46 protein-coding genes (2 of these 46 cut by a window edge) are annotated in these 57,671 nt (G+C 47.9%); 33 read left to right on the forward strand and 13 right to left on the reverse strand.

Going from position 1 to position 57,671, the window contains the following annotated elements; all coding sequences use genetic code 11:
* The 3 genes from AB3Y94_RS10165 to AB3Y94_RS10175 all read left to right on the forward strand — a co-directional run.
* On the forward strand, positions 1–339 hold the 3' portion of the coding sequence (locus AB3Y94_RS10165) for an aldo/keto reductase (protein ID WP_367296116.1). Its footprint begins 528 nt before the window's first position; the window shows 339 of its 867 coding nt (coding positions 529–867); the start codon falls outside the window, past its left edge; the stop codon is at positions 337–339.
* Positions 340–351: 12 nt separating this feature from the next.
* Complete coding sequence (locus AB3Y94_RS10170) at positions 352–1,218, forward strand: aldo/keto reductase (protein WP_367296117.1); 867 nt, start codon at positions 352–354, stop codon at positions 1,216–1,218.
* Between the two features lie 132 nt (positions 1,219–1,350).
* Positions 1,351–2,520: a DUF998 domain-containing protein gene (locus AB3Y94_RS10175; protein ID WP_367296118.1), complete on the forward strand. Its 1,170-nt coding sequence runs from the start codon at positions 1,351–1,353 to the stop codon at positions 2,518–2,520.
* Between the two features lie 180 nt (positions 2,521–2,700).
* Here AB3Y94_RS10175 and AB3Y94_RS10180 read toward each other — a convergent pair whose 3' ends face one another.
* The 5 genes from AB3Y94_RS10180 to AB3Y94_RS10200 all read right to left on the reverse strand — a co-directional run bounded on the left by AB3Y94_RS10180 (position 2,701) and on the right by AB3Y94_RS10200 (position 7,155).
* Positions 2,701–3,243 (reverse strand): hypothetical protein, encoded by a 543-nt coding sequence (locus AB3Y94_RS10180; protein ID WP_367296119.1) that lies wholly within the window; start codon positions 3,241–3,243, stop codon positions 2,701–2,703.
* A 200-nt stretch (positions 3,244–3,443) separates the two neighbouring features.
* Entirely contained in the window at positions 3,444–3,845 is a 402-nt protein-coding gene (locus AB3Y94_RS10185; RefSeq protein ID WP_367296120.1) for a transglycosylase, read from the reverse strand.
* A gap of 285 nt (positions 3,846–4,130) precedes the next feature.
* Positions 4,131–4,958: an undecaprenyl-diphosphate phosphatase gene (locus tag AB3Y94_RS10190; RefSeq protein WP_367296121.1), complete on the reverse strand. Its 828-nt coding sequence runs from the start codon at positions 4,956–4,958 to the stop codon at positions 4,131–4,133.
* Between the two features lie 186 nt (positions 4,959–5,144).
* Complete coding sequence (locus AB3Y94_RS10195) at positions 5,145–6,029, reverse strand: hypothetical protein (RefSeq protein WP_367296122.1); 885 nt, start codon at positions 6,027–6,029, stop codon at positions 5,145–5,147.
* Between the two features lie 208 nt (positions 6,030–6,237).
* Complete coding sequence (locus AB3Y94_RS10200) at positions 6,238–7,155, reverse strand: hypothetical protein (RefSeq protein ID WP_367296123.1); 918 nt, start codon at positions 7,153–7,155, stop codon at positions 6,238–6,240.
* Between the two features lie 265 nt (positions 7,156–7,420).
* On the opposite strand from AB3Y94_RS10200, the gene nudC reads away from it, so the two are divergent.
* From nudC to AB3Y94_RS10265, 13 genes are all read left to right on the forward strand, one after another.
* Positions 7,421–8,242, forward strand: coding sequence for an NAD(+) diphosphatase (nudC, locus tag AB3Y94_RS10205; protein ID WP_367296124.1), 822 nt, complete (start codon positions 7,421–7,423; stop codon positions 8,240–8,242).
* A 971-nt stretch (positions 8,243–9,213) separates the two neighbouring features.
* Positions 9,214–15,918: a phosphodiester glycosidase family protein gene (locus tag AB3Y94_RS10210; protein WP_367296125.1), complete on the forward strand. Its 6,705-nt coding sequence runs from the start codon at positions 9,214–9,216 to the stop codon at positions 15,916–15,918.
* Between the two features lie 141 nt (positions 15,919–16,059).
* Complete coding sequence (gene map, locus AB3Y94_RS10215; RefSeq protein WP_367296126.1) at positions 16,060–16,848, forward strand: type I methionyl aminopeptidase; 789 nt, start codon at positions 16,060–16,062, stop codon at positions 16,846–16,848.
* Between the two features lie 478 nt (positions 16,849–17,326).
* The gene (locus AB3Y94_RS10220; RefSeq protein ID WP_367296127.1) at positions 17,327–20,491 is read left to right on the forward strand and encodes a bacterial Ig-like domain-containing protein; all 3,165 of its coding nucleotides are present in this window, start codon (positions 17,327–17,329) and stop codon (positions 20,489–20,491) included.
* A gap of 407 nt (positions 20,492–20,898) precedes the next feature.
* Positions 20,899–21,267, forward strand: coding sequence for a hypothetical protein (locus AB3Y94_RS10225; protein WP_367296128.1), 369 nt, complete (start codon positions 20,899–20,901; stop codon positions 21,265–21,267).
* Between the two features lie 216 nt (positions 21,268–21,483).
* Entirely contained in the window at positions 21,484–22,683 is a 1,200-nt protein-coding gene (locus AB3Y94_RS10230; protein ID WP_367296512.1) for a multidrug effflux MFS transporter, read from the forward strand.
* Between the two features lie 210 nt (positions 22,684–22,893).
* Positions 22,894–23,658 carry a matrixin family metalloprotease gene (locus AB3Y94_RS10235; protein ID WP_367296129.1) on the forward strand — a complete coding sequence of 255 codons (765 nt, stop codon included), beginning with the start codon at positions 22,894–22,896 and terminating at the stop codon, positions 23,656–23,658.
* A gap of 454 nt (positions 23,659–24,112) precedes the next feature.
* Positions 24,113–24,301, forward strand: a complete 189-nt coding sequence (locus AB3Y94_RS10240; protein ID WP_367296130.1) for a hypothetical protein — start codon at positions 24,113–24,115, stop codon at positions 24,299–24,301.
* 243 nt (positions 24,302–24,544) lie between these two features.
* Positions 24,545–25,249, forward strand: a complete 705-nt coding sequence (locus tag AB3Y94_RS10245; RefSeq protein WP_367296131.1) for a matrixin family metalloprotease — start codon at positions 24,545–24,547, stop codon at positions 25,247–25,249.
* Positions 25,250–25,363: 114 nt separating this feature from the next.
* Positions 25,364–26,053: a hypothetical protein gene (locus AB3Y94_RS10250; RefSeq protein ID WP_367296132.1), complete on the forward strand. Its 690-nt coding sequence runs from the start codon at positions 25,364–25,366 to the stop codon at positions 26,051–26,053.
* Positions 26,054–26,533: 480 nt separating this feature from the next.
* Positions 26,534–27,880 (forward strand): cytosine permease, encoded by a 1,347-nt coding sequence (locus AB3Y94_RS10255; protein WP_367296133.1) that lies wholly within the window; start codon positions 26,534–26,536, stop codon positions 27,878–27,880.
* Positions 27,852–28,943: a DUF917 domain-containing protein gene (locus AB3Y94_RS10260; RefSeq protein WP_367296134.1), complete on the forward strand. Its 1,092-nt coding sequence runs from the start codon at positions 27,852–27,854 to the stop codon at positions 28,941–28,943. Before AB3Y94_RS10255 ends, AB3Y94_RS10260 begins: the two co-directional genes overlap by 29 nt.
* The gene (locus AB3Y94_RS10265) at positions 28,940–30,496 is read left to right on the forward strand and encodes a hydantoinase/oxoprolinase N-terminal domain-containing protein (RefSeq protein ID WP_367296135.1); all 1,557 of its coding nucleotides are present in this window, start codon (positions 28,940–28,942) and stop codon (positions 30,494–30,496) included. Before AB3Y94_RS10260 ends, AB3Y94_RS10265 begins: the two co-directional genes overlap by 4 nt.
* A gap of 671 nt (positions 30,497–31,167) precedes the next feature.
* On the opposite strand, the gene AB3Y94_RS10270 is transcribed toward AB3Y94_RS10265, so the two are convergent.
* The gene (locus AB3Y94_RS10270) at positions 31,168–32,142 is read right to left on the reverse strand and encodes a serine hydrolase (protein WP_367296136.1); all 975 of its coding nucleotides are present in this window, start codon (positions 32,140–32,142) and stop codon (positions 31,168–31,170) included.
* A 72-nt stretch (positions 32,143–32,214) separates the two neighbouring features.
* On the opposite strand from AB3Y94_RS10270, the gene AB3Y94_RS10275 reads away from it, so the two are divergent.
* The 4 genes from AB3Y94_RS10275 to AB3Y94_RS10290 all read left to right on the forward strand — a co-directional run bounded on the left by AB3Y94_RS10275 (position 32,215) and on the right by AB3Y94_RS10290 (position 35,441).
* Positions 32,215–33,174, forward strand: coding sequence for a Cof-type HAD-IIB family hydrolase (locus tag AB3Y94_RS10275; protein ID WP_367296137.1), 960 nt, complete (start codon positions 32,215–32,217; stop codon positions 33,172–33,174).
* A 393-nt stretch (positions 33,175–33,567) separates the two neighbouring features.
* Positions 33,568–33,942 carry a GntR family transcriptional regulator gene (locus tag AB3Y94_RS10280; RefSeq protein ID WP_367296138.1) on the forward strand — a complete coding sequence of 125 codons (375 nt, stop codon included), beginning with the start codon at positions 33,568–33,570 and terminating at the stop codon, positions 33,940–33,942.
* Positions 33,935–34,645, forward strand: coding sequence for an ATP-binding cassette domain-containing protein (locus AB3Y94_RS10285; RefSeq protein ID WP_367296139.1), 711 nt, complete (start codon positions 33,935–33,937; stop codon positions 34,643–34,645). The genes AB3Y94_RS10280 and AB3Y94_RS10285 overlap by 8 nt, the downstream gene beginning before the upstream one ends.
* Positions 34,638–35,441, forward strand: a complete 804-nt coding sequence (locus tag AB3Y94_RS10290; protein ID WP_367296140.1) for a hypothetical protein — start codon at positions 34,638–34,640, stop codon at positions 35,439–35,441. Before AB3Y94_RS10285 ends, AB3Y94_RS10290 begins: the two co-directional genes overlap by 8 nt.
* Positions 35,442–35,528: 87 nt before the next feature.
* Here the strand turns inward: AB3Y94_RS10290 and AB3Y94_RS10295 are convergent, their stop codons facing one another.
* Entirely contained in the window at positions 35,529–36,644 is a 1,116-nt protein-coding gene (locus AB3Y94_RS10295; protein WP_367296141.1) for an ROK family transcriptional regulator, read from the reverse strand.
* Between the two features lie 391 nt (positions 36,645–37,035).
* Between AB3Y94_RS10295 and AB3Y94_RS10300 the strand changes: the two genes are divergently transcribed.
* The 4 genes from AB3Y94_RS10300 to AB3Y94_RS10315 all read left to right on the forward strand — a co-directional run bounded on the left by AB3Y94_RS10300 (position 37,036) and on the right by AB3Y94_RS10315 (position 41,934).
* Positions 37,036–38,472 (forward strand): glycoside-pentoside-hexuronide (GPH):cation symporter, encoded by a 1,437-nt coding sequence (locus AB3Y94_RS10300; RefSeq protein ID WP_367296142.1) that lies wholly within the window; start codon positions 37,036–37,038, stop codon positions 38,470–38,472.
* 131 nt (positions 38,473–38,603) lie between these two features.
* On the forward strand, positions 38,604–39,380 hold the full coding sequence (locus AB3Y94_RS10305; protein WP_367296143.1) for an SDR family oxidoreductase: 777 nt from the start codon (positions 38,604–38,606) through the stop codon (positions 39,378–39,380).
* A gap of 42 nt (positions 39,381–39,422) precedes the next feature.
* On the forward strand, positions 39,423–40,964 hold the full coding sequence (locus AB3Y94_RS10310) for an FGGY-family carbohydrate kinase (protein WP_367296144.1): 1,542 nt from the start codon (positions 39,423–39,425) through the stop codon (positions 40,962–40,964).
* Positions 40,965–41,265: 301 nt separating this feature from the next.
* Positions 41,266–41,934, forward strand: a complete 669-nt coding sequence (locus AB3Y94_RS10315) for a hypothetical protein (RefSeq protein ID WP_367296145.1) — start codon at positions 41,266–41,268, stop codon at positions 41,932–41,934.
* A gap of 391 nt (positions 41,935–42,325) precedes the next feature.
* On the opposite strand, the gene AB3Y94_RS10320 is transcribed toward AB3Y94_RS10315, so the two are convergent.
* Both AB3Y94_RS10320 and AB3Y94_RS10325 read right to left on the reverse strand, forming a co-directional pair.
* The gene (locus tag AB3Y94_RS10320; protein WP_367296146.1) at positions 42,326–42,850 is read right to left on the reverse strand and encodes a GNAT family N-acetyltransferase; all 525 of its coding nucleotides are present in this window, start codon (positions 42,848–42,850) and stop codon (positions 42,326–42,328) included.
* Between the two features lie 6 nt (positions 42,851–42,856).
* The gene (locus AB3Y94_RS10325) at positions 42,857–43,291 is read right to left on the reverse strand and encodes a MarR family winged helix-turn-helix transcriptional regulator (RefSeq protein WP_164508716.1); all 435 of its coding nucleotides are present in this window, start codon (positions 43,289–43,291) and stop codon (positions 42,857–42,859) included.
* A gap of 99 nt (positions 43,292–43,390) precedes the next feature.
* Between AB3Y94_RS10325 and AB3Y94_RS10330 the strand changes: the two genes are divergently transcribed.
* The 3 genes from AB3Y94_RS10330 (at position 43,391) to AB3Y94_RS10340 (ending at position 46,244) form a co-directional block, all read left to right on the forward strand.
* Positions 43,391–44,764, forward strand: coding sequence for an MDR family MFS transporter (locus AB3Y94_RS10330; RefSeq protein WP_367296147.1), 1,374 nt, complete (start codon positions 43,391–43,393; stop codon positions 44,762–44,764).
* Positions 44,765–44,832: 68 nt separating this feature from the next.
* Entirely contained in the window at positions 44,833–45,363 is a 531-nt protein-coding gene (locus tag AB3Y94_RS10335) for a helix-turn-helix domain-containing protein (RefSeq protein ID WP_367294732.1), read from the forward strand.
* Entirely contained in the window at positions 45,363–46,244 is an 882-nt protein-coding gene (locus tag AB3Y94_RS10340) for an IS3 family transposase (protein ID WP_367295784.1), read from the forward strand. The genes AB3Y94_RS10335 and AB3Y94_RS10340 overlap by 1 nt, the downstream gene beginning before the upstream one ends.
* Positions 46,245–46,318: 74 nt before the next feature.
* Here AB3Y94_RS10340 and AB3Y94_RS10345 read toward each other — a convergent pair whose 3' ends face one another.
* Entirely contained in the window at positions 46,319–47,035 is a 717-nt protein-coding gene (locus tag AB3Y94_RS10345) for a sulfite exporter TauE/SafE family protein (protein WP_367296148.1), read from the reverse strand.
* Between the two features lie 224 nt (positions 47,036–47,259).
* The gene (locus tag AB3Y94_RS10350; RefSeq protein WP_125692146.1) at positions 47,260–47,727 is read right to left on the reverse strand and encodes a YbaK/EbsC family protein; all 468 of its coding nucleotides are present in this window, start codon (positions 47,725–47,727) and stop codon (positions 47,260–47,262) included.
* Between the two features lie 290 nt (positions 47,728–48,017).
* Here AB3Y94_RS10350 and AB3Y94_RS10355 point away from each other — a divergent pair, with 290 nt between their 5' ends.
* The 6 genes from AB3Y94_RS10355 (at position 48,018) to AB3Y94_RS10380 (ending at position 54,628) form a co-directional block, all read left to right on the forward strand.
* On the forward strand, positions 48,018–49,232 hold the full coding sequence (locus AB3Y94_RS10355) for an NAD(P) transhydrogenase subunit alpha (RefSeq protein WP_367296149.1): 1,215 nt from the start codon (positions 48,018–48,020) through the stop codon (positions 49,230–49,232).
* 2 nt (positions 49,233–49,234) lie between these two features.
* Entirely contained in the window at positions 49,235–49,555 is a 321-nt protein-coding gene (locus AB3Y94_RS10360; RefSeq protein WP_125692150.1) for an NAD(P) transhydrogenase subunit alpha, read from the forward strand.
* Entirely contained in the window at positions 49,552–50,967 is a 1,416-nt protein-coding gene (locus AB3Y94_RS10365) for an NAD(P)(+) transhydrogenase (Re/Si-specific) subunit beta (protein ID WP_125684420.1), read from the forward strand. Before AB3Y94_RS10360 ends, AB3Y94_RS10365 begins: the two co-directional genes overlap by 4 nt.
* Positions 50,968–51,789: 822 nt before the next feature.
* Positions 51,790–52,143: a VOC family protein gene (locus AB3Y94_RS10370; RefSeq protein WP_367296150.1), complete on the forward strand. Its 354-nt coding sequence runs from the start codon at positions 51,790–51,792 to the stop codon at positions 52,141–52,143.
* A gap of 178 nt (positions 52,144–52,321) precedes the next feature.
* A complete protein-coding gene (locus AB3Y94_RS10375) occupies positions 52,322–52,837 on the forward strand; it encodes a MarR family winged helix-turn-helix transcriptional regulator (RefSeq protein ID WP_367296151.1) in 516 nt (171 codons plus the stop codon).
* A 24-nt stretch (positions 52,838–52,861) separates the two neighbouring features.
* Entirely contained in the window at positions 52,862–54,628 is a 1,767-nt protein-coding gene (locus AB3Y94_RS10380) for an ABC transporter ATP-binding protein (protein WP_367296152.1), read from the forward strand.
* A 97-nt stretch (positions 54,629–54,725) separates the two neighbouring features.
* Here AB3Y94_RS10380 and AB3Y94_RS10385 read toward each other — a convergent pair whose 3' ends face one another.
* Together AB3Y94_RS10385 and AB3Y94_RS10390 are read right to left on the reverse strand one after the other, a co-directional pair.
* Entirely contained in the window at positions 54,726–56,453 is a 1,728-nt protein-coding gene (locus tag AB3Y94_RS10385; RefSeq protein WP_367296153.1) for a phosphatase PAP2 family protein, read from the reverse strand.
* Between the two features lie 241 nt (positions 56,454–56,694).
* On the reverse strand, positions 56,695–57,671 hold the 3' portion of the coding sequence (locus AB3Y94_RS10390) for a phosphatase PAP2 family protein (protein ID WP_367296154.1). 751 nt of this gene lie beyond the right edge of the window; the window shows 977 of its 1,728 coding nt (coding positions 752–1,728); its start codon lies beyond the right edge, outside the window; its stop codon occupies positions 56,695–56,697.

Genomic DNA, 57,671 nt, shown 5'->3' on the forward strand with positions numbered 1-57,671 from the left:
CAAGGCGAAAACGTACGAGTTGAAGCCTGGGCCCCCTTCGCTGAAGGGAAACACAATATTTTCCAAAATGAAACGATTGCCCAAATTGCGCAGGCTCACGGCAAGGCAACGGGACAGGTGATTTTGCGGTGGCTGCTTCAACGAGGTATTACGGTAATTCCGAAGTCAGTTCACAAGGAACGGATGATTGAAAACATGAACGTGTTTGACTTTGAATTGACGGACGCTGAAATGCGAGTGATGCAGTCGTTAGATAAGCAAGAGAGTCAGTTCTTTGATCACCGTGATCCCGTAACGATTGAACAAATTTTTGGATCAAGTTTGAAGCAACTTAGCTAAGGAGAGATGACAATGACAAATGCGCCAACGATTAAATTAAATGATGGTCATGACATTCCTGCCATTGGGTTTGGGACTTTCCAAATCCCGAGTGATGGGTCAACTTACCGTGCCGTACTCGAAGCTTTGCAGCTGGGCTATCGGCATATCGATACTGCTGTGGCATACTTTAACGAGACTGAAGTTGGGCAAGCTATTGCTGATAGCGGCATTCCACGTGACCAAATTTGGGTGACGAGCAAGTTGTGGCTCCAAGATTTTGGCTATGAAGCAGCTAAGCAGGCCATTGATGTTTCCTTAAAAAAACTCGGATTGGCTTACATGGATCTTTACCTGATCCATCAACCTTATGGGGATGTTCCCGGTGCTTGGCGCGCAATGGAAGAGGCCCAACTGGCGGGCAAGATTCGCTCAATTGGGGTTTCTAATATGACGCCTAAGATTTGGCAGAAGTTTGTGCCGCAGTTTGAGACAATGCCCGCCGTTAACCAAGTTGAGTTTAATCCGTACTTCCAGCAACAACCGTTACGCCAATTGATGGCTGAAAATGACGTGAAGCTGGAGGCCTGGGCGCCACTTGGTCAGGGGAATCAGGCATTGCTCAACAATCCCGTGATTACCAGTCTAGCCCAAAAGTACGGCAAGAATGCCGGTCAAATCATCTTAAGATTTGAAAATCAACTGGGCGTTATTGTTTTTCCTAAGTCGGTCCACGCTGCTCGCATTAAGAGCAATTTGGCTATCTTTGATTTCAAACTGACGCCAGCTGAGATGACGACTCTGGCTGGCTTGGATAAGGGCAAAGGGATGCATGATCCGGATGCTGACGGTGTTCAAGAGACGTTATTAGCTGCGTTCGACGTTCACGCTGACGACTAGCGGTTGTGAGTGAAAGATTGATAGGCGGTGCTGCCAGTGAGCGGTGCCGTCTATTTTTGTCGAATGCGCTCAGTTAGAGTGACCCCTCTGGTATAATGGAAGTCATTGTGAAAACAGGTAGCGGAGGAAAACATGAAGAGTAAAGATTATCAATTGAAGATTCCGGCGGCGGTCAGTGAACAGCTGCAATTGCTGGAAGATACGCCAGTTAAACTGGTTGTGAAGCGGGACCGGTTAGTCGTCCAGTTTGCGGAACCCCGCCAACAGGTCTTCCAAAAACGGGTAGTATTCTGGCCGCTCTTACTGGCCCTGTTTGCGAGTGTGGGGTTCTTTATTTTTTGTGTTTCGCAGGGGATGCACACGGTGAAACTGGTGGGGGAACAGTCTCTGGCAACGGCTATTATTCTGGTAGGGGTGGTGTTGGGGACATTACTCTTCGCGGGGTTCTTTATCCATGACCGTAATAATCCCTTGAATCACTTTACGAAAAATATCTACTGGCGAAACTTTCCGGTTATTGTGTTGTCATTTGCATTGATTCTGGCGTTAGTTCTCAGCGGGAGTATGTGGCTGTTAGGTGTCTTATTTAATGGCGCCATCTTTGGCTCGTTTACGGCTAGCATTATTCTCTTTGTCTTTAGTTTGGTTGTGAATGCCACGATGGTCTACTTTTCACTGATGGTAGATGCTGGTGTCTTGACCACTGTGCTGACGTTGGTCATCATCAGTGGTGTCGTCATCTCCATGGCCGTGAACAATCAGAAGTACTGGTGGCAACACAACCTCAGCTTTCTGGGAACGAACGGGGCGTCTAGTGGCTGGCAATTCAATGCGACGTTGATTTTCGCAGCGTTATTGATGATTGCCCTGATTGATTACCTTTTCGTGAGTCTGCATGAGGTCTTTCCCAATTCACGTCGTCTTTGGGTGTTACGTATTCTGTTAACGCTAACGGCAGTGGACTTGGGAATGGTGGGAGTCTTCCCTAACAACGCTATTTCTCATGACCTACACGATCAAGTGGCAACTTTCTTGGTGTACTTTATCATTGCCCTGATTATAGGCGTTCGTTGGTTGTTACCTCAGATTACGCGGGACTTCTTGTACCTGTCGTACGGAGTGGGGGTAGCGCTGGTGATTGCTGAAATCCTATTTAGATGGTTGGGGTACTTCTCATTGACGGCGTTTGAATTGATTGCCTTTGTCATGGCATTTGGGTGGTTGTTGATGCTCCTGGAACAGATTGAGGGATTGATTACAGCTGGAACGGAAGGCATGATTCAACAGACTAAACGTGTTTGAAAGCGGTCAGAGAAGAGAGTGAGAGAAACGTGGGTTAGTGGGTGATCGTTAGCGGCAACCGACGAATAATTCTGATATTGGCTGGCTTGCTTATCGGGGGTTCAGCGGAATTGTCTGGATATAGTTCAGAACCCAAGAAAAGGGTCGAGATGGTATGTCTCGACCCTTTTCTGTTGCGGTTTAGTTGTGATGGTTTTTAACAGTGAGATTAGGCACCATCTGCCGAACAGCCCGTCCCTTGTGATGTTGACTGATAGTTGCTGCAATTTTAGTTAATCTGGTAGCCTGAGTCATATCCTTGCTAAAAGAGTGGACGATGAAGCTGTTGTAGGTGACCGTTTGCTTAGCGGTGAGTTTAAAACGGTTGGGTTCAAGATTTTTGTCCTGATCTGTCGTGTTTTGGTCGGGCCAGACAAGATATTGGGGGTGGCCGTGGTGGGGGTAAACTTCAACTTGCCAACCAGCCTTAAAGTCGGAAGCTTCTTGCCATCGTTGTAACTTGGTATATTTCAAGGCGTAATAAATGATGGCGGCGTAACGGAGTTTTTCGTGTTGTTTGAGCTCGGTCACGGTGAGAAGGTTGTTGGGGCGTTTGGGTTTGTTAGGTTTTGTAGTTGCTGTGGTAGCTTGGGTCGGCTGGTGCTGCTGATTTAAGGCCCAACCGCCGCCCAGAAGCAGGAGTACCAGTAAGATTAGACTTCCAAATAGTAGTGATTTTTTCATGATAAACGCGCGTCCTCTTTGACTGTTTTCCTCTAGCTTACGAGACTTGGTCGGATTGGACAACTTAAGTTGTGGTAAAGAAAGATGATTAAAGTGTCATATAATCGGTACTTATAGGATTCTGAGGCACTCTACCGGCCTATTTTAGGATGAAAAAACCGATCAAACGTTGAAATAAACGTTCGATCGGTTGCTTGTGTTTAGTACCAGTGATGATGTTGCCAGAATGACTTAGCCTTAGTCCAAGTCTTGTAACGATTCTTCACGTACTTGTTAGCGGTCTTTTCTTGGTTAACAGCTGAGAGGTCACCGTGCAGGTAAGACTTCAGTAATTGGTAGCGGCCGTAACAGTTACCGTTGCGGGCCTTGTAACTGTAGCGAGATTCGCGGAAAGCAATCCACTTTTTGGCAGCTTTTTGCTTCTTGGATAACCCGGAGTTGATTTTAGAGATTTTCTTTTTTTGTGAGGCAGATAATTTCTTGGCTGCTTGGGCAGTCGTCGGTTCTTGGTTAGTCAGACTTGACGTCACATCGGTAGCCATACCGAAGGCGAAGCCGAAAAGTAGTAATAGTGTTGCAAATTTGATTTTTAGTTTTGACATATTTTATTTAAACACTCTTCCTATTCCGTATAATCTATGCTACTAGCATACCCGAGGAGTGTTGCAATTAGATTACTAAGCAGTTAAAAGGGCGTCACATAAGATTAAATAATATTTCAAGGGAATGGTCGACATACTTAAGCGTACAAGTTATTTATAAGTAACAGTACGGCGTATTGCCGGTCTGATGCGGTTTGGACCACAGCTTAATAATTAACGGGATAATAAATGATTGTAAAACAAGATTTATCAAATTTGCGACACTGTGGCTTAACTTGGTGAATTTTACCGAAAAAAGCCAAAGTAACCAATGACAATGATTCCCAAGATAATCCGATACCAACCAAATAATTTGAAATCATTATTCCGAATATACCGCAAGAGAAACTTGATCGATAAAAAGGCCACCACGAATGAAACAATGACGCCAGTGAGGAGTACGATGAGTTGACTACTGGTAAAGTGGTTGCCGTGCAGAAAGTATTTTAGAATCTTTAAGGAAGAGGCACCGAACATCGTGGGAATAGCCAGAAAGAAGGAAAATTCGGTGGCCACATAGCGTGAGGTTCCCAGCAGGATTCCCCCTAGAATGGTTGCACCGGAGCGTGAGGTTCCCGGTACCATGGCCAGAACTTGAAACAGACCGATCCAGACGGCCATGCTCATGGGCAGGCGGTTGAGATCGTCAAAGCGAGGACGTTGGTGTCGATTGTAAGTTTCGATGATAATGAACAAAATCCCATAGATAATCAAAGTTGTGGCGATAACCTGCCAGTTGGTCAGGTGAGCGTCCATCCAGTCATTTAGGGGGAGTCCCACGATGATTGATGGCAACACGGCCACAATAACTTTTAACCACAGAGCCCAGGTTTGATGGCGCTGCAAGCTGCTCTTACCAGGAGCCCAAGGGTTCAATTTGTTAAAATAGAGGACTAGGACGGCCAGGATGGCGCCCAGCTGGATGACCACCATGAACATATTGATGAAGGCAGTGGACTCGTTGAGTTTGATGAATTCATCTGCCAGGTATAGATGTCCGGTGGAACTAATTGGTAGAAATTCGGTGACCCCTTCGATGATGCCGAGAATGACAGCTTTAATGATATCTAACACGATTGGTTCTCCTTTAATATGTAGAGTTGCAGTAAGCTCAATCATACAGGATGGATGTAAAGTAGCCGTATTAGTTTGGTAAATGGTTAGTAAACGTTTAGTCAGGCAGAGAAAAAGGTCCGGGAATAATCCCAGACCTGGTTGCTGTATTTAATCGCGTTAATTATCTGCGGGCATACGCTACCTTTAGTTGAAGCCGCCGCCAATTACCGTGTAAAATTGCATTTTACCAATGCTATAGGTGCTGGCGATAGCTGTATCATCAGCGTACGAATTATCTTCGTAAGTATACGGTTGGTGGCGATTCTTCAGAGCCACCTTGTATTGGAATTTACCACTCTTAGCGATACGCTGACTAGGAATCCCAACGGGTTTTACCTTCGTAAACAGGTTAACCGTCGCGCCCTTCTTAGTGGCTTTGGTAATTTTGATACTCTGGATTGGTTTGGTTGCGTGCATGACGGACCACGTGTAGTCGGTATCCGTAAATGGATTGTAGCTGGTAAACGTCTTTTTGGCGGCAGGAAAGTATTCAAGGTAGCCGTCGGATGTCACGGTGACCTGATTGTATTTATACGTCGCTAGCTGTTCAATGGCTTTTAAGCCACCACTTAAATAAGCGCCTGTTCCGTACGCCGGAGCGTAGGTTGGTCGGGTAATCTTAGTTGCCTGAGTCGTTTTGATCTTGAAGGCAAGTTCTCCATCACCAGCGACGCCCTTAGTAGGGATACCTTTCTTCTTTAAGCCATAGCTGATGGTGTTGTAGCGAGCCTCTAACCATTTACCGTCCTTCTTGGCAGCAACAATGGTACCTTTAGGCAGGGTAATGGATTTGGTAACCGTCCCACCACCAGACGTTTTGGACATCATAATGGTGGCCTTGGTCTTGCTCTTCAAGCGGTAATAGGTGTTGTGAAATGAGCCAAGTTGTGACTCGGTATCGTGGAGCCAGCCGTTACCAGAAATGGGACTGACATAGGGCGGTTCCGACGAATTGGCGTGGGCGGTAAGGGTTCCCAGTGAGCCTGCTAACAGGCCAAGGGCAAGTAGGGTCGTTAGGTGTCTTTTCATAGTCGTTTTCCTCCAATAATGTTAGCCACAGCATAGCATGTTCGTTCGCTGGAGGATACCTTAATCGTATCGACCCGATAAAGGAATGGTCCGGTTATTAGGAAAATTATTCAACCGTTTTCCTGGTCAAATGACACCAGGAAAACGGTTAGGCGTTAATTGCTAACTAAAAAGGCCGACAACTTTTGCTAGTTGTTCGACCTTTCATCTATATTTCACTATTTTCAGAAGATACCCGGACGCGGTCTGCCACTTGATGGAAGATGACGACGGATCCCAAGAAAAAGCACGAAGCTAATGTAGCCGCAATGGGCAATGTGTGAAACATGTTGGCCGGTAAGACCAACGCCAACAGTGGAAACGCGTACGCTGCCGGCAACTTGATGCGTAAGAGTTGTAGCAGGATAAAGACTAGTGGAAGGGTGACTAACGCCGATAGCAGCCAGGATGCTAATATGAGGTGAACTAGCACGCCCAAGGTGGCGGCACCACTCAACGCCACGATGTGTTTTAGCGCCAATTTTCCGCTATAGTTAGACATCTGGGAAACTTCAAAGAAAACCACTAATACGGGTGGAATTCCAGCCATTTGAGGGAAACCGGCAAGCCAAACTGCGGCGACCCAGATGCCGGCAGCTAGACTGAAACCGAGCATGTGTTGCCAGTGCAGCGGCTGTCCACCGGGCAACCCCCGGTAATGGCCCTGAAGCAGAACTCCCAGCATGAGAATCAATGTGAACGTGAAGATGGCCAGGATAAATGACCAGTGTGTGGCATTGATAATAATGGGTAGAAGTCCCGTCGCAAAGGATGGCGCCAGCGTGGAACGCAAGAGATTGAGTAGAATCAAAATAAGAATCAGCGTTAGTAAGACTTTTTCGGCGTACCCGATGGCCAGTTGATTCACTAGGAACCCAATGACAGCAGTTCCGGAGGGTGCTAGGAAAATCTTGGATGGTTGGGCAATCCAGGTGGGGTTATGGTAGATCCACATACCGGCAGTTAGCGCGCCAATTTCTGGTAGAATGATTTCATAGTCGTTCAGCCAGGTGGCAATGGCGACCATGAACAGGACTAAGGCAAAGCCAATGAGATAGTCCCGCAATTCAGGTTTGGACAAGTGCATGGGACAGGGGTCCTCCTTTAGTTAGAGATATGTTATATAAAATTCGAATTTTAAAGCATGCGTTTTAGATTATAGCACGTTATTTAATTATTTTCAGGTGTCAGTCTTGTGAAAACGTTGCCAGATAAGGGAAAGCATGGCCGATCATGGCGGCACAAGTCAATTAACTGATGGCCGTTTTCAGAAATATATCAATAATAAAGACAAATTAAGCGTATACTATGAGTCATCAAAACAAAGACTTCGAAGAGAGTTGGGTGTCAGTATGTTTCAAGATATTAATCCTAAGGTTTTTGACAATCACTATGACCAACGTCGCGCTCCAATTGGGACGGATTATGTGGTCCTTTACCACAACCGCGAAGCCATTTTACACGACGGAACATTGCCTCGTTATCAGGAGGTGGCTGCCAAGTGGCAACTGCCCGAGACGGCGTACACGTACCTTTTCTCGGTAGACCAGACGGCGTTTTACCTAGTGGCCGGGCAGGTGTCAGAAGATGCAGCCTACCAGTATGTTGAAACGCGTCGGTTTACCCAATTGACGCCAAGTTGGTTGGCCTTCGCTGCTGCTACGGCTGCGCATCTGGGCTGGTGGTACGAGACCAATCAATTCTGTGGTCGCTGTGGTCACCGGATGGAACAGGACAGCAAGGAACGGGCCCTGCGTTGCCCCCAATGTGGCCAGTTGATTTTCCCTAAGATTTCGCCAGCCATTATCGTGGGTGTCACGGATGGTGATAGTATTTTAATGACCAAGTTCTTGACGGGGTATAACCGGTATTCACTGATTTCAGGCTATGCAGAGATTGGTGAAACACTAGAGGCAACGATTGCCCGTGAGGTCCACGAAGAGGTGGGACTATCCGTTCATAATATTCGCTACTATGGCAGTCAGCCATGGGCGCCTTCTGAGTCTCTGTTGGTGGGCTTCTTTGCTGATCTGGACCAAGAGAAGTCGATTCGATTAGAGCATGACGAATTAGCCAAGGCTCAGTGGTTCAAACGGGAAGAAATTCCGCATGACGACACGGCACGGAGTCTGACGTGGAAGATGATCGAAGCGTTTCGGAATCGTGAGGTTTAAGATGTAGGCTAACAGTAGACGTCCGGCGACAAAGGCCATCTGGGAAGATTTCCAGATGGCTTTTTTGATTTGCGGTGTCAAAAAACGTACGCCAGAAAAAAGTGGTGATTGAGTTAGTAACTGACTAAAGGTTGACAGTTCAGAAACCGTTATCAAGCCAAGGATAGTAAGACATTGTAGACTTGAAATTAGTCTCACCAGTCACCGAAGGCGGTCAGAGATTCCACCTGCTGTGGGGAACGCCTACGGCCTGAAAAGCGGTTCTTCGACTCGGCTTGAAGCCTGGAAAAACCGCCAGTCTCCAAACACGTCCCATGCTGTAAGCCAAAAATCGGCTAACACCGTCGACACAGCTGGCTCCATCTCTGACCGCCTCCGGTTAAACGGGTTCTTGGAAAAATCGGCTAGCTTAAGTTCCTGAATGACAGCACTTACTCAATATTATTATCGCTCCAGTAGGTAGCCGCGAGTGAGTCAAATTTGTACTCAGCCGTGGGATTTTTAAGTGGGTTTCTTGAAAATGGCGACTTGAAGACGTGCTTTGCGGCTTCAAGCGAGGGGCAAGATGTCCTGTCCTTCCCACCGCGTTCTGGTCCAAATTTGGCGAACGGTAAGGCGGCAATTTCCTACTATGTCTGACTAAATCTGAACACCCAATCCTGGTTGTATCAGTCATAGTGGGTGTTTCAGTTAGATAACTGATAGTTAATTGCTGCGACTATTGTTTCCACTAGGTCAGCCACCGTAGTATATGAGTAATTATGAATGCCCATACAGAAAGCGGTGCGATATTGTCGCTTTTATAAACATGTAAAGGTTCTGTAGACAACTTGTACAGACTTCGTAAGGTCTCCCATTTCTGACTGAAAATCAGGTAGACTTCTTTTCAAGCGCTCCACCAGCAAGAAAAAGTTGTAAAAACAGAAACATTGCCGCTTGATGCCTGACAACCAGAGAGGATTAAAGATACAGTGACTAAACGAAGAAGACAATTACGGGCAACGCTCGCAACTGCCCTGGTCCTGACACCGCTGATGACCCCAGTGGCGCAGGCTAATACGCTGACTCACCAGATTTTATCGGCTAAGGTGGCCACTAAACAGACCAAGGATGGCCAACCAGTTAACGTTAAGGCCAACACGATTGAGGAGACCAAGAATCAGTTGGCCGCCGGAATCAGTGAGGAAAAGGTGACCTACAAGAACACCAAGGGTGACCGGACTGTGATGCATACCGTGTCCGTGGATCTCAAGGAAAAAACGGCGGGCTTGTATGCTGGTACGCCGGATGATGGGAAAGACTTTGGCCTGCAAACGGTGCGGGATGAAGCCAACGCGGCCATTAAGAGTGGCCATCAAGTTGTAGCCGGTTTGAACTCAGACTTCTTTAACATGGGGACCGGAGAACCGTTAGGCAACGTGGTTAAGGACGGCGTGGAAATCCATGCCACAAAGCCAGATAGTGGTGAATCCTTCTTTGGGGTAACTAAAGCTGGCGAACCGTTGATTGGGAGTCAAGCCGACTATCAGGCTAAGAAGGGTGACTTAAAACAAGCCCTCGGTGGTCTGATTATGTTGGTCAAGGATGGCAAAGCTTTGAATCCTGGCACGCAGGTCGGTGGTGAGTTTGCGGCGCGTTCAGCTGTTGGGATTCGGGCGGACAAGTCCGTTTTCTTTGTGACGATCGATGGTAAGCAATCGCCGTATTCTAACGGGATGACACTGGGTGAATTGTCACAAACCATGAAGGACCAAGGGGCCGTCGATGCCTTGAACCTCGATGGTGGGGGTTCGGCGACGTATCTGTCACGGACACCGGGGGACACGGGCTTGAGCTTGAAAAACAAGCCTTCTGACGGTGAAGAACGAAAGGTGGCCAACAGTTGGCTGATTACCACGACGGAAAAGTCTGATCACACGTTTGATCGGGCCCAGGTCACGCCTAAGGATACGGTCTATACGCCCAACGCGACGGTCAACTTTACAGCCAAAGGGGTCGACAAGGCAGGTTACGACGCTGCTTTACCAGATAGTGCGACGTGGACGTTAGCCGATTCTAGTTTGGGTGATCTTGATGCAAAGACCGGTGTCTTCAAACCTAAGGGCAAGCTAGGTGACGTCACGGCGAACTTGACTGTGGGTGACAAGGTCGTAGGAAGTGCCACGATTACCATTGCCAAGCCGGATTCAGTTGAGTTTTTAAATAAGAAATTGAGCATGAAGACGGACGTCACCGAATCGCTGGGAATGAAGGTCCGGTATAAGGGTCGCGACGTGAACTTATCAGATGGTGATATTACGTGGGATTTCCCTAAGGAATTGGGAACCATCGATGCCCAAGGTAACTTACACACGGCTGGTAAACACGCTAAGGGAACGGTAAAGGCTACCGTTGCGGGGACTGAGATCTCACAATCTGTTGACGTTGAGATTGGTCAGTTGCCAACGGTGCTGTATGATTTTGAAAAAGGACTCGGTGACTGGAAGGTCAGTGGTTCAGGTCGAGGTGAAGCCAATGAATTAGGATTAGCCGAACCTGGTAAGGGTCAAGTTCGTTTCGGCGATCACGCCTTAGAGGTTAAGTTTGACCTGACGCACGGACAAGAGGGGACGACCCTGGGGGCTTACGCTGGTCCTGGGGATGCCAAGGAAATCCCTGGCGCACCAACTGCTCTAGGGATGTGGGTTTACGGCACACCAGAATCACAAGGCTTGTGGTTACGAAGCCAAATTTACGATGCCAAGGGCACAGCCAAACCATTAAACTTTACCGACTCTAAAACGGGCATCAACTGGCTGGGCTGGAAGTACGTTGAAGCGCCAATTCCAACGAGCTATCAGGGACCATTTAAGACATTCCCTAAGCAAGTCGTTCGGGTGATGGCGCTTAAGGCTGGTAAACCTGATGGTGCGCCGATGACGAAGGGTAGTATCTTCGTGGATAACATCCGCGCCGTTTATGGGGCCAACGTTGATGACTTAAAGAGCCCAATTGTGGATGATATTTCCGTGGCGGATAAGACCTTCACGAAGCAAGGGATTACTATCACTGCGAAGGTCCACGATGACCAGGATGATTCGAACATGTCTGGTATCGATTGGAAAAAGAACAAAATCTACATTGATGGTGTCGACCGGACCACGGATAGTACCAAGTACACGTTTGATCCCGATGGGACGATGACGTTACGTGGCTACCAATACAGTGATGGCATTCACCACGTAAAGGTCGTCGTCTACGATAAGTTTGGGAACCGGACTGACAAGGACACCTACTTTGAAATGAAGTCCGGCAACAAGACGGGCATTTCCTTAGGAAAAATTAAGGGCGATACGGCGCAATTGGGTGGTAACGCGACGTTTGAGTTGACGGCCGATGATTTAACCAACATCAAGAATGGTGACTTTACTATTCAGTTGGGCAAGGGTTTCCCAGTCAAGGGCGTGAAGTTTGCAAACGATTCTAAGGACAACACCTACGATTACGATGCTAAGACTGGTGAACTAAAGCTGCATATCAAGGACACGCAGGGTAGTTCCGCGGGTAAAGACGTTCTGGCTCAGGTGACCGTTGAAACACCAGCCGAAACGGAAAATGGTACCTCACTGACATATCAGTTGACGAGTGGCAGTGTGACGTTCAATGATACTAGCAACAATGCTGACATGATCAACACCGTTTCTTCCCGACCCAACAAAGCCAAGATTCAGTCTGATTATCAGCTGAAGGTTGGTCAGTTGATCGTCGGTAAGGCCGGCAGTGTGACCGTTGTGGATGGTCAAGATAACCCGGTTACGGGTGTGGAATTAGCCATGGCCAAGCCTGGTGAACCAGCCGAAGTTATCGGTAAGACTGATGACAAGGGAACGTTGACGAGTGATAAGCTGTCGGCTAACGCTGGTAAGTTTAATTTAGTTGCCACCAAAGGGATGCAACGCAGCTTTAAGACACTGGTCCAAGTATTCACGCCAGCTAAGACTGACACGCCGTCTAACCTGCTAGCCGGATCCACGCAAGATCCAGCAACGCAAAAGACTATCACCTGGTTTACCAATCCGGTAACGGATACTAAGGACGCTATCATGCAAGTGGCCACTGACGAAGCGTACAAGGTGGACCACGAGAAGGCGTTCAAGGATTACCAGGGTGAGCAGAAGACGTTTACCTACGTGAGTGACGGTAAAGCCATCCGGGTCAACAGTGTGACGGCTAAGGAATTGAAGCCGGGAACCGAGTATGCTTATCGCGTGGGAAATGGTGACAAGTGGTCAGACATCCGACACTTCAAGACGTTGACGGATACCGACAAGTTGAGCTTCAACGTGTTCGGGGATACTCAGGTCAACTCAGCCTCGCAATTAGCTGATTTTGACAAAATTGTGGATCGCTTGGAAAAGGATGAAAACCGACCTGACTTTGCCCTTCACGTAGGTGACTTTAACGATGACCAAGCCATCTTTAACGAGGCCGACGTCACGTCTGAAATGTTTAATAAGCACAAGGTTTACGATTCCTTGGACATGATCCACGTGCTTGGTAACCACGAGTACATGGGGGATGACGGGAGTAAGGCCACTGCCATGCTTGGAACGCCGGGCCATAACGGAGCGCCGGTCAACAAGAAGGGGACTTACTCAGTCGACTATGGCAACGTGCACATCGCTTCTCTGGGGTGGACCGACAACGTTGAAGAAATGAAACAAGAATTGGAGTGGTTGCGTAAGGATATGCAGGCGTCTAATAAGACCTGGAAGGTCGTTGCGACCCACCAACCACCGTACAATAAGAACCCAGCCGATTCACAGTCCTCAATGTTCCACAACATGCTGCCACCGGTATGTGATGAGCTAGGCATTGACGTGGTCTTCAGTGGCCATGATCACTCCTATGGGCGAACGAAGCCGTTAGTTGCTGGTAAGGAAGACAAAGCGAAGGGGACAACCTACGTAGCTGCCGGTCATACCGGGGACAAGACGTATGACATCTTGCCAAATGAGCCAGAAGCTTGGGACTACATCCAGAAGCAAGAGGATAAGAATCAGAAGGTTTACCTGACAGTTCAAGTTGATGGTCAGAAGATGAAGTTGGTCACGAAGGACGTGGATGGCAAGGTCGTTGATCAGGCTGAACTGAGGGCCCACAACTGGAACCTAGCTGCGGCTAAGGTAGCCCTGGGCCGTAAGTTGGCTGAAGCCAAGAAAATTGACCTGTCAAAGTACACGGCTGAGAATAAGGAAGCCTTCCAACATGCCTTGACGACCGCAGAACTGATGCTGAATAATGATGCATTTACTCTGGCAACCATCGATTCAATGATTACTGACGTGGATAATGCCAAGGACAACTTGGTAGCGGATAAGACCCAGCTGAATGCGACGATTGTCGCGGCTGAGAAGCTGGACCTAAAGCGGTACACACCTGAGAGTCGTGACCGTTTCACGCAAGCATTAAGCGAAGCAAAGACCATTTCCGAAGACAAGAAGGTTACCGCTGAAGAGGTTGCCAAGGCCAATTCACGATTGACTCAAGCACAAGCAGCCCTTGAATTGGACAAGTCCACGTTGAAGCAAAAGCTGACTGATGGCCAAGCCATTGACTTGAAGAAGTACACAACGGATAGTCAGGAACCTTTCAAGGCAGCTTTGGCTACCGCAGATAAGGTTTTGAAGGATGGCAAAGCGACGGTTGAAGACATTGACAGCGCACTTGATGGTTTAGCAAAAACGCAGGCTGCATTGGTTCCAGACAAGGCACCGCTGGCAAAGAAGGTTAAGGCGGCTGAGACAGTCGGGTTAAAGAAGTACACGGCCGATTCGCAAGCAGTCTTCAAGCAAGCCCTAGATGAAGCTAAGCAGGTCTTAGGTAAGGCGGATGCCACGGTCAACGAGATTGACGCAGTCACTGCCAAACTGGTTGCGGCTCAAGACGCCTTGCTACCAGATAAACTGGAACTTGGCAATATGGTAAAAATCGCCAAGCACGTTGATCTGAAGGGCTATACCGCTGACAGTCAGGCACCTTTCAAAGCAGCACTTGCTACAGCTGAAAAGACCTTGGCTGATGCGAAGGCGTCCGTTGACGATATTGAGGACGTACTGGCTGATTTGATCAAGAAACAATCTGCGCTGGTTCCAGACAAAACAGAGCTTGAGAAGCTGGTTAAGGTAGCTGAAGCAGTTGCCTTAGATAAATACACAGCTGACAGTCGAGCCGCCTTTAAACAAGCTCTGGCAGATGCTAAGCAGGTCTTGGCTAAGGATGATGCTACGGTCAATGAAATTTCAGCAACTAGGGTAGCATTAGACCAGGCACAGACAGGGTTGACGTTTGATACTGCCAACCTTAAGGCGGCAATTGATTCAGCCAAGCAGGTTGATTTGAAGAGCTATACGGCCGATAGTCAAGCCGCCTTCAAGCAAGCGCTGGATGCGGCCCAAGCAGTGCTGGCAGATTCTAAGGCAACAGGTAAGGCTATCGACAATGCGATTGCTAACCTCGCCAAGGCCCAGGCAGCACTTAAGCTGGATAAGTCGCAGCTGAAGCAAAAGGTCACGGTAGCTCAGGCAGTCAACTTGAAGGATTACACGGCTGACAGTCAAAAGCTGTTCGTAGCCGCTCTGGCTAAGGCTGAGAGAGTGCTGGCAGCTGAAAAGACGACGGTTGCTGAAATTGAAGGTGCGCTGACTGATTTGGCCCAGGCTCAGTCGAAACTGACACGGATCACACACATTAGTAGTGGCAACGCTGGCGCCAGTCATCAAACCGATGATAAAGTCGATAAAGCAGCGTTGAAGCAAAAGTTAACTGCAGCTAAGGCAATTGACTTGAAGGGTTACACGGCTGATAGTCAAACAGCCTTCAAGACGGCACTGACTCAAGCGGAAAAGGTCTTGGCCGATGCGAAAGCGACCGCTACGGATGTTACAACCGTGTTGACGGCTTTGGCCAAGGCCCAAACTGATTTGAAGACGGAAAGTCCCGTCATCTCTGAAGGTGCTGGTGACCAAGTTGAAACGACTAAGCATCCAAGTAAGGTCGTTGCCATCAAGGGCTTAGCGTTGTACCGTAAGCCAACCTTCTCCAAGGCAAACCGGTTAGCAACGTTTAAGAAACAATCACAGATGCGCCAACCTGAGTTCAAGGTATTGGGTGCGACGACCAAGGGTGGTCACGTCCGGTACCACGTGCGGGATATTAACCGTCATTCAAAGACATACGGCAAGAGTGGTTACATCACGGCGAGTGCTAAGTTCGTTCAGAATGCTGAGTACCAAAAGGCACCCAAGGTTCTGACGGTGATCAGTGCCAAGGGGCTGAAAGCTTACGGCAATGCTAAATTGACAGGTAAGGTCAAGCACGCGTACCGTCAAGGCCAGATTCTGAAGGTGAAACGCATCGTGACGCAGAAAGCCAACGTGCGTTTCCAACTGACAAATGGTCAATTCATTACCGCTAACAAACAACAGGTCCAAGCTGGGAAGCATCACCAAATGAAGCGCGTGACCACGAAACAAGGTCTCAACCTTTACCGGGATGTGAACTTGAAGCATAAATTGCGCCACGTTGCGCAAGCCACGAGCTTGAAGGTTACTGGCTGGGATTACTCCAATAAGGGTGTTCTGCGTTATCACGTCACTGGTGGGTACATCACCGCCAGTCAAGCCTTTATTAAGTAACCCGTAACGATGAAGCAAACGACAAGCTAAAGCAATAGACGACGCCGGATTTTTACCGGGGTCGTCTATTTGTTTTCTCACAATAAAGGGTATACTAAATAAAGCAAAGACTAACGACATTCAGTTATTTCAGGAGGAAACATGATAGCATTAAAATCAGCACGAGAAATTGCCGGTATGCAGGCGGCGGGCGACATCTTAGTTGGGCTGTTTCACGAGTTGGAAACTTACATTCAACCTGGGATTACAACTTGGGATATTGACCACTTTTCTTATCAATACATCATTGACCACGGTGCCACACCCGGTGAATTAAACTTTGAAGGTTACAAGTACTCGACCTGTGTCAGCGTGAACGACATGATTTGTCACGGCTGTCCCAGCAAAGATATTTTGATCAAAGAGGGTGACTTGATCAAGATGGACACGGTCATCGACTATGACGGTTACCTGAGTGATGCTTGTCACGCCTTCGTGGCTGGTCAAGCGTCACCAGAGGTTCAGAAACTGATGGATGTGACGTTGAAGTCCCTCTACCTGGGAATTGACCAGGCAGTCGTGGGCAACCGCATTGGTGACATTGGCGCAGCCATCCAAGAATATGCTGAAAACCAGATGGGTTACGGCGTGGTGCGTGACTACATTGGCCATGGTATTGGACCGACAATGCACGAAGATCCGGATGTTCCGCACGTCGGGCGAGCCGGTCACGGAACGCGGTTGAAGGCGGGTATGACACTGACGATTGAACCAATGATCAACGTCGGCGATTGGGGCTGTAGTGATCCGGCCGATGATGGCTGGACCATTCGGACGTTGGATGGCAGCTTGAGCTGTCAGTATGAACATACGCTGGTCGTGACGGATGATGGTCCTAAGATTTTGACCTCATTTGATCATGAGTTAGACGCAAAATATTTGTTGAAATAGAGACAGTTAAAGGGCCAACTTCGCTGGAAGTTGGCCCTTTTGTAATGAAATTATTCGTCGTATATATTTAGAATTTGTTCATGAGGGTTTCGTCATCTTGAACCTCTGTTTTAAATCAACTGCTCTGTTTGCATAAAACATGAAGGTAATCCCCATGATCTATGTATGATCATAAGATAATGCGATGTTACTATTTGTGGGGAGTGCTGAATTTTACACGTCTCTAGCTTAACAAAATCTTAAAACCGTTTATAACTAATTGAAAAGGCTTATTCAAGCTGAATCCCATTATAACGCCGAAATAGCTGCTATTAAAGCACTTTCATATTACCGCAATTTATCACGATTGTTGGTCAATTTATGTTACTATTTCATTATAGAAAACAATTGCCATTTGTAACTAGTTTACTATGAATTTGTTTTGTTTATTCAGTAGATGACTGGTGCGTGAGTGAGCGAAGGAAAGCGGGAATCGATTATGATGGCGAGAAGGGCTTGGCAAGAATACGGCAGTCAACCAGAAAAGAAACATTATAAGCTATACAAGGCTGGCAAGTTTTGGCTGGTTGGGAGTATCTCAACGGTGGCGTTGCTGGGCGGTTTGTTTGTCAGCGCACCCAGGGCTCATGCGGCCTCGGTAGCTGGGGGGGCTGAGAGTGTCAGTGGTCCAGTGGCTCACTCTGCAACAGTGGCGAAAACAGCGCTTGAAAATAAACAATCGAGTGGATCAACGCCTAGCAGTACTGCGGCAACAGTCACAGGTTCTAAGCCGGCCAGTTCAACGGCAACTAGTTGGGCGACGCCTGCCACCTCCAATGCTTCCAGTGGTGAGCCGCTTCAGTCGACTGCGACCAAACCGGCCTCCTCGGCAGCGGCCCCAACATCTGTTGCGGCTCCGGCAAGTACGACTAGCCAAAATAATAATAGTGATGCTAACGAAAAAATAAGCGCAGCACCCAGCGCCGCAGGTAAAATTGCGGTTGCTCCGGATCCTAACGGGGTGAAAGTGGCCGCCCCAGCATTCAGTAGAAAACAGTTGTTACGCAATTTTACTGATGGCGCGGTGGTGCCAGACACGGCCGTAACACCAATGTTAGCCAGTCTAGATAGCGTGGCAGAGACCATTGATGGCGATGTCATTACGACGGGGAAAGATATTGCCCCCGTTGTCACGACGCAGGAGAGCACCGGTGAATACAACTATGCCAATTTTTTTGTGACCACTAAAAGCAAGTATGCCTTGTATAACGCAACAGCGGCCGTTACGGTGTATCCGTATAATCCCACAAATATGTCAACCACTGCGTATGGCTTGAACAGTCAGCTGTGGGGATTTTATATCATCCTACCAACCGGTATCACGAGCTCATTGGCAAATGCGCAATCTGCGGCGACAGATTTTGTAGAGATGATTAATACGGATGCGGTTTTTCAGCTGGACTATACTGATTTTTCATCATTAACGGCGTACCGATTGAATAATACGAATGACGGTCGGCAGGTGTATTATTTCCGTCCAAATGATGGCGCTAAAATTTCTCGACAAGATAAAACGAGCATGCCAAAATTTCAACTTACGCTTCATACGGGGAGTGCAGAGGATACTTCGCTGCCGGCTGCGTATAACATTAATGCACAGAATTACGCTGACTTAGCCACGGATGGCGTCCTTTTCGCTGGGACTGGTAATTTAGCTGTATCAACCGTTAAAAATAGTGGGAGCTATCCAACGATTACCACTGCTAGCTTGGGAATCGATGCCCCTGACGCTAATATTGCTGGTTTAGTTATTCCCGGTGGTAACCGAGGAAACATTGCCTTACCTCAACTCACCTACGTCCACGTGAACGTTACCGACACCTATAACATTGTTGATGGGACTACTGGTCAAGCGCTTGGCAGTGTCACATCAGTCGGCCAAGATGGGTCGACGTATCAACGTGGAAATGTGATTTCACTGTCAGCGTTAGCGACGTCCCCTTTGAAACTTGATACTAGCAAATATTCTGATGCCATTGCTGTGAGTTCGGGGACTGCAACTGATACCATGACTTACACCCCTAGCGTTGCCGATAGCACCACGCTGGCGGTACAAGGGTCGACTTATACCGTCTATCTTAATGAACTCGCAACGGGTTCGTCGGCTGGTTTGAGTGTTGCCCCCAAATCAATTTTGGCTGGGACGGCTTGGACACCGGCCACCAATTTGATTTCCGCCACGGATACGGATGGGTCTGCCGTGCCAGCTGATCGGCTGAACGTGACCATTACGGATGCCGATGGGAATAGTGTCAGTGCACTAGATTCTGCACCCGCTGGAAACTACAAGTTGGTGTACAACTTTACTGATGCCGATAACGTCGCGCGTCAGGCCACCACAACGTTGACGGTGAAGTCACTGCCAATTACTTTGACTGTGCAGGATGCCAACCTATTTGTAGGTGATTCCTGGCAACCAGCCGACGGTTTTGTCAGTGGCACTGATGAAAATGGAACTGCGCTGACGGCGTCACAACTGGCGGTGACGTACGCTCAAGTTCGAAGTGATGGCACGACTACGCCGGTTGAGAGTCTTAGCACGACGGAACCGGGGACTTATCAGGTGACGTATACCTACACGGATAGTGCGGATGACGTGAGCTTAGCCAAAATGGCGACCGTAACTGTGGCCGCTAATCAAGCTAATTTAAATTACACGGATCAGACTACCAAGTTATACGTTGGAGGAAACTGGGCGCCGGCTGTGGTAACTGCCACCGATGTTGACGGGACGACAGTAGTTGTGTCACCAGTCATCATGGATGCTCAAGGCAATGTTGTGGCACCAACGGATGTGACCAAGACGGCAGGAACCTACAAGGTGACGTACAGCTTTACCGATCAAAAGGGCACTAACCACAGTGCCACCAACACGTTAACTGTGGCGCCCAATCAGTCAAACTTAAACTATGCTGATACGACTACTGCGTTGACCGTTGGGGATGCTTGGACACCAGCACCGATTACGGCTACTGACGTAGATGGTAGCCTGGTCACCGTAACGCCAAAAATTACGACAGCTGATGGGCAACCAGTTTTGGCTGCGGATGTGACGAAAACGCCAGGAACTTACCAAGTTACGTACACATTTACGGATCAAAATGGCCAAGTGACGACGGCCACGAATACCATCACGGTGACTGCCAAAACAGATACTGGCACGGGGACGACCACACCAGGTGGTAGCACTAGCGGTTCAGGTACGGGGACAACTACGCCGGCCGAAACGCCAGGAACTACGCCCGCTGGTGAGACGGAGACTGGTCAGCAACCAGGAACGAAGACGCCGGTTACTAAACCAATCAAGCGCACCACGCCCAAGAAGCCCCTTGCCGCAACAACAGGCGGAGTAAAAGGAACGAAGGCAGTTGGTTTGCGGGAAACTCATTCCACGGCCGGTCAATCAGCTAACTTAGCAGCGGCTCAAATGGTTACTGCCAAGAACTTAGTGTCTGACTTACAACCAGGCTACCAAACGACTGGCTCAGCCACGCAGTTGCCGCAAACGAGTGATGACAGTCAGAGTTGGTTGGCGGTGCTGGGCAGTCTGTCGTTAGGATTACTGGGCATGGTCAGGGGACTTGACCGCAAACGTCGAAACTAAACGTTGTTTGCCGACTTGCTCTGATTTTTCAAGGATAAATGCTAAGCTGAATGCAATTTAATAGTGAAAAAATAATCAGCATGTCGACCGTACCTGCAAGGCGGTATGCTGATTCTTATGTTGTTGCTTTCGTTCATTTTGAGAATTAGATTTTACACATCATCATTGGTTTAGTTGATATCCTTCCAGTCAACCATTGGGTATTGATATTAGGACAACTGTCCGGGAGCTATAGCGGTTATTTACATGATTCTGTGTGAGTAGAATACATTAATAGATTAACGATAGTATTGTTAATATGAAAGCATATTTTAGATTATTACCACATAAAAGGTGAATTACCCGTTGTGAAAAATATTGATACTACTAAAATTAATTTAATTCTATCGGTAAGGGGATCAAGTTCAATGAAAAAAGGATTGAAGTTAGTATTAGTGCTGATTGCCATTATGGCAACATTTTCATTTCCGGCAGCTTTTAACCAACATTCCAGTGGTGTTGTTTATGCGTCACGGCGAGCAATTTCTCTAAAAGAAGGAAAGAGATTACTCAAGAAGGCTGGGTATGCGAGTGAATTGGATTTCGCGAAAATTCGGTCAAAGTCAAAAAAGAAAACCGTAATTGTGACGCAACCAGGGATTCATGGTAAGGATATCATTACGTTGAGACCAAAGGGTAAGTACGTGAAAATTCACGTGATCTTTGGTTCAACATATGGGGGCCATTTTAGCAAAATCTCTATTGGACTACCGCACAACAAAACGGTAAGAAGATAAACGCGAAGAAAGTATCTCAGGCATAAATTAGTCTAAGATACTTTTTTACTGTCTGACAAGGAGGACACCTTGACATCCCCCCGAAACTCCCGTATCGTAAATCAGACATCAAACAGAAAGGGGTGACGGCCCATGAATCTTGAAATTTTAATGGCGTGTGTCCCCGCAAATGGTCAAGGACGTTTTTCCTCAAAGTAAATTCTAAGGAGAAAAATGATGAAAAACGTCCACCGTTCAGTCCCGTCTTTGGGGCTGATGATTGTCCTCGTTGGGTTTCCTCAAATCATCGAGTCGATTTTTACACCGGTGTTACCACAACTTCGCCGGGTCTTTGCCGTGAGTGCCAGTCAGGTCCAACTGACCATGAGCACCTACTTTATTGCCTTTGCCGTTGGGGTCCTCGTTTGGGGCCAGCTGGCTGATAAATGGGGGCGCCGACAAGCGATGCTGGCGGGGATTGCAATCTATTTATTCGGCAACCTCGGTCTCTACTTTAGCGGCGCATTTGCCACGTTGATTGGTTGGCGACTGGTTCAAGCCTTTGGGGCCAGTGCTGGTTCTGTGGTGACGCAAACCATTATGCGGGAGAGCTTCAGCGGTATCACCGGGGCTAAAATTTTTGCCCAAACGAGTGCCGCTATGGCACTGGCACCAGCATTGGGACCGCTAATTGGCGGGGTGATGCAGACCTACTTCGGCTATCGCAGTGTCTTTGCCACGTTAGTCACATTAGCCGTAGCCGTTGGTATGTACGCGGTTGGTTGCCTGCCAGAGACACAGTCAGTCACTAGTTCTGTGAGTCAGATCAAACAGTGGCCGGTTGTGTGCCGGTTGCTGACGGATCCCGTGGTGTGGGGTTACGGCCTCTTAATTGGTGGTATTAATGGCATTTTGTTCAGCTATTACGCGGAAGCACCCTTTATCTTTATGGCCCACTTTGGCTATTCAGCCGTGCATTATGGCTGGCTGGGGGTGATTTTAGCTAGTGCCAGCCTGCTGGGAGCGGTGTTGGTCAATTGGTTGCTCAACTTTTGGTCACCGGAACGGGTCGCGTTCGCTGGACTGGTCTTTAGCGTCCTGGCCGGAAGCGGCTTGGTGGTTGCGGCAAATTGGCAGCGGCCCCGGTTGATGATTGGCTTGATCTTTCTGGTTTTCTTAGGGCTGAACGTGACGCTACCTAATGCTTTGAACCGCGCCCTGATTGGGTATGAACGGGTCATGGGCAGTGCCAGTGGTTGGTTCAGTCTAGGTTACTACTTGTTCGTCAGCGTACTGACTTATGGGATGAGCTACTTACACAATGGAACGATTCAAATGCTGCCGAGTTACATGCTCGTGTTGTGTATTGGCATGTTACTGGTGTTTAGACTCTTGGTTTTGCGACAGCATCGTCAACGGGACGTTGTGAGTGATTGACTAATTGCTAAGTGGCTTTAGACTAATTTAACGAACAGTGGCGTCCTATCAGCAAACGTTGATGGGACGCCTTTTTAGCTGGTGGCCTTCCTTGGTAAACGCTTAGTGGCCCGCATAAATAATGGTGTTCCTGCACGTTTTAGGCTAGAATTCAAACAATCGGTTAAACCGGACCGGTTCATCACATGGTTGAGAGAGGAAGATTTACGGTTGAAAATATTAAGACGACTAGTCGTGCTCCTCATGCTGGTCGGCGCGGGCTGGTGGGTCAAGACCCAGCCAGCAGCGGTTACGGCGCTCTCCACGCAAGCGAAAGTTTACAGTGACGTTCTAACAGCAAAAGTGGCTAGTTACTTAGCCACGAATTCATTCACTGGGAAAAATAGTCAGTCGGCAAGGCGTTCTTCTGGTGACGCCAAGACGACCGCTAGTGGTTACATTTGGCGGCGTTCAAGTAGTCAGTCGGCTGAATCGACCGGTACCAACGGCACGCCGGTGGAGTCAATCGTTCAAGGCGTCACGTTAAGTCCGACTTACTACTATCGTTTCAGCGATGATTTATCCGCGCGGGGGCGGGCAGTCTTCCAACAGGCTGTTGCTACCTACAATGCCACGGGAGTCGTGAAGCTAATTGCCGGAACGGCCCCCAGGGGCGCCAATCAAATCACCTTTGGTGGGTATCACAAGAAGATCGCCAATGAGCAGGGAACTATTGAGTTGGGACACGGTGGGCCCAAAATTACGCAACGAATCAGTTTAACGGGTGTGAAGACGGTGAACGCGGCGACGGCCAGTTTAAACTTGACCTATAATCGGTCGGCCCGTCGATCCGTGGCCATTCATGAATTGGGCCACGCCCTCGGATTGGATCACAGTAGTGCTACCAGTTCAGTGATGTATCCAATCGACCAAGGTAAGATGCGGTTATCACCAGCAGACTTAAAGACGCTCAAACAGATTTACCAACAGAATTAGAACTAAAGGTTGAAAGTTCAAAAACCGTGATCAAATCAAGAATTGTCAGGTGTTATAGACTTGAAATTAGTCTCACCCAGCCACCTGCGGCTGTCAGAGGTTCCGGTTAAATGGGTTCTTGAAAACTAAGCTAGCTTAAATGTCTGGACGACAGGATCTATTCAATAGTATTGGCGGAACGGTCAGGTGATAATTTCCCACTATGTCTGACTAAGCCTCAATACCCGATCCTCGCTGTATGAAGCATGGTGGGTGGTTCAGTGCTTTCAATCTTTAGATTAGAAGATGAAGTATCCCCAAGGGTGGTGTCAAACATCCTTAGGGATATTTTTTAAAACTGTCAACCGGGTAAGTTAAAAGGTCAGCCTATAAATTTATTTGTAAGACGTTTCAGTTAAAACCGACTGACCGGCGTGCTAGACTTATGGCGCGTTCAAGTCAGGAGGAGACTTACTTGGAAAAAGAATATGAAGTGGTGGCGGATCGGTCGACGTTGCGCTTAAAGCGGGAGGCCACGGCCGTTGGGATTGGCACGGTGGACATTCACGCAGTCGTCGATCTAGACACTGGAATTCTGCGGTTACAGGTGGACGAGCAGGGGTTGCGGAAGCTGCGGCAGGATGCGGATCATAGTGCGCGGTAGACTTGGAAATGACCTGTGCTAAGGAGCTGGGGTTTATGCTAGCTCCTTTTTTGTCAGCAAAATCTCTACTGGATTTCGTTAGTAGGAGTAGGACGGATAGTCTAATTTTAAGTGGAAGGTTCGCCTACGAAACTATCAAGTCAAAGTAGTTGCTGCCCATAACTAGATAGCCTAAACTCAAAGCACTTAGTGAAAACTTGTGGTTGGGTTTCAGATAAGGTGTTAGGAAGGGAAGGATTTCACGTGAAGGTCATCAGGCGGCTGTTACTGGTTCTGTGTCTGGGGATGGGGCTATTTGTGGTAAGTAATTGGCGATCTCTCGTGACGCAGGTGACATTCTATCATTCAGCGGCGACGAATCTGCTGGCACAGAATGGATCTAGTCAGAAGAGTGGCAACTATAAGTCAAGTGGGTACATTTTGCGAAATACCAAGGATGCGACGGCTAAGACAGGGGCCAATGACACGCCAGTTGAGGTGGCCATGCAGGGGGTCTTACTGGATCAGGCCTACGTTTACCACTTTGAAAAAGGGACCCCAGCCGCCGCCCAACGCGTCTTTAACGAAGCGATTCTCCTCTACAATCGGACGAACTTAGTGACCTTAAAACTTGGTGACGCGACGACCAAGACCAATCAAATCACCTTGGGTGTTTACCACAAACGGGAAGCCGGAGGGCAAGCCACCGTAGAGTATGGTCATGGTGGCCCGGAAATTACCCAACGGATCAATTGGCGGGGCATCCAAACGACCAATACGGCAACGGCCAAGCTGAATGCGACTTACCCTCAATCCTTCAAACGGTCCGTGGCCGTGCACGAGTTAGGCCATGCGTTGGGACTGGATCATAGCACGGAGAAGGCTTCAGTCATGTATCCAATCGACCAGGGCGTTGACCAGTTATCCGCGGCCGACCTGAAGAGTCTGCGTGCTATCTATGAAAAGTAATGGTGCTACCCAGGTTGAGCCGTTGAGCTAGCCATACCTTAGCCTAAAATTAATCCCTACTAATCTTTTTTAGTGGTAAGCTTTAATCAAATAAGTGATTTATGGGGTGAAAGAATGCGTTTAACGAAAAAATGGTTAGGGGTTATCGGGCTAACGCTTGTCGTTGCTTTGGGAATGCTGGTCCCAGGGCAGGCTGCCAGTAAGCAGGGCAAGGTCATCGTTTACTATCGGTATAATGAATCAAGTAAACACCCTAAGCGAATGACGAATTACAGCGTTAAGACGTTGCATGGGCGGATCGGTCAACGCTATACGACCAAGGCCAAGGACCTATTGAAGGGTGGCGGTGGTTGGGTTTTGCGGTATCATTCCGCGACCACGACCGGAAAATTCAAAGCTAAGACGACACGGGTCTACTATGATTATCAAATTGACAGCGACAAAGATTATGAACACAAGGGTGGGGCTAGTACATATATTGATCGGACGGCTGATCATCGTTTGGTTGTTTTGGTCCAGGACCACAAGAATGCTGCGAATACGACTATCCAGCGGGATAACTTTAAGCAGCCAGTCTATGACGTCATGTATAGTTCACCCAACGAGCATCAAACCGAACACACTTATCGCTTTGGGCGGACCTACGTTTACCGGGATCATGAGAAGGAAGTTTACACGTTAACGTTGAGTAAGCAAGGGAATATTACGCTACAACAGGCGTGGATGACCAAGAAGGGAAAGCATCACGTGGAGATAACTAAGGTGACCGCTGCCGGGAAGTATCAATCATACAAGGTCAAGTAAACGTTACGGTTCTACTGTCAGCCAGTTAATCGTAAATAACTACAGAAGTGGTCTGGAACTTTTGTTCCGGGCCACTTTTTTTGTCAGATTTAGCCTACTGACCAGGGCTTGCTTGATTAGGTAAATCCATTAACCTAAATAAAATTAAAAACATTTTATACAATCTCATGGTTTGTTAATAAATCTCCCCGCCAAATTAGGCAACCAGTTCCCTGCTGTTTTAATAGATTGTTCAGAAAATTTACTAAAAGCAAATAAATATACATAATGTAATCGCTTAATTATTAGATTATACATCACGAACGCTTGACGCTTTTAAACTGGCGCGGTATTATTACTAACATAAATTCTCACCATATTCTAATTTACTACTTAGAATTCATGAGAGCCGTCGACTTACGACAGACTAATTGGAAGGATTGAATGGGTTTGATTATTTTGTAGGATTATTAGTTCATATCATATCTGGAGGTTTTGTGCATGGAGAAAAAAGAAAAGAGTTTTTCATCAGATTTCTCGTTACAACAGGTACCTAAGTCACAACAAAAGTCATGGTTATCATTATTCTCAATTTGGGTCGCCATTGGGGTGGACCTAGCCGCAGTGATTCTGGGTGTTCAACTCGCAAAAGGATTGCCGTTACATTCCGCGATTACAGCGGTGTTGGTTGGGTCCTTACTCTTGGCCGCTATCTGTACCATTACGGCTTCCGTGGGTGCGGCGACCAACCTGTCCACGTCCATGATTACTCGCTACGTCTTCGGTAAGAAGGGGGCCTTAGTTTATTCCGCCATTATTGGGTGTTCTCTATTAGGTTGGTTTGGGGTTCAAGTTGGTTTCTTCGCGACCAACGCTAAGACGGCCTTTACCAGTGCCTTTGGCCTCAACTGGCCCGTTTGGGTTTTTGCAATTATTGCTGGTGTTGCCATGGTGGGCACGGCCCTGTATGGCTACCGAGCTTTCTCCAGATTAAGTGAATTTTCCGTTCCCTTCCTGTTAGTCCTCATGTTAATTGCGCTGTTTATCGCGCTTCATTCACATGGACTGCCTGCAACGCAAATCAAGGCATCGTTGCCAATGGGATCTGCCATTGCCTTAGTAATTTCCTCCTTCATTGTAGGCGCCGCAACCCAACCTGATATTTCTCGGTGGGCTAAGAGTCAAAAAGATTCCATCATTGGGACGTTCCTCGGGATGTTCGTGGGGAACTCCTTCATGATTATTGTTTCCATCTTAATGAGCAAGTCACTGGGTAGTGCTGACATGATGAAAATGTTAATCATGATTGGCATGGGGGTTCCCGGCATTATTATCCTGTCATTGACACAATGGGTCACCAACACGAGTAACCTGTACTCCGCTACGTTAGGCTTTAACGTCATCTTCAACAAGATTGGTTTTAAGAAGTTGACTCTGATCTTGGGGACGATTGCGACGGCCATGGGTGTCTTCGGTATTTACAACTACTTCGTTTCCTTCCTGAACATCTTAGGAATTGTGATTGCAGCGGTTCCTGGGATCTACGTGGCCGAGTTCTACCTGGTCAAGCACGAGTTCAAACGGCTACAACTGAACGTCTCACCACAAAGTGTGGTTTGGCGGTCAATCATTTCCTGGATTCTCGGGGCCGGTGTAACCTTCCTCACGACCGCGGCACCAACCGGGTTAGGTTTGATTTCTCTGACGTCCATTCCACCTTTGGATGGGATCTTAGTTGGGTTTATCGTGCAATTTATCGGTGGCAAATTAGTTACCGCAGAAGTATCGGCCAAGGACATTCAACCAACGGAGGTTACAAATGAAGTTATTAACGGAACAAGACATTGATTACATTTCTATGGGGGCATCCGTCCTGGGCTCAGGCGGGGGCGGCGACCCTAAAGTAGGCCGATTGTTGGCTAAACATTTTATTGAAAAGTATGGCCCCGTTCAGTTGATGTCGATCGACGAACTACCAGATGACGCCTACGTGGTGCCGGTCTCTGGTATGGGGGCGCCCACGGTCTCTCTGGAAAAGTTACCCTCAGAGATTGAACTGACCAATCCGATGGAAGAGTTGGAACGCATCAATGGGCGTAAGGCTGACGTCATCATTCCCATTGAAGTGGGGGGCATCAATTCCCTGTATCCCGTGGGTGCTGCGGCTAAGAAGGGGATTCCTATCCTGGATGCCGACGCCATTGGCCGAGCCTTTCCCGAAGCTCAGATGGAAACGTTCCATTTACACGGGTACGAACCTGAAAACGTGGCTGTTGGTGACGAGAAGGGGAACGTGGCGACATTAAAACCCATCAATGCGCTATGGGGTGAATATCTGTCCCGGGCGCTGACTGTTCAAATGGGCGGTTCTGCTTCAGTCTCCGATTACTTTTTACCGGGGAAGGACGTCAAGGGGTCTGTCGTGAACAACACGCTGAGCCTGGCCCGTGACGTGGGTGAAATGATTCTGAATCCCGATAAATTTGAAAATGATATCTTCCAAAACATTCTGACAAAGTTACATGGATTTGATCTCTTTGATGGCAAAATCGTGGACATGTCACGCGAAACGAAAAAAGGGTTTAACTTTGGCCGTGTCACAATCGAAGGGTTGAACCAGTCTGCTGGTAAGACCTACACGTTGGAATTTCAAAATGAGAACTTAGCTGTCAAGGAGGGCGACAACTTCCTGGCTACCGTGCCCGATTTAATCGTGGCGCTGGACCTTGAGTCTGCTCGACCAGTGACCTCTGAACGCTTGCGCTATGGCGCGCGGGTCAAAGTCGTATCATTTCCTTGTGATCCGCAGTGGCGGACACCAATCGGTATTCAAACTGCTGGTCCCCGTTACTTTGGTTACGATTTCGACTACGTTCCAGTGGAACAGCTTGTGAAGGGGGTCAAAGCATGAACTACCGCTTAGGCGTCGACGTCGGTGGGACCAACACCGACGCAGCCATCTTAGATGAAAACTTAAAAGTGATTTACACCGTGAAATCGGCGACCACCCTGGACGTGGAGGGCGGTATCTTCAACGCCATTTCCAAGGTCTTAAAGGAAAGTCACGTCGATAAAGGAGCCATTACGCACGCCATGTTGGGAACGACTAAGTCGACCAACGCTGTCGTGGAACGCAAAGACCTCGACAAGGTGGCTTATATTCGAATTGCCAAGCCTGCTTCAGTTGGTGTGCCACCCTACATGGAATGGCCAGCTGATTTGAAAGCTGCCGTCAATCTGGATAATGTCATTATTTCTGGTGGGTACGAGTTTGACGGTCGGTTGATTGCTGACTTGGACCGTAGTGAAGTGGACGCCTTCTGTGCCAAGATTAAGGCCGATGTCAAGACAGTGGCCATTGCCGGGACGTTTGCGCCGGTCAATGACAGCCAAGAAACACAGGTCGCCGAGTGGGTGCGCGAGGACTTAGGAAACGACGTGGCCATTACCCTGTCTAGTCAAATTGGTGGGGTCGGCATGTTGGAACGTGAGAACGCCTCAATCTTAAACGCCGCTCTGACTACGATTGGCGAATCCATTGTTAGTGGGTTTGATAACGCGTTGAAGTCGTTAGGCATTTCGGCGAACACCTACTTCAGCCAAAACGATGGGACGCTCCGTGGTGGGGACTTTACTCAGAAATACCCCATCTTTACCATTGGGTGTGGGCCAACCAACAGTATTCGGGGGGCTTATCACTTGTCTGGTGTCAAGGATGCCTTGGTCTTGGACGTTGGTGGAACCACTAGTGATATTGGGGTGCTGGTTAACAGTTTCCCACGGCAGTCAGCTATTTCCGCCACGGTTGGTGGTGTGGAAACAAACTTTAGAATGCCCGATATCATGTCGATTGGGATTGGTGGCGGGACCATCATTCACCATGAAGGCACCGGCTTTACCGTTGGGCCAGACAGTGTGGGCTACGAAATTGTCAATAAGGCCAAGGTTTTCGGCGGTGACGTTGAAACGGCAACGGATGACGCGGCCAAATTAGGACGGAGTTTCCCGGATAGTCAGGCTCAGTTAGCTGACATTGATGAAGCTTGGGCCCAAAAGGTAATCGGACAAATCAACGCGACGATTACGGAGTCATTGGACCAAATGAAGACCAAAAAGGGTGACGTTCCCCTGATTCTGACCGGTGGTGGGAGTTTCTTAATTGATGCCGATATCAAAGGAATCAGTCAGGTCTACCTGCCTGACCACTACGATGCTGCGAATGCAGTGGGTGCTGCCCTAGGTCAGGTCAGTGGTGAGGTCAACCGTATCTACAGTTTTGAACAGAAGAGTAAAGAAGAAGTTTTAGAGGATGCTAAGGCTGAAGCCGTGGGCAATGCCGTTGAGGCGGGGGCTATCGCGCAGTCAGCTGAGGTCATCGATATTGATGTGACGCCGTTAGCTTATCTACCGGGGAACTCTGCCCAGGTTAAAGTTAAGGCGGTTGGAAGTCTGAACTTGGTCTAATTTACGGAGAGATTGCGGACCAGCACTGATTTGTATTAGCAGAAAACACCACTGAACCTTATGGTTTGGTGGTGTTTTTTGTTTGCAAATTGGTTTAGTGTGGCCGCCTCCGACAGCCAGGGATACGGGTGGCGGTGGGGAACGCCTGCGGCCTGAGGGGCGGTCCTCCGGCTCGACTGGAAGCCTCGGCCGACCCACCGAGTCTCCCAGCTCGTCCCACGCTGTAAGTCAGCTCAAAAACGCTGACTAACACCGTCGACACGGCTACCCGTATCCCTGACTACCTGCGGCTACGATTATGAATGATTGCAACAATTGTTTGTGATGTCATCTGGTAGGACTTGCTGAGCACAGTATTGTTCGTAATCAACGTACTGACAGTCTATTTGTGAGGTTATCGGTAGCTGTATTCTCCAAAATAAAAACGCTACTAACCATTTGGTTAGCAGCGTTAAGTTCACCGAATCTATTAGTGTTTAGCAAGTTAGACTCATTCAATATAATCATCAACAATCAATGTAGCTGGAGGTTGGCAGGGTACAGGGTGGGAGCTGGTCGTGTCGGTGTGAGTGGCTCGGTGGGGTACAGGGTACCGAACCACTCACGGGACGAACTTGAAGCCGGCGCCCGTCCTGCCAACCGGAAGCGGCAATGACGTGGAAACCGCAAAATTAGTTCTTTAACCCCTTAACAACGCTGGGGGCGTAGACCATCTTCTGAATATGCGTCGTGATTTTGGCTATCCGGGGGAACCCGCTGAAACCAGATTGCTGGTGGCCGTGGGTCATAATTACGAGAATATAGCGTTCGCCGTTGGGCAGGGTCACGATACCAGCGTCGTTGTTGGTATCAGCCATAAATCCCACCTTGTCAGCCACCGTAGCGCCCTTAGTAGCGGCAGTGGCGCCTGCCGGAATCCCCTTGCGGTAGACTTGGGTTTTCATCAATGATAGTAGCCTCTGTTGATCTTTTGCGTGCCGGAAGGGGCCGGACTGGGTCGCTAAGCTACGAAGAACCATCATGAGGCTCGTAGCTGTCGTTTCAGCGCTTTGGCCTTCAATGAAGGCGGGAGAGTAATATCCCTCTTGGGTTAATAGTGCATTGATTCCCTGCAGACCACGTTCATCCAGCAAATCATCGGCAAAGTCGTTAGCGCTATTGACGATCATGCGATGGAAACCGTCCTGATTGGTCGGGGTCCAGGCAAAGGTGCCTAGATGGCTCTGTTGGAAGACGTAGGCGGCAATGAAGAGCTTGTAGGTACTGGCGGCTACCGTGGGGGTATGGGCGTTCGCTGACGTGGCTAGGTCGCCCTGCGCGTAGAACTTATCGGTTAGGGTTGCCTTGTCAGCTGCACTGCCGGGAACGGCCCCTAAGTTGTAGAAACTCACACTGGTGGTCCCGTCAGCCGTGACTTTCTTTAAATATGTCTGTAAGTTGGTCTTTAACCGGCGCTGATGCTGTGTAATCTGCTGCGTGGTCACGGGCTTAGCCGCATCGTCCTGTTCGGTGACCGTTCCCGGTTGGTCGGGATGGGCTTGAACGACCATGATTCCCGCAAACATGAGAATAACGATGACCAGTCCGGCAACTAAGGCCCGGTGCTGCAGAAGATATTTGAGTTGTTTGGTAGCTTCGCGTTTCATCGGTTAACAATCTCGTTTCTTTAGAGTTTTTGGGCAACAACCAATTAATATTTTTAATTATACACGTTAATCATGAAGCACCCTAGCGCAATTTTTATTCTATTGGTTAAGGTGCGTGGGGCTGGGATTTGGTGGCATTATAAATTTGACAACGGTTGCAATCAACTGGTTCGGACCGGTAAAATGGAACTTAAATCTCGGTTCATGGAGGCTAATGACGTGTATAAGATTATTACCAGCGATTTAGATGAGACGCTCTTACGTAAAGACGGCAGTATTTCGCAACAAAACATTGATGCGATTGCTCAGGCCACGGCCCGCGGGGTGAAATTTGTTCCGAACACTGGTCGGAACTTTTTAACTGTTCAGCCGTTGTTGGAACAACTTGGATTGGCTCAGCAGGCCGGTGAGTACGTGATTTCCTTCAATGGTGGGGCCGTGATTGAGAATCAGGGTAATCGGGTTGTTTTAAGCAATGAGATGCCTTATGCGGAAGCGAAACGGGTCTTTGAACTCTTCACGGAGTTTGACGTGGATGTTCACGTGTATACACTGGATCACCTTTACATTTACCGACCACGGGAAGATGACGAGGCTTATTTGCGAACGCGTGGGGTAGCCTTCACCAATTTTGACGGGAATTTTAGCCAATTTAAGGATAACCACGTGATGAAGGTGATTGCCATGAACCCTGACATGACTGTACGGCGGGCCGCTAATGACCGGATTCAAGCGGAGTTTGCGACTATCAATACGGCTTATTCCTCAGGGATTTACATCGAGGTCAATCATGGCGGCGTGGACAAGGGGAATGCCATCCTAGAACTGGGTAAGCAACTCGGCGTTTCAGCGGACGAGATTATGGCCATCGGAGATAACGACAATGACTTGCCAATGCTACGCAAAGTGGGGTTACCAGTCTCCGTCCAGAATGGAATCCCAGCGGTCAAAGAAGTGGCAGCTTACGTGACGCCCCATGACTATGAGTGTGGTGTGGCCGATGCCATTAATAAATTTGTATTGAATAACTAATTGTGACAGTGGTCGTCTTCCTGGTGAAGGCGGCCATTTTGATTATCTAAAGGAAGGTTGAAAGTGGTTCAGGGCCAGTTAGAGCTGTTGTAGCAATGACATTAACGTACAAATGAGACAATCTAGGGTGTCTTTCTGCCGTACCCAGTATGCCGCTACCAAACTAAAATCTGTTATCAGTTAGTGAGTAAAGCGTGGTGTGCATAAAATCTTCGACAATGTTTATTCTATAATGCAATCCTTGGCTGCTGGAGTACGTCTCATTTTTCAGCATCCTAGCTTACTAAGACTGAATTGAAGCTGTCAATATATTTTCAAAGCTCACCCTTGTCATTTAAAAGTTCTGATGTTATAGTGTAATAGTAAAATAGAACACTAGGGAGGCGGAACAAAATGCAATTTGATGATAAAGTGCCAATTTACTATCAAATCAAAAACCATATTTATCATGAAATGATGACTGGTCAGTTAGTGGCTGGTGCCAAGTTACCGGCTGTACGTCAACTAGCTGTCGATCTGACGGTCAACGTCAATACGGTTCAACGCGCGCTCGGGGAAATGATCCAAGAAGGCACCATTGAGTCGCAACGAGGGAAGGGGAATTTTGTGACAACGGATGCCACACAAATCGCACAATTAAAGGAGCAATTAGTCGTGGAACAGCTTGAACGAGTTTACCAACAATTACATGCTTTGAACCTATCGGATGACGAAATTATCGCCAGTTTAAAGCAATATATTGAGCGGAGGGGGCAGCAACATGACTAACGTTTTAGCAATGAACCAGGTCAGTTACAAGCGGAACTTAAAGACAATTTTGCACGACGTTGATTTGACACTGGAAACGGGAAAAATCATCGGTTTGTTAGGGGAAAACGGTGCGGGGAAGACGACTTTAATGCGTTTGATCACCGGGAGTGCCAAGGGGAAAGGGACTGTCGCTGTGAGTGGGGATACGGTCATCGCCAACCGGAAGAGCCATATTAGTTTTTCAGAGCAACTTCATGGATTTTCTAATAGCACCAAGTTGGACGAAGTCATTGCGTTTTACCAGCGGGTATACGCGGACTTTGATCCCAAACAATTCACAGAACTGTGCACTTTCTTACAGATTGACACCAGCTTAAAGCTGTCGTCGTTGTCCAAGGGGATGAAGGAAAAGGCCATCATCGCGTTGACGCTGGCCCGTCGGACAAACTTATACTTGCTGGACGAACCCTTCAGTGGCATCGACAGCATGAGTCGTAAGAAAATTATCAGCAGCATTATCAAATGGAAACCGGAAAACGCGACGATGGTAATCAGTGATCATTATGTTTCAGAGATTGCACCGATCTTAGACGAAATCGTCATCGTTAAGGACCAAACCATTTACACCCACAGACCCGCGGATAGCGTGCGGGAAGAGTTTGGTATCGGAATTGAAGCGTACTACGAGAGCTTATATGAGGGGGGTGTTCAGCATGACTAGTTTTGGGACGATGTTTCGCGCGTTAAACAGAAATAAATTTAGTTTGATCAACCAAATTTTCTTAGTTGAACTGTTGGCCGTTGTTGTGAGTGCCCTCTGGACGTTAGTCACGGGCCACTTTAGTAGTATGACGTTGTTCTACAGCTTTATCAGTTGGGGTTCCGTTGCCGGATGGGTGGCGTTCATTCTGCTCTCACGGAAGAATGAACAGACCTTCATGCAGGACACATACCGGTTAGTTCCCATTGGGGATGGGGGCTTTTATGGGGCAAACGTTCTGTCATCACTGGTTGAATTACTGTACTTCAGTGTGGTTCAAGCAGTGGTCTTGGTCGTCACGATGCTCATTGGTGGTATGGGGAATGTTGACAGTGATATGCGCGACTTCCTGGATGGGTTCTTTGACGGTTCTGGTTGGCATGCCGCTTTTTCAGGGATGCCCGCTAACTGGCCATGGATCTTCCTGGGCATCTTGATTGTTGCTTTAGGTATTTTGTTGCTAGTTTGGACGACGATTACACTGATTCACTTCCTGACGAGTGTCATCAGTAACTTCCTGCCACGTGGTCGGCAACGGGTCGTCTTGGTAATCCTTTACATCGTGGTCATCTGGTTGGTTACCCGAATTATGAACTTGTTAGTTATGTTGTACATCAAGTACATGTCAGGTTTTTCAGGTGTTCACGTGGCCAGTCAAATTTATATGGCTGCCGGTGCCATCGTAATTCTGCTGGTTCTAGAAGTCGTTGCCAACATCTTCTTGTTGAAGAAGTGGGTTGAAACGCAGGCTAACTAGCCGGTATCGTTTAGAAATAGCTATTGTAAATAGGGCACCAGAGCTTAACCAAGTCGGTTGAGCTCTGGTGCCCTTATTTGTAGTGATTTACAAGTTTTGTAGTTGTTCCCGAATGGCAGGGATGGCCGCACCGATGGCGACAGAGTGGTCAACAACTTTACCGAGGTGCAAGTAACCCTCGGTCTCGGGGAAGACGGAAATCTTTCGCAAGCGTTGCTTGATTGCGGTCAAGTCTTTTTCACTCAGGTACTTGGTCAGGACACCGGCGATTACTAAGGGAATATCGACGAACATGTGTAAGTTGTAGATGGATTCAGCCAAATAGTCCAGGTACTGTTCGAAACGTTTAGTAACCAGGGGATCATTGTGATGTAAGTCAGCGAAAAAGCTCGACAACGTTTCGTTGGGTTGTAGCAGGGAACTCAGCGAACAGTAAGTTTCAATACAGCCGCGGCGTCCACAATAACAGATCGGTCCGTTCACGCCGTTTAGTGTGATATGTTCCATGGTTCCGTTACGACCGCTGGGACTTTTAAGAATGTGGCCGTTGATAATGATGGCGGTTCCGATGTGTTCCCCAATTGAGAGGAAAATACCATCGGTTGGCCGTTGCGCGTACTCAGAACGGGCGACACAGTCGGCATCGTGGTAGAAGGTTACGGGGAAGGGTAAGTACTGGCCAAAGTTGTCGGATTTCATGCCAGTACAGTCCAGAATCTTCCCATAGAGGATGGTCGTGCCATCATTTGAAATCAATCCTTGAATCCCAATACCAACGCCAGAAATCTGATTGAGGCTGAATCCTCGGTCCTTGATCAACGCGAGAATTTGTTGCGCCAGTGACTGCGCGTACTGATCATCGTTCGCGAAAGGAAGATTGATTGTGTGAATCGTCAGAACTTCATTTCTGAGATTTAAGACGGCCATGGTGGCGTAGTTGCGAAAGATTTCGACACCGACACTCAACGTTACGTTGGGGTCGATCGAGTAAGCCGTTGCGCGCCGTCCAATGGTGGACTTTAACTGGCCGTTTTTTACAATAAGTTGTTGCTTCGTTAGTTTCTGTAAATTGGCACTAACGGTGGGCAAACTCAGGCTGAGTTGATCCGCGATATCTTGTTTCGACAACTTTTCATTATCGTAAAGCAGATGATAGATGTCCGAATAATTTGAGTGTTGAATGGACTGCATGTTGCTGCTCATGGTTGGCCCCTTTCTGAAAAGTGATTAGCCCTAGTTTATCACAAATGGTCTAAATGGAAAGTCAATTTATAAAATAATGTAACCGTTACCATAACTCATTTTACTTAATTCTTGTATTTAGCTAACTCATTCGTAAATCAGGGCCAAATCGGGGTTGTGGTCACCGAAACAAATTGAAACCGGTTTCACAATCTAAAAAAGTTTAGTAAAGTTTTATCAACAAAAACGCTAGTTTGGCGGAGGGAAAAACTAATGACCCACCGTTATATTAATGTGAAATGATTAATTAAGTCGAAATGCCATTGCCAATGTAACCGATTGCAGATATAATGGCAACTGAATTGATTTTATAAAACGGGTTTACGTAATAGCTCGTCAAAAAATTTGCGAGGTGGGTCTATTGAGAAAATATATTTCCTACGCGTTAGGGACGTTCGGGCACGATGCGTTCTATAACACGTTAAGTATTTATTTCATGATGTTCTTGACTAGTCAGCTCTTCACCAACTCAGGTGATGAGAAAATGGTCGGAATCGTCACGATGATGGTTGTTGTGATTCGGGTTGGTGAAATTATGTTTGACCCGATGATTGGCGGGATTGTGGATAATACCAACACCCGCTGGGGAAAGTTCCGGCCTTGGATCATGATTGGTTCAGTCGTTGCCGCCATTGGTTTGGTCTTCCTGTTTTCCGATTACTTTGGGTTAGCCTGGAACAGTCCAATCTTTTACTTGGTATTGGTAGCGATTACATTCCTAATGATCGATGTCTTCTATTCATTCAGTGATATCGCACTGTGGTCCATGTTGCCAGCTGTAAGTTTGGACAACAAGACGCGGACCAAGTTTGGGACTGCTTCCCGGATTGGCTCAACGTTGGGTGCTCAAATCGTTATCGTCATTATTACGCCAGCAATCCTGTTGTTCTCTCACTGGATCTCCAAGGTGCCATTTGGCCAACAGACCCGTGCTGGGTGGACAGGGTACGTTTTGATCGTTGCCCTGTTATGTGTCGGTGGTGCTCTGATCACTTGCCTGAACATTAAGGAAGAACATAACTTGATCCGGTCTAACGTTAAGCACACCACGGTTTCTGATATCTTCCGTGCCATTGGTCGGAATAAGCAATTACTTTGGATTGCAGCCTCTTACTTCCTATTTGCATTTAGTTACGTGGTCACGAACTCCCTGCTGATGTATTACTTTACGTACCGTTTAGGGGACGCAGCTGCTTACACCTGGGTCGGGGTCATCACGTGTATCTTAGGTGTCATTTCTGTTTCCCTGTTCCCAGCACTGGAAGCATTGGTTCAACGGAAAGCCATCTACATTGGTGGGATTGCCTTTATGTTAATTGGCTACATCATCTTCTTATTTGCCGGTCAAAGTTTGCCCCTTGTTTTGGTAGCGGTATCATTCTACTTCTTCCCATACCCACTGATTTTCTTGGCCACTTTGATGACCATTACCGACAGTGTGGAATACGGCCAATTGGTCAATGGTGTTCGGAACGAGTCGGTTACGTTATCCGTGCGGCCATTGATCGATAAGCTAGCTGGGGCCGCTTCTAACGGGATCGTTGGGATCGTTGCCGTTGTTGCTGGGATGACGGGGAGTACCAAGCCGTCTGAAATTACAGCCGCTGGGGTCTCTCAATTCAATATGTTTATGTTCTATATTCCAATCGTTTTATTGATTATCGCTGCATTGATTTTCTACGCCAAGGTTGATTTGACCGAAGCGAAACATGCTGAAATTGTGGCTGAATTGCGCAAGCGCCTGAAGGCTCAACAGTCTCAAGACGCGTCAGCACAACAAGCAGACTAGTTTTTGAGAAATAAATGAAAACGTTGTCAAAAAAGTATTGACTTCTAGAACATTTGGAATTATGCTTAATCACGAATTAAAGAAAGTCGTTTTACAAAACGTCTTTCGACAAAACTTAGGAGGAATTCATCATGGGTATTTTGGATCGCATGCGTCTTGACGGTAAGAAAGCTTACGTCACTGGTGGTGCACAAGGTTTAGGTAAAGCAATGGCAACTGGTTTGGCAGAAGCTGGTGCTGATGTCGCTATCGTTGATATCAACATCGACAAGGCTAAGGCCACTGCTGAAGAAATTGCTAAGGCTACTGGTCAAAAGGCCATTGCCATCAAGACTGATGTTACGAACCCTGAACAAGTTCAAAACATGGTCGACACAGTTGTTAAAGAATTAGGTGGTTTGGATGCTGCCTTCAACAACGCCGGCATGTGCTTGAACGTACCAGCCGAAGAAATGACATTTGAACAATGGCAAAAGGTGGTTAACTTAAACCTGAACGCTGTCTTCCTGTGCTCCACTGCTGCAGGTCGTTACATGTTGAAGCAAGGCTCTGGCTCAATCGTCAACACCGCTTCTATGTCAGCCCACATTGTTAACCGGCCACAACCACAATGTTCATACAACTCAACCAAGGCTGGGGTTATTCAATTATCTAAGTCATTGGCGATCGAATGGGCCAAGCGTGGCGTTCGTGTTAACACCATGAGCCCAGGTTACATGGGTACCGACTTAACGTTGAACTCTCCTGACTTGAAGCCACTTATCAAGACTTGGAATGACTGGGCACCACTTGGTCGTTTAGGTAAGCCAGAAGAATTACAAGGCATGGCTGTTTACTTAGCTAGCGATACCAGCAGCTTCTCAACTGGTTCCGACTACTTAGTTGATGGTGCCTTCACTGCATGGTAAACCGATAGTCACTAACTTTTAGGAGAAGAGAGGAACGCCGACATGAAGTACTTAATTGGAACGGACATTGGAACCTCAGGTACGAAGAGTATTCTGATGGATACCAACGGTCACTTAGTTGCGCAAGATTTGGAAGAATATGATGTGTTAACGCCACGACCACTCTGGGCTGAACAATGGCCAGATGTCTGGTTAAAAGGGGTCAAGGACTCCATCCGCGCCGTCGTTAAGGAAAGCGGAATCGCTGCAGCAGATATCAAGGGCATTGGCCTGAGTGGTCTGTATGGTGGCTCCGGAATTCCCGTCGACAAGGACATGAATCCCGTTCGACCTGACTTGATTTGGATGGACCGGCGTGCTGCCGAAGAAACCGAATGGGTCAAGCAAAACGTTGACCTCGACCGCCTTTCTGAAATTACTGGGAACGACGTCGTGGATCCTTACTACGGCTACACAAAAGTGCTGTGGATTAAGAACCACGAACCTGAGAATTGGAAGAAGACTGCCTTATTCTTACCACCTAACAACTACGCTATTTACAAGTTGACCGGCGAAGTTTCAATTGATTACTCCGCTGCCGGTAACATCGGTGGCTTCTATGACATCAACACCGGAACCTGGTCCAAAGAAATGATGGACGCTATGGGCGTACCGATGGATAAGATGCCGCAGAAGTTCGTTGATGCCACTGAAGTTGCAGGGCGTTTGACCAAGGACGCTGCCGCTGACTTGGGCTTGGATGAAGGTACACCAGTTATCGCTGGCGGGGTCGACGTTGGTGCTGCTAACATTGGGATGGGTGTTCTGGAACCTGGTCGCTACGTTGCCGCGATTGGGTCGTCAATGAACGCCGCTCTGGTTAGCGAAAAGCCAATCAAGGGCCGGGGCATGATCGTTTGGCCATACCCTTACAAGTCACGTGACTTGGTCTACAACTTTAGTGGGTCTGCTACAGCTGGTGCGATTACCAAATGGTTCCGCGATAACTTTGGGGATGCTGAGGTTGCTGTCCAGAACCAGGGTGGTAAGAACGCTTACGTTACCTTGGGTGACGAAGCCAAGGATGTACCAGCAGGTAGTCGAGGCTTAGTTGTTCTGCCTTACTTCATGGGTGAACGAGCTCCAGTTTGGAACTCCGATGCCAAAGGGATGGTCTTTGGACTGTCACTGGTCCACACCAAGGCTGATTTGTTCCACGCCTTTCAAGAAGCGGTCTGCTATGCATTGCGGCACAGTATCGAGAGTACTGGGCGCGATCTGGGAGATTACATCGTTATTGCCGGCGGTGTCACGCACTCGAAGGACTGGGTTCAAATGTTTGCTGACGTTACCGGTTACGCTGTCCGCACACCAGTTGACGATGCGGAAGCTAACTTGGGTGACGTGATGCTTGCGGGCTTAGCTACCGATACTTTAACGGTAGACGAAGTTCAAAAGTGGCAAGTGCTTGGCGACAAGGTCGAGCCACGTGCTGAACAGCACGCGACCTACAACAAGTATTACCAGTTATACCGGAACCTTTACAAAGATTTAGGCGACGATATGCATGATTTGTCATTAATTTCTGGGATTGAAGAATCCTAGTCTCATAGCGCTGCAGAGGGTTCAAGTGCATGTTCTTGAACCCTTTTGCTGAGAAGCTCTTGTGCAGTTGTTAACAAGTAACCTTTTCTATGCTATTATAAGAGCAAGCAATTAGATTGATTGGTAAATGGTACGAAGAATGAATAAATAAAAATAGTGGTTATGTGGTTTTATTGGTTATTGACCACAGTTAGAGCGGCTCTCAACACTTAGGGAGCCGCTTTTTTTGTGTCGTTGATTGGCGGGCGTTAGACTAATAGGTAGTGTTTGGAAGCTAAGTAAATGACAGGAGGCGTCTAAATTGACGTTGACAACAGCAGAAAAATTTTTTCTTTTAACGGAACGAATTGGTAAGAAGCCAGTCCTGCGAACCCGGTTCACAACGCAAGCGTATTTTGTATTGGCAATGGTGCTGGATTTGGTGGCACAGGGCGTGCTGGCGATCAGTCATGAACGCTTAGTAGTGGCCGATACCAAAAAACTAGTGGCACAACCGACCTACGTCACGATTCTACGTGAGCGGCTGCAAGCAAACGCTAGTCAGGATGAAAGCTTGGAAGCCGATTTGAAGTTTGTGACGAGCTGGAACGTGGCCAATGCGCTCTATGATGGTATTGGTAGTGATCTGCTGAAGCAGGGGTTAACGGAGGAAAAGCTGTTTCAGAACAATCTAATACCTAAGCTGATTTATTTGCCGTTGGATGCGAGCCGGGCTCAGGTTTTAGCAGATTTCAAAGCCGACATTTTTAGTGGTGCACCGACCGTTACCACGCGGAATTTATATGGCCTGTTAGAGCAACAGGATGCCCTGAAATATTTGGTTTCGGCGCCAGAGTTGGCAACATTGACGGCAGCGTTTGAACGGGCAGTTGCGACTGATTCACGATACCAGGAGACACAACGGCTGACAGCCATGGCGGGCCACATCATTCAAATGAAGAAGTTTGAAATGGATGGGTGGTTGAGTTAGTGCCTGAACGTTTTACTAAATTAGTCGCACTTCGGCGGCCAGGGGTTCGACTTCCAACTCTGATTGTGATTTAGCATGATTGACGCTGAAGGCTTTGCGGATGCCACTCCTTAATGGGGGATGCTGGTAATTGGATTTTGACTGGCGGTTTTGTTACGAATGGCGTTAGGAAATTATTACCGATTTTACGCACAAAATTCGGCTAAAAAAAGGAGTGAGTCAAGAGGCAGTTAGTCAATGAGCATTGACGTCGATAGACAAATAATTCTGGTCTTGGATGGTCGGTCTATCGGGGTTAAGCAGTGTTGACAGTCTGTTATCGCACGTTTCGACTATATATGTTCTGAGCACAAAAAGAGGTTTGGGACTTCTGTCCCAAACCCCTAAAGAGTTAATTTAAATTCAGTTCATAGGCTAGGCGTTTACCATCTGGTGTCGGGTTCACGTAAATAATGCCCCGGTACTGATAGCCAAAGGTCCCCACGATGTGTTGCATCCGCTGATTCTGTTCGTGCGTGTCGATTCGCAGATGGCGGACGCCTTGTTGATAAGCTTGCGAAATTAAGTTTGAGAAGAAATAATCACTTAGGCGCTCACCCCGGAAGTCTGCAGAGAGGGCAATCCGGTGGAACGTGGCGTAGGGGTGTTGGGTGTCGTCCCAGTTGCCAGCTTGAATTTTCTGGTAAGTGGGTTCTTCCCCAACAATCAGGGTGGCTGTGCCAGCGAGTTGACCATTAACGATCAAGACCCAACAGTGGTGCTGGGCAATGTCTTCGGTCAGCGTGGCTCGGTTGGGGTGGCCATCCTGCCATTGGCTACTACCGTCGGATTTTAACAAGGCTTTGGCTTGGTCGATGATGGTCATAATTTGGTCGAGGTCAGCTGGTTGGGCTGAGCGCATGTAGATGTTGGACATGGGGAATCACTCCTTGATTTTAGTGACGTGTTCTTCAATGAATTGCATGGCTGAGATAACCTGCTTCGTTTCACTGCCAGTGAGGTTGGTGAAGAGGCTACGTACCTGATCGTCCGACCGTTGGTTAATGATGGCCAGTTGTTCATTCCCAGCGTCAGTCAGTGATAGGATTTTTGAACGCTTATCCAATTCGGCCGGTGTTTGGGCGAGTAGGCCGCGCTCCTCCAGTCGTTTGAGAATCCGACTGAGATAGCCCTTATCGACTCGCAGAACTTGAACAAGCTGATTGGCAGTGTTGTACCCATTTTCAGCGATTTCGAGCAGGAGACGAGCTTCTAGGAGGGTTAACGTCGTTTGTAGGTGGTACTTGTCGGTTAGACGGAAGATTCGCGTATAGAAACGGTCAAATTCCCGAATATGATGAATGTCTTGACTATTCATGGCGGTTCTCCTTATGTAGTTGACAAAAGCAACTAAGTTCATTATGCTTATTAAAGTTGCTTTTGTCAACTTAATCTAATTGAAAGTAGTTTAGCATAAATGACTAAAAATCGCTTCTCTTTTATCCTGATCATGGTCGGGGCATTCTTAAGTATTCTGAATCAAACCTTGATGACAACCGCTTTACCGTCCGTCATGCGGGCTTTTTCAATCACGACCGCACAGGGCCAGTGGTTAAACAACGGGTATCTACTGGTCAATGCGCTGATGATTCCTACAACGGCGTATCTGATCAAACGATTCACGACACGGCAGTTGTACATGACGGCAGCCGGATTATTTATGGTGGGAACCTTAATTGGGGCGATTGCACCACTCTATCCCATTTTGATTGTTGGCCGGATGATTCAGGCGTTGGGCGCCGGAATCTTGATTCCATTGGTTAACGTTGTGGTTATGACGTCGACCCGGCCCAGTGAACGGGGTGAAGCAATGGGAATCGTGGGATTGGCTCTGAACCTGGCACCCGTCATGGGGCCGTCAGTTTCCGGAGTGATTTTGATGCACCTGTCCTGGCGTTATCTGTTCTGGCTGACCCTACCGTTGATGCTGGTGGATATCTTGTTTGCCGTGAAGTTTATTGATAATGTTGGTGAGTTACATAAGGAAAAGCTGAACTTAGAGGGACTGATTCTGTCAGCGTTAGGTTTGACAGCAGCGTTGTATAGTTTTTCTAATATTGGGGAAACGGCCTTCCTATCCATGAAAGGCATTGTGCCGTTAGTCATTGGGATTATTTTATTGGCAGGTTTTGTAAAGTGTCAGTGGGGTGTTCCACACCCGTTGCTTAATTTACGAGTCTTCAAGTACAAGCAATTCAACCTGCCACTGATTATTAACATGTTGTTGATGGTGACGATGTATGGAAATTCTGTGATCATTCCAATTTTAGTGCAAAATGTCTTTCATCAGAGTGCCTTTGTATCGGGGCTAACGTTGACGCCCGGAGCCATTTTGACGACGTTCATTTCACCGCTGAACGGCCATTTTTATGATAAATATGATTTCCGAAAAATGGTGATTATTGGACTCAGTATTGATATTGTCGGGTCCTTGTTATTGAGTTCGACGGGCAGCGGGTCGTCCATTATGTTTGTCGTTGTGGGGCAAACGATTCGTCAATTGGGACTCGTCCTTGTTTTGATTCCAATTCAGACGCACGCCTGGTCGATGTTGCCAGCTCACGCAATTCCGGATGGGGTGGCCGTTTACAACACGATGCGGCAAGTAGCGGCCTCGTTTGGGACAGCCCTGTTGGTGGCAATTATTAGTTTGACAGCCAACAGTCACATCAATTTTCATATGAACAGCCAGTTGGTGGGAATTAAAATTAGCTACACGTTGTCCTCGCTGATGCTGGTTATCTGTATCATTCTGGCCTGGCGGTTAGAGAAGAATCGCACGCTGGATTAAATCTAAAAGGTGGTCACTGAAGTGAACCCCCAAGGTTGGACAGAAAGTCCAACCTTGGGGGTTTTACTATGGTTAAGTTTGATTTAGATTTTAGAATTAAGGTCGTCACTGAATATTTGAGTGGAGTTGGATCAACCTCATTGGCCAGAAAACATGGTATCAGCAAGGAAGAAACTATCCTTCTTTGGGTTAGTCGCTTCCAGAAATACGGTATAGCTGGATTGAAGCTGAAGGATCAGAAGCCAGAATATTCTAGTCAGTTCAAGGTTGATGTATTAAACTGGAGAAAACAACATCAGGCCTCGCTTCCGGTAACGGCTCTGCACTTCAATCTATCTTCGCCAAGCACCATCTGGCAATGGGAGAAGCGCTTTGAGGAGCAAGGAATCGCTGGCCTTGAACGGAAGCGAGGAAAGCCTAAAATCATGGCTAAACATAAGCAAACGAAGCCTTCAAAGAGTCGCAATAACTCCAGTACCGCCGATGAATTGAAGCAATTAAAACAAGAAAACTTGATGTTAAAGATTGAGAATGAATACCTAAAAAAACTCGATGCCTTAGCTCAGAAGAAGTCAGCAGACAAGAAATCTCGCAAATAGTGACCGAGTTAAGGCAGGTCTTTCAAGTGCCCATCAAGCTCCTACTCAAGGTCGTCAAAGTACCAAGAAGTACGTATTATTACGCACGCTCACATCGTCAGCGTGAAAAGCTGGATGATTCTCCAATCATTCAGGCAATCGATGAGATCCGGCAGGAAGATTCTAAGTACACCAAGAAGTATGGTTACCGGCGACTAACTAAAGCTTTACAGGAGCATGGATTCACGGTGAATCATAAACGAGTCTTGCGTCTAATGCATGAGCATGATTGGCTTTGTTTAGCGTACAATCGGCAAAAACGTAAATATAATTCATACAAAGGATCCGTTGGTAAAATTGCGCCTAATCAGTTGAACCGACGATTCAAAACGGACCGACCCTATCAAAAACTCGTTACAGATGTCAGTGAATTTCGATACGGTGGTATGAGCCAAAGTGAACGGGTCTATTTAGAACCAGTGATTGACCTCTTCTCAGGCGAAGTCTTAGCCTTCAACATCAGTGACCATCCAACAGTAGAATTTGCCCTAAAGCCGCTTAGAGAAGCATTGGAAGGACTGCCAAAGTTAGGTTATCGAACAACAGTCCACACGGATCAGGGATTCCAGTATCAACATAAATTCTGGCGAGAAACACTCAAAGAACATCGCGTATTTCAAAGCATGTCACGCAAAGCAACTTGTCTAGATAATGCGGCAGTTGAATCATTCTTCCACATCATGAAGGTCGAAGTTATGGATGAGCATTTTGAGAACAAGGAAGACTTGACTCAAGCTATGACTGACTGGATTAACTTTTACAATAAACGTCGGATCAAAACAAAACTGGATGGCAAGTCCCCGGAAAAATACCGGGAACTCGCCATCCAGAAGGCAGCGTAAATTCTGTGTCCAACTTTAAGGGTTCACTTCACACCGAGATTAAGCGGTGGCCACCTTTTTTGCGTTTACGGGTGTCAGAAGAATAAGTAGTAGATGCCACTCAGACCGATAAATCCGTAAATCCACCGTTTAATGGTGTCGGGATTCAGTCGAGTGAGTAAGTGGGAGGCAATGATCGTCCCAATGGTCGCTGCGACCATTCCCACTAAAATGTAGGGAATATCTGGCTTGACCAAAATGCCGTTGGCAACCCGAATACTGGTGATATAGAGCGTATCAATCAGAAAAAAGGTTTGAATGCTCGCAATGTACTCGGGCATTGATTTGGACAAGGATAGGAAGTATAAGGCCATAAGGGGACCACCAATACCGAACAGGCCGTTGAAAAATCCTGAGACGATCATAAAGCAACCGGCGATGTACCACGGGTAACGTTGGTTGCCAGCTCCAGGCGCTAGGGTGAAGTAGAGACATATTGCCACCAATAAGCCGCCTAACAACATGCGCAGGAGGTGGGCATCTAAGACGTGTCCCAGATGGACGGACCAGGTGGCAACCATTGCGTAGATAATAAAGGGAATAATGATTCGTTTGAAATGTAGATGTTGGCGATACCGAAAGGCCAATGTAAGCACGCTAGCCAACATAATGACGCCACCAACTCCGGCTGCTTGGGCCATGGGGAGAATCGATGGGAAGAAGATCATCATGATAATGACAGCACCGAAGCCTGTCAGTCCTTGCACCAATCCCGCCAATAAGGCGGGGAGAATAATGCATAACCAGGTCACCGAGGATCCCTCCTTAATAAGAAAGCTCCCGTCTAGTTTGGGTGAAATGGGGCGGGTTGTCAACGGGGAGTAGATTGTCAGGTAGACTAATTGCGCGTTATGCCAGTTGCCTCACGTTTCGACCATCTACGCGCAGAGCGTCAAAAAAGGTCTGAGACTTTTGTCCCAAACCTGACTTGTCGTTAATTGTAGCTTGCTAAGACGTGTATTAAAAGGTACAGTGCCTAATCTTCCTTCACAATGTCGATCCACTTTAGGGGTTGGGCGTACTTTTCCATCTCGTCGACGGTCAGCTTGACCACGGCATCTGGGATGCCAGCGGCTGGGTAAACCACGTCTTCATCCTTTAAGCTGACGTCGAAGTAGACCCCCACCCCGGGTTTTAGGCCAAACGGGCAGACACCACCGGCGGGATGACCAATTAGGTCTTCCAGTTCATCAAAAGGTACCATGTGGGCCTTTTGGTGGAATTCAGCCTTGAACTTAGGGTTGGCAATCTTGGCGGTTCCCTTGACCACGATAACGATGGGACCTTCCTTAAGCTTTAAAGCCAACGTTTTTGCGATTTGGTCGGGCCGGACGCCCAGGGTAGCGGCGGCATCGGCTACGGTTGCGGTCGACTGGTCAAACTCGGTGATCCGATCGGTTAAGTTTAGTTGCTCAAAAAAGGTCGTGACAGTTTCTAAGGACATGCTGAATCCCTCCCATTAATAGATAGGTCGTTGGACATATAAGTAGTTGGGTTCATTATGCAATAGATTGGCCGATAAAGGAACCCATCAAAGGAAAAATTAGCAAAGTGGGCAACCGATTTCACAAAAATTGTTTGGAAATCTTTCAAGGATGAAACCGCGACACGATAGCTTTGCAAACAAGGGATGAGACCGTTTTCTTTTTTGTCAGCTTCGAACCATTGTTTTGTGACGCAGAATGAATTATAGTTAAATTGTGAAGTGATTCTCAAAAAAGGGAGATGGATTGAATGCCAATTACCATTTCGGTTTTAAAAGAGGCACCCAATGAAAATCGGGTTGCATTATCGCCGACGGTTGTTAGCAAACTCGTTAAAAGTGACTACCAGGTCTTAGTTGAAAAAGACGCTGGGAGTCGTGCCTTTTATCAGGATGCTGCTTATACAGATGCCGGTGCCAAAGTGGTTGACCAAGCAACGGCAATTAAAGAGGCCACAATTATTGCAACGGTCAACCAACCATCTAGTGAGGTTGTCAATCAGATGAGTGAGGGACAGAGCTTGATCGGGCTGCTGGCACCACTAACTGATACTGATTTCGTTAAGAAATTAGCTGCCAAGAAGATCAATGCCTTGTCATTCGAACTCTTGCCACGGACCGCGTCACGGGCTCAAACGATGGATGTTTTGAGTTCTCAGTCCAGTGTAGCTGGATACAAGGCGGCGCTGATGGCTGCTGATCATTTTTCTCGGTATTTCCCAATGATGATCACCGCTGCCGGTACTGCCAAGCCAGCTAAAGTCTTGGTCTTAGGGACCGGGGTTGCTGGGTTGCAAGCAATTGGGACCGCTAACCGGTTAGGTGCCATGGTGTCTGGCTATGATATTCGGCCAGCCTCACGTGGTGAAGTCGAATCCTTAGGGGCAACCTTCTTGACGACGTCCGTTTCGGGTTCTGGTGAAGGCGGTTACGCTCGGGCCTTAACTCCTGAAGAAACGGCACAACAACAAGAAGAATTAGCCGGGTTCATTGCACAAAACGATGTGATTATCACTACTGCCCAGGTTCCTGGACGGCGGCCACCAGTTCTGGTTACTCAGAAGTCCGTGGACGAAGCTAAGCCCGGGACCTTGTTCATTGACTTAGCTGCTAGTGACTTAGGTGGTAACGTCGCTGGTTCCAAACCAGCCGAAACGGTTACCACGGCCAATGGTGCCCAAATCGTTGGTGCTGGGGACATGGCTAGTCAGTTACCAGCTTCAGCTTCTGATATGTTTGCCAAGAACGTTCAAGCCGTTATCACGGATATCACTAAAGATGGTAAGTTAGTCTTTGATATCGATGATGACGTGGTTGGCGAATTGTTGGCTACTTATCAAGGTGAAATTATTAGCAATCGTTTACGCTCCGCAATGGAATTGCCAGAACGTAAACCAGCTGCTCAAGCGCAAGACGATACTCAGACGCCGGATGAAACAAAAGACGACGCAAAAGGAGTTGATTAGGCATGAGCGAAGAACTATTTACAAATTTAGCTATTTTTGTGCTTAGCCTATTGGTTGGGTTTGAAGTTATGAGTAAGATTCCTGCAACGTTACAGACACCAATGATGTCTGGTGCCAACGCCATTCATGGTGTCGTTATCGTTGGGGCCTTCGTCATTGCGGCGGAAGCCAATAGCACGTTGTTTTACATCTTAGCCTTTTTCGGGGCATTCTTTGCAGCTGTCAACGTGGCCGGTGGTTACACCGTCACGGACCGGATGCTAGGAATGTTCGACCGGAAGCCTAAACCAGGCAATAATGCAGGGGAGGGTGATCAGAAATGAGTATTCTACAAACGTGTTCATCATTGGTCTACCTGGTCTCCGCGGTTTGTTATGTCATGGGTGTTCATTTGATGCGTTCGCCTAAGACGGCGCGTCAAGGGAACGGCCTGTCTGCAATCGGGATGTTAATGGCGGTGGTTACCATTGTCATTAACGTCTTGATTGAAGGTAAAATTACGACAATGGGTTGGGGTGTTCTGTTAGTCGGCGGTATCCTCGGGATTGTTTACGGGGCTGTCAAGGCGCAGAAGGTGCCAATGACTGACGTCCCTCAACTGGTTAGTCTCTTTAACGCAGTTGGTGGTGGTGCCGCTGCCGTTATCGGTATTTTCGATTACTTAATGAAGGGCGACGGCGCCAGCCTGAGCATTGCCTTCTCCTTACCAGTCCTGTTGGACGTGATTATTGGGGGCATTACCTTCTCTGGTTCACTGATTGCCACTGGGAAACTTTCCGGACACGTTTCCGGTAAGCCAATTACCTTCCCAGGTGCGCGACTTTTAAATATTTTAGTAGTTATTGCTATTTTAGGTTCAGCTGTTATGATGATTGGGTTCACGACTAACGTTTGGTACGTAGTCTTGGGACTCGCAATGAGTCTTTGCTTCGGGTTACTGATGACCTTACCAATTGGTGGGGCCGACATGCCGGTCGTGGTTTCACTGTTGAACGCCTTTACTGGTTTAGCAGTTGCCTTCGCTGGGTTCGTTATCAACAACCAAGTTTTGATCATCGCTGGTGCCTTAGTTGGAGCTGCCGGGACGATTTTGACCTTGCAAATGGCTGAAGCCATGAACCGTTCCGTTGCCAACATCTTAGCCGGTGGCTTTGGGACTGGCGACAGTGACAGTGGTTCTGCTGGCGCTGACGTACCTGTCGACGTTAAGGAAACTTCTGCTGACGATATTGGTTTGCAACTGGCTTACGCTCAGAACGTTATGATCGTTCCTGGGTATGGGTTAGCGGCTGCGCAAGCACAACATGAAGTTGCTGAGCTTGCTAAAGTTCTGACTGATAAGGGAATCAACGTCAACTACGCCATTCACCCAGTTGCTGGGCGGATGCCTGGGCACATGAACGTGCTGCTGGCCGACGTTAATGTTCCTTACGACCAAATGAAGCAGTTGGACGATGCCAACCCAATGTTTGAAAGTACGGACGTTGCCTTGGTTATCGGAGCTAACGATGTTACCAACCCATTGGCACGGGAAAGTGGCAATGCCATCTCTGGGATGCCTATCTTGGACGTTGACAAAGCCAAGTCCGTCGTTGTTATTAAGCGTTCAATGAGTACCGGGTATGCCGGTGTTCAAAACCCATTGTTCTCCTTGGATAACACCCAGATGTTCTTCTCAGATGCTAAGAAGGGTCTGCAAGACATTGTGGCTTCCGCAAAGCAATATCTTGAGTAATTAAGTCACTTCACATGTAAAAAACGCCGTTCACTCAGGTTCGAACTGAGTAGACGGCGTTTTAGGTTGTTAACTAAAGGTTTAAAACACTGAAGTACCCACTGTGCCTGCTGCAACGAGTATCGAGTATTGGGGTTTAGTCAGACATTGTGAAAAATTGCCGCCTTGCCGTTCGCCAAATTTGGACCGGAACGCGGTGGGAAGGACGGGACAAGCCAAAGGGCGGTCTTGCCCTTCGCTTGAAGCCGCAAAACACGTCTTCAAGTCGCCATTTTCAAGAAAATCACTTGAAAATCCCACGGCTGAGTCCAAATTTGACTCACTCTCGGCTATCTAGTGGAATGCCAATAATATTGAGTAAGGACCGTCATTCAAGCCTTTAAGCTGGCTTAGTTTCCAAGAACCAGTTTAACTGGAGGCGTTCCCCACAGCAGACGGAATCTCTGACAGCCGCAGGTGGCTGGATGAGACTAATTTTGGAGGCTATAACGCCTTGTTATTCTTAGTTCGATAACGGTTTTCGAACTTTCAACCTTTAGTTGTTAAATGGAAGCTGGTTAGGTCGCAAGTCCTAATTGGTGGGACTAAAGAAGTAGGTTGGTTTTAGGCGACAAAAAAGCCCTCATCAATCCGAGATGAGGGCACCAGTTGATCCATAGGATACATCTGGAATGTACAGAGCAACTGGGCAGGCGCAAACCTGCATGACTAAGCATACGCGTTTATTTGCGGAATAGCTAGCATTATTTTGATAAGTAAGGTTAATTGCCTTGCTTGATGGGCTGGGGTAGACTATGACCATCTATTAAAGGAGTGATGAGGATGCAAAAGACACGGGTAATGCTGTACGTGGATAACGTTGCGACCGTGGTGAAATTTTGGCGGGAAAACTTTGAAACGACCACGGTAGCGGAATCGCCACTGCCGGATGGTTCGACCAATGTCGTACTCGCTATGCCATTTGGGGTGGAGCTATCATTTTTCTCAAACGAATTTATTAAGAAATATTCACCAGAGGTTCTCGGCAATCAACCATCTATCATGTTTTTCAGTGACGACTTTGAGGGGCTACATGACCGGTTAGCAGGTGCCACGCCAATTTCCGATGATAATGGCCAGCCAGCGTTTGGCTTCCCAGATCCTGAAGGTCACTACTTTGCCATCGGAAAAGCTTAGTCTATAATTTTGATAGTTTCTTGAGGACCTCCCCAGAGAGGTCCTTTTAATTTCCCGGAATTCTGTCAGATATTAAAGAGGACATCTGAGAAATGGTTAGCTTTTAGTTAGTTTTAGTTTACAAAAGCTAACTATCGTGCTAATATAATTTCCAATAAGAACACAGGAGGAAAGTCAAATGACAGATGGCAGTCGCGATTTATTAGAGAGTTTTGGGAAGTTGTTGCAGAACCGTGCCTTCTTGATGGCAGTCGGGCATCAGGCCGGAATGGGTGGTCATGGTGGCCCTAATGGTCGTCGTGGTCAGGGACGATTGCTCAAGGTATTGGCGAAGACACCGGATGGGCTGACTAACGCCGAAATTGCCGAAGTGTTAGACATTCGGCCAAGCTCAGTCAGTGCGACGATCAATCGGTTGGAAGAGGCTGGGTTTGTCGAGCGGGTACCAAGTCCGACCGATAAACGGGCCATTATTGTGCGATTGAGTCAACGCGGGCATGAATTGTTTGACCAATATCATGAACGTAAGGATGATGTTGCTGATCAGCTTTTTGGCAGATTGACCGCTGATGAACAGGTTCAACTCGAGCAATTATTGACCAAGTTGAGTCACCAAATCAGTGATTTAGATTGGGACGACTTTATGCAACGCGGGCATGGCTGGCCACACGGGATGGGCCGACCACGTTTCTAATTTAGGGTTAACGGAGGCAAAGAGATGGAACGTAGAATTGCAGCGCCTAAGACAGCTCAGCAGCGGTCAGCGCAAAAGTTTGATTTCAAAGGATTTTTAAATTTGATTCGGCACACGAAGCCTAAGTATTGGCAATTGTGGGTCGGCCTATTTCTGGGGATGCTGGCCACTGGTGCCCAATTAGCGGTACCCAAGTTGGCTCAGTCATTGATCAATGGTCTCGGGCATGCGATGAACCAACCCCTGCTGATCACGGTAATCGGTTTATTCATTGTGAGTGCGCTAGTCAGTGCGGTCTCCGGGGCCTTGCTTGGGTTCTTTGGCGAAAATGTTGTTGCTGGATTGCGGGAAACGTTATGGCAAAAATTGATTCGATTACGAGTCAGCTACTTTGATAACGTCAAGACTGGTGAGATGACGTCGCGGTTGGTCAACGACACCATGCAAATCAAAAACTTGTTGGCCAATTCATTTCCCCAGATGGTGACGTCGCTCCTACAATTAGCTGGTGCGCTGGTCATTATGCTACTGATGGACTGGAAGATGACCATGATTATGTTCATTGCAGTTCCACTAGTCATGGCCGTGATGTTTCCAATCATGCAACTTTCACGTAAAATTGGCCACCAACGCCAGGATGCCATGGCTGCATTTAGTGGGGTCAGCGATGAGACGCTGAGTGAGATTCGTTTGGTTAAGTCTTCCAATGCCGAGAGTTATGAAGAACAGACCGGAGCGAAAGAGATTCAGAGTCTTTACCAAATTGGTTTGAAGGAAGCAATTTACGATTCAATTGCTGGGCCAGCAATGACGGCCAGTATGTTGGCCGTCTTCGTCGGGGTGTTAGCCTACGCAGCGGTCCGGGTGTCGGCAGGGACGATGAGCATGGGAACGATGTTTTCTTTCCTGATGTATCTTTTCCAAATCATTGGACCAGCGGGAACGTTGGCACGTTTCTTCACCGATTTGTCGAAGGCTAGTGGCTCAACCGAACGAGTTCAGGAACTCTTGGCAGAACCAGAAGAAGCCTTGGAGGATGGACCAACACAATCAGTGAGTGACCAAACGTTGGCTATGCAACACGTTGATTTTTCCTATGAAGATGGGCAACCAATCTTACACGACGTGAATTTTGAAGCACGGCCCAACACGGTAGTGGCGTTTGCCGGACCTTCCGGTGGGGGTAAATCTACGATTTTTGGTTTGCTAGAACGCTATTATCAGCCAGAAAACGGCCAGGTCACCATTGGCGGCGAGAACGTTCAAAGCTTTAACTTGAGTGATTGGCGTTCGCAGATTGGCTACGTAAGCCAGGACTCGGCCATTATGGCGGGAACCATTCGCCATAACTTAACTTATGGTGCCAACCGGGACTATAGCGATGAGGAATTGTGGCACGTTTTGCAACTCGCTTCAGCCGATGGCTTTGTTCACAACATGAGCGATGGCTTGGACACACAGGTCGGTGAACGAGGTGTGAAAGTCAGTGGGGGCCAACGTCAGCGCTTGGCAATTGCCCGAGCCTTTCTCAGAGACCCCAAGATTCTCCTGCTGGATGAGGCGACGGCCAGTTTAGATTCTGAATCAGAAGCGATGGTCCAGCAAGCGTTGAGCGAGCTAATGAAAGGCCGCACGACGCTAATTATTGCGCACCGCTTGAGCACGATTGTTGATGCTGACAATATCTACTTCATTGAGGATGGTCATGTTAGCGGACATGGCACCCATACGGAATTGATGGCCAGCTTGCCACTGTATCGTGATTACGTAAAGATTCAATTTAAAGAATAACCCAAATAGTCGCCAGCAGAGGTTTTGACATCTCTGTTGGCGACTATTTTTGGTTGCTTAGCTAGTGTGACGGGGGAGTCAACAGTAGCTGCAAAGCTTATTTAGCTAATTTAACAGCGTGTTTCGTGTAAACAACGTGCCAGCCCTTTGGTAAGCCGCTGACGTGAGCAAACTTGCCTTTGTGGTTCTTGAAGGTCAGAACTTTCGTCCCGTTCTTTAAGCTACCGGCGGTTAACTTCAGCGTACCGCCTAACTTGGCAGTCTTCTTGATCGTTACGTGAGCATTCTTGGCTACGCGGAGTTGGCCTTTTTGAGTTTGTTGGAAGTTCCCCTTAACGGTAACTTTCTTAGTGCTCAATTGCAGCGTCCCGCCGTTGACTTTAACGTTCCCTTTACCAGCAGCAGTGGCCGTAGTTAATTGCAGCGTACCACCCTTAACCGTGGTTCCACCAGTGAAGGCATTGTTCCCGCTCAGTTGGAGCAGACCGGTACCAGATTTGACCAAGGAACCCTTACCAGCGATGTTGTTCCGCCAGTTATCCTTAGCGTTGAAACCACCTTGCTTGGCATCCATGGCAACAGTCACCTTGTCATTGAATTTACCGTAACCGTTAGCAGCTGAGAAGAGATCTAAACGACCCCAGCCTTCAGTATCGTCCATGACAGGGTAGCCTGAAGGCATTCCTGTCGTGAACAACACGTCGCGACGTTGTGTAGCGTTCAGGTAAGGCAGGCGAGTAGCCAACAATACTTCGGCACCCTTAGGAACGCGCATTGCCACGTTAGGGTTACCAATTTGCTTGAAGCCGTAAGTCATCCGGTAACGGTAGTTGTCACGGTTGGTTGCGTAGTCACCAAAGTCATCTTGAGTCGTCGTGTCCTTGCTGCCTAAGAGGGCGTCAGAGTGAGTAGCGTCGTAGGCTTTCTTCATCATGTCTTGGTTGCTAGGATTGCTCAGAGCACTGGCGGTAACGGCTGTACCAGCCATCCGACCACCCATAACAGCTAATGGCGTGTGACGGCCAGCAATGATCCGGTCAAGACCAACTTCAGAGGAACGGGTGATCATTTGTTGGAAACGTTCTGGAACAACGTAAGCCAAGTTCAACCCGTCTTCAAAGCCGGCGGTCGTGTGGCCACTGGCAAAGTCGTAGTCGTTTTCTGGCGCAGCAGCCATCACGTTGACCAGTGCTGGTAATGGCTTAACTTCACTACTCTGACGGTAAGGACGCTTGTATTTAACGACGTCCTTGATCACCCCGGTTCCAGAATAAGCGGTGTAGGAGTTGTGATTCAACAGAGACACGATAGGTCCTAATCTTGAATCTTCAGAAGCCCATGGTGTGTGGCCCCAAGGACGGTGGGCAGGATCGGGCGTTGAAGGCATTGACGTGAAATCAGTCTTGGCATCTGCGTTCTTGATGAAGGCTGATGAGTAAGGCCCCAAACCGTTGATAACGCTGTAACGAAGGTCTCGCCAGTCCGTTAAGTAGGACCGTTCAGCTTCAGCCGGCGTCCGCGTCTGGGTAATTTTAGCGGCCTTGTCGATGTTTTCCTTCATCAAGGCCTTTTCCAGATTCTTGCCATTAGCGTAGTAGTTCGAGAAACTTGAGAGCATTCCTACCATTGGGTTATTGGATGCTGTCTTGTAAGTGGAAATATTTTGTTTATATGTATCAATGAAGTAGCCGTATTCGGCACGATGGGGCGCTAAATCCTTTGACGAGCTGGCTTGTGCCACGTTCGTTGCCATTGGCAGCGTCACAGCTACCAATGATAAAATTGCAGCTGCGCGTTTGGTCCAAGTCCGTTGTCTGATCTTCATGAAAATACCTACCTTTCAAATTGGTGAAGCTTTAAATTTCGGGTGCTTATCTATCATAAGGGAAGGCAAGAAGGTTGTCAGTATGATTAATCAAACCTGTACAGTAATCACACACAATTGATACATACCAGACAACGTAAACGTCTGCTAATAATTGGTTATTAATGTAAGCGCTAATCTGAAAGTTAAAAGACCCAGCGGCTCACTTTTTGAAGTGAACCGTTGGATCTTTTGAAGTGAACTATTTTACTAACTTAACAGCATGCTTGGTGTAAACAACGTGCCAGCCCTTTGGTAAGCCAGTGATGTGGGTAAACTTACCCTTGTGGCTACGGAAAGTCATGATCTTGGCACCGTTCTTCAGACTACCAGCAGTTAACTTTAGCGTACCAGCTAACTTGGCGTTCTTCTTAATGGCTAAATGGGCGTTCTTAGCTAAGGATAGTTGGCCACTCTTGGCTTGTTGGTAGCGTCCCTTGACGGTGACTTTTTGGGTGCTCAGTTGGAGTGAACCACGTTTGACCTGAACGTTTCCCTTACCAGTGGCGGTGGTGGAGGCCAGTTGTAACGTGCCACCTTTGACAGTTGCACCACCGGCATAGGTATTGTCCCCACTCAATTGGAGTAAACCACTACCAGCCTTGATCAATGAACCTTTACCAGAAATATCATTGCGCCAGTTATCTTGCGCGTTGAACCCACCCTTAGTAGCATCCATTTTAACCGTAACGGTATCGTTGAACTTGCCATAGCCACTGGCGGCAGAGAAGAGGTCCAAACGGCCCCAGCCCTCCGCATCGTCCATCAGGGGATAACCAGAAGGCATGCCAGTCGTGAACAGAACGTCGCGGCGTTGCGTGTCAGTCAGGTAAGGGAGTCGGGTTGAAAGTAAGGCTTCGGCCCCCTTAGGAACGTGCATATCAACGTTAGGATTCCCAATTTGTTTGAAGCCGTAGGTCATCCGGTAACGATAGTCCTCCCGGTTCTTTTGGTAGTTGGCAAAGTCGTCATGCGCTGATGAATCTTTGCTGCCAAGCAAAGCATCGGAGTGAGCGGCATCATAAGCTTTTTTCATCATGTCCTGGTTACTGTGGTTATTCAAAGCTGAAGCGACGACAGCGCTCCCTGCCATCCGACCACCCATAACTGCAAGTGGCGAGTGGCGTCCAGCAATAACCCGGTCAAGGCCAATCTCCGAAGAACGAGTGAGGAGTTCCT

The sequence above is a fragment of the Levilactobacillus yonginensis genome (genome assembly GCF_964065165.1).
In the GTDB taxonomy this organism is placed as follows: domain Bacteria; phylum Bacillota; class Bacilli; order Lactobacillales; family Lactobacillaceae; genus Levilactobacillus; species Levilactobacillus yonginensis_A.

Bases quoted from the DNA above. Each gene is read 5' to 3' on its own strand.
- AB3Y94_RS10375 (WP_367296151.1), top strand. From the start codon at position 52,322: ATGACAGATGGCAGTCGCGATTTATTAGAGAGTTTTGGGAAGTTGTTG.
- AB3Y94_RS10225 (WP_367296128.1), top strand. From the start codon at position 20,899: ATGAAAAAAGGATTGAAGTTAGTATTAGTGCTGATTGCCATTATGGCA.
- AB3Y94_RS10250 (WP_367296132.1), top strand. From the start codon at position 25,364: ATGCGTTTAACGAAAAAATGGTTAGGGGTTATCGGGCTAACGCTTGTC.
- AB3Y94_RS10365 (WP_125684420.1), top strand. From the start codon at position 49,552: ATGAGTATTCTACAAACGTGTTCATCATTGGTCTACCTGGTCTCCGCG.
- AB3Y94_RS10285 (WP_367296139.1), top strand. From the start codon at position 33,935: ATGACTAACGTTTTAGCAATGAACCAGGTCAGTTACAAGCGGAACTTA.
- nudC (WP_367296124.1), top strand. From the start codon at position 7,421: ATGTTTCAAGATATTAATCCTAAGGTTTTTGACAATCACTATGACCAA.
- AB3Y94_RS10350 (WP_125692146.1), bottom strand. From the start codon at position 47,727: ATGTCCTTAGAAACTGTCACGACCTTTTTTGAGCAACTAAACTTAACC.
- AB3Y94_RS10355 (WP_367296149.1), top strand. From the start codon at position 48,018: ATGCCAATTACCATTTCGGTTTTAAAAGAGGCACCCAATGAAAATCGG.
- AB3Y94_RS10220 (WP_367296127.1), top strand. From the start codon at position 17,327: ATGATGGCGAGAAGGGCTTGGCAAGAATACGGCAGTCAACCAGAAAAG.
- AB3Y94_RS10360 (WP_125692150.1), top strand. From the start codon at position 49,235: ATGAGCGAAGAACTATTTACAAATTTAGCTATTTTTGTGCTTAGCCTA.
- AB3Y94_RS10230 (WP_367296512.1), top strand. From the start codon at position 21,484: ATGAAAAACGTCCACCGTTCAGTCCCGTCTTTGGGGCTGATGATTGTC.
- AB3Y94_RS10270 (WP_367296136.1), bottom strand. From the start codon at position 32,142: ATGAAACGCGAAGCTACCAAACAACTCAAATATCTTCTGCAGCACCGG.
- AB3Y94_RS10185 (WP_367296120.1), bottom strand. From the start codon at position 3,845: ATGTCAAAACTAAAAATCAAATTTGCAACACTATTACTACTTTTCGGC.
- AB3Y94_RS10275 (WP_367296137.1), top strand. From the start codon at position 32,215: ATGAAGCACCCTAGCGCAATTTTTATTCTATTGGTTAAGGTGCGTGGG.
- AB3Y94_RS10170 (WP_367296117.1), top strand. From the start codon at position 352: ATGACAAATGCGCCAACGATTAAATTAAATGATGGTCATGACATTCCT.
- AB3Y94_RS10335 (WP_367294732.1), top strand. From the start codon at position 44,833: ATGGTTAAGTTTGATTTAGATTTTAGAATTAAGGTCGTCACTGAATAT.
- AB3Y94_RS10295 (WP_367296141.1), bottom strand. From the start codon at position 36,644: ATGAGCAGCAACATGCAGTCCATTCAACACTCAAATTATTCGGACATC.
- AB3Y94_RS10325 (WP_164508716.1), bottom strand. From the start codon at position 43,291: ATGAATAGTCAAGACATTCATCATATTCGGGAATTTGACCGTTTCTAT.
- AB3Y94_RS10370 (WP_367296150.1), top strand. From the start codon at position 51,790: ATGCAAAAGACACGGGTAATGCTGTACGTGGATAACGTTGCGACCGTG.
- map (WP_367296126.1), top strand. From the start codon at position 16,060: ATGATAGCATTAAAATCAGCACGAGAAATTGCCGGTATGCAGGCGGCG.
- AB3Y94_RS10380 (WP_367296152.1), top strand. From the start codon at position 52,862: ATGGAACGTAGAATTGCAGCGCCTAAGACAGCTCAGCAGCGGTCAGCG.
- AB3Y94_RS10200 (WP_367296123.1), bottom strand. From the start codon at position 7,155: ATGCACTTGTCCAAACCTGAATTGCGGGACTATCTCATTGGCTTTGCC.
- AB3Y94_RS10280 (WP_367296138.1), top strand. From the start codon at position 33,568: ATGCAATTTGATGATAAAGTGCCAATTTACTATCAAATCAAAAACCAT.
- AB3Y94_RS10310 (WP_367296144.1), top strand. From the start codon at position 39,423: ATGAAGTACTTAATTGGAACGGACATTGGAACCTCAGGTACGAAGAGT.
- AB3Y94_RS10305 (WP_367296143.1), top strand. From the start codon at position 38,604: ATGGGTATTTTGGATCGCATGCGTCTTGACGGTAAGAAAGCTTACGTC.
- AB3Y94_RS10385 (WP_367296153.1), bottom strand. From the start codon at position 56,453: ATGAAGATCAGACAACGGACTTGGACCAAACGCGCAGCTGCAATTTTA.
- AB3Y94_RS10320 (WP_367296146.1), bottom strand. From the start codon at position 42,850: ATGTCCAACATCTACATGCGCTCAGCCCAACCAGCTGACCTCGACCAA.
- AB3Y94_RS10175 (WP_367296118.1), top strand. From the start codon at position 1,351: ATGAAGAGTAAAGATTATCAATTGAAGATTCCGGCGGCGGTCAGTGAA.
- AB3Y94_RS10330 (WP_367296147.1), top strand. From the start codon at position 43,391: ATGACTAAAAATCGCTTCTCTTTTATCCTGATCATGGTCGGGGCATTC.
- AB3Y94_RS10265 (WP_367296135.1), top strand. From the start codon at position 28,940: ATGAACTACCGCTTAGGCGTCGACGTCGGTGGGACCAACACCGACGCA.
- AB3Y94_RS10290 (WP_367296140.1), top strand. From the start codon at position 34,638: ATGACTAGTTTTGGGACGATGTTTCGCGCGTTAAACAGAAATAAATTT.
- AB3Y94_RS10260 (WP_367296134.1), top strand. From the start codon at position 27,852: ATGAAGTTATTAACGGAACAAGACATTGATTACATTTCTATGGGGGCA.
- AB3Y94_RS10195 (WP_367296122.1), bottom strand. From the start codon at position 6,029: ATGAAAAGACACCTAACGACCCTACTTGCCCTTGGCCTGTTAGCAGGC.
- AB3Y94_RS10255 (WP_367296133.1), top strand. From the start codon at position 26,534: ATGGAGAAAAAAGAAAAGAGTTTTTCATCAGATTTCTCGTTACAACAG.
- AB3Y94_RS10180 (WP_367296119.1), bottom strand. From the start codon at position 3,243: ATGAAAAAATCACTACTATTTGGAAGTCTAATCTTACTGGTACTCCTG.